This window comes from Achromobacter spanius (assembly GCF_039673305.1).
Taxonomy (GTDB): Bacteria; Pseudomonadota; Gammaproteobacteria; order Burkholderiales; family Burkholderiaceae_B; genus Achromobacter; species Achromobacter spanius_F.
On sequence record NZ_JBDJLJ010000027.1, the window covers coordinates 1 to 56,997 of the forward strand.

Here is a 56,997-nt window from a genome sequence, read left to right on the forward strand (position 1 = left end):
CGTCGGTGGCGCTGGCCGCGCGGGCTGCGGCAGTGCGGGGCGTGGTCGGGCGCGGCGTGGCGGAGGCGGGGCGCGCGGCAGGCGAGGGCGGCGAGCTCGCCGGTGCGTGGGCAGTGTCGTCGGCGTCGGCTGGCGCCGATACCCAGACCGCGGGTTGCGCGGGCGTCTGCGCAGGCGCAGGCGCGGCAACGGCCTTCTTCACCGCCCGTGCGGGCTCGCCCGCGCCTTCGTTGCCAAGTTGGAACACGCTTACCAGCTTGACCAGCGTGGCGGCCTGTTCGTTCAGGCTGGCGGCCGCGGCGGCGGACTCTTCGACGAGCGCGGCGTTCTGCTGCGTGGTCAGGTCCAGCTGGTTGATGGCGTCGCTGACCTGCGAGATGCCCTGGCCTTGTTCATGCGCCGCCGCGCCGATTTCGGCGATCAGGTCGGCCACGCGGCGCACCTGGGTCACGATGTCGTTCATGGTGGAGCCGGCCTCGGTCACGAGTTGCGAGCCGGTTTCGACCTTGCCCACGCTTTCGCCGATCAGCAGCTTGATTTCCTTGGCTGCGCCCGCGCTGCGCTGCGCCAGCGCGCGCACTTCGCTTGCCACGACGGCAAAGCCGCGGCCCTGTTCGCCCGCGCGGGCGGCTTCGACGGCGGCGTTCAGCGCAAGGATGTTGGTCTGGAAGGCGATCGAGTCGATCACCGCGATGATGTCCACGATCTTGCGCGAGCTGGCCGAGATCTGGTCCATGGTGCTGACCACGTTGCCCACGACTTCACCGCCGCGCGCCGCGGCCTGGCTTGCGGAGCCGGCCAGTTGCGAGGCCGTCTGCACGGAGTCCAGGTTCTGCTTGATGGTGGCGTTCATCTGCTCCATCGACGCGGCCGTTTCCTCGACGTTGGCCGCCTGCTCTTCGGTGCGCTGGCTCAGGTCGGCGTTGCCGGTGGCGATCTGCGTGGAGCCCGTGGCGATGGAGTCGCTGGTCTGGCGCACCTGGCTCACCAGCCGGGCCAGGTTGGCGCGCATGGTGTCCATGTTGGCCAGCACGCTGCCGTCGTCGCCGTCGCGCAACTGCACGCGCACGGCGAGGTTGCCCTTCGCGACTTCCTGCGCGATGGCCGCGGCGTAGGCCGGTTCGCCGCCGAGCTTGCGCATGACGGCGCGCACCAGCAACAGGCCCAGGACGATGCCCGCGACCGCGCACAGCGCGATGAGGACCGAGATGATCCAGAAGGTGCGCTCGACGGCGGCGGCAGCGTCTTCGGTATCCAGGCGGGCCAGCTCTTCCTGGCGCTTGGCCGCATCCATGAGAATGTTGCGCGCCGCCACGTGCAGCTCGGCCGAATCCTTGTGCAGCACGGCCATCGCGTTCGGGTCGGCGCGGTCGGCCAGCGTCTTCACGTCATTGACGGCCGCCTTGTAGCGGGTCCAGGTGTCCGACAGCTTGTTGCCGAGACCGCGCAACGCAGCGTCCTGTTCCTGGAGCAGACGGTCGCGCGCCTGCAGCACCGATTTCTCGGATTCCTCGTTCAGCCGCAGCTCGTTCTGGCGCGCCTGCGGATCGGTATTCCAGATGTAGACGTACATGCGGCGAAAGTGCGTCGCGCCCTGGCGCGCGGCGTCGACCACCACGCGCAGCGGCATCACCGTCTCGGTGTACATCGCGCGCTGCTTCTGGCTGACGCTCCACAACTGCTGCACGGCGATGACGCCGACGGCAAGCAGCGTCACGATGAAGAACAGCACCAGGGCGATCAGGCTGCTGCGAAGGGAAAGGCTTTTGAGTTTGGACATGATGGGGACACGCGGGTGAAGGCGGGATGCCGCCAGACTGCGGTCACTAGAGCATGGAATGGTGCGACGCAATAAGGGGAATACGGGGTGAAAAGGGTGGGTCCGCATGCGCGCCGCCAGGGCTATCCCGGATTTCGGGAAATCGAGCGAAATGTCTCGTGAAATCGCACCAAAAGCGGTACGAAAACACCGTGCGCGCCGACGAGTCGATGCGCAGTCTCCTTGCCGCGGGTCGCGGACGGATTTGTCCGGAATGTTGTGATGCACCATTTTCGTGAAGGGACATTGACGCGCATCAATGGATGCGCGGAGAACGCGGGCAGGTCCGGTCATCCTTCTGACCATCACCTTTACGAGATACAATTGAGTATTATTCCTATTTGAATTTTCCCGCTGCAGACCGTGGATCCCGCTACCGTTCCCATGCCTGTCCATCCCTCAGGCGACACGGCTGCCGTGGCTGCCGCCTACCAGGAACACCACACGTGGTTGCTGGGTCTGCTGCGCCGCCAGTTGGGCGGAGGCCAGCAGGCCGATGCCTGGGACCTGGCGCAGGACACCTTCGAGCGGCTGATGCGCCAGTCGTACATGGAGAAGGCCTCCTGGAACCGGAGCTATCTGGCCACCATCGCAAAACGCTTGCTGATCGACAGGCATCGCCGGCGCGCGCTCGAAACCGCGTACCTCGAGGCGCTGGCCCAGCAGCCTGAACCCGTGGCCCCCTCGGCGGAAATGCTGGCCCAGTTCACGCAGCAATTGCTCGCCGTCTGCAGGGTCCTGGACCGGATGCCCGCGCGCATGCGGCGGGTGTTTCTTCTTGCCCGCATCGACGGGCACGCGCTGGCGGCGATCGGGGAAATCCTGGATGTCAGTGTCAATGTCGTGCAGAAGGATCTGATCCAGGCGTGGCAGCGCCTGTATCACGCGTTCGATGACTGCTGACGCCGCCACCGACCGGATCGTCGCCGAAGCCGCGGGCTGGCTCGTGCGGCTGGATCACGCGCGGGACAACGCCGCGCTGCAGGCCTGGCGGCAGTGGCACGATGCCGATCCCAGGCATGCGGAAGTCTGGCGACGCTTCAGCCATATTCGGCAGGCGGTTCCGGACGGCATGCGCGGTACCGATCTGGCGGCGGCGCGGGCGCTGCGGGTCGCTGCCGATTTTCATCCGCGCCGGCGGGCGCTCAAGCTCCTGCTCGGCGGCGCCGGCGCAGGCCTGCTGGCGGCGGCCGGGTATCAGCAGGCCGACCGTGCCGGATGGCTGGCGGCCTATCGGACAGGCGTCGGCGAACAGCGTCGGATCGCGCTGGCCGACGACGTCGAACTGATGATGAATACCGGGACGGCGCTCGACCTGAACGTGGCGCCAACCGGCATCGACGTACGGCTGCTGAGCGGTGAAATCATGCTCGAGGGCCTCGCGTCCGGTTCCGCGATGCGCGTCATGACGCGCCATGGCGAGGTGTCGTCCGTGCGGGCCCGGCTGGCGGTCCGTCTGCAGGACGGGGCGACGCGCGTGGCGCTGGACCAGGGCGATGCGCTGGTTCGCACCCGGGAAAACTTCCGCTCACGGATGCAGGCCGGTGAAACGGGAAGGTTCACCAGCGACCGTATCGACGCGGACGACCGGCGCGCAGCTCGCGAATTTGCGTGGGCGCAGGGCGTCCTGATTGCCGACGACATGCCGCTGGACGAATTCCTTGCCGAACTTGCCCGTTACCGTGAAGGGCTGGTGCGATGCGACGACGAAGTGGCCAACGTCCGTGTGAACGGCACATTCCGCGTGCAGCAGACCGACCGGGTGCTGGAGGCGCTTGCCGCCGCGCACAACCTCAAGCTGGCCTACCGAACCCGCTATTGGGTCAACGTGGGCCGCGCATGAAGGCAGGCGCGGGCGTAAAGGTAATCAGTTGTAAATTTCCGGCAGATTGAGCGGACTGCTTCGTTTGTACAGGGAAAGGCGCCCGTCGTGGGGGCCAATCCAGAGCCGTTTCATGCCAAATACGCGATATTCATTCCTGCCGCCCGGACTGGGCGACTTGCGCAAGACATCCATCTCCCTGCTGCTGAGTTCATGCGCCGCCCTGGCGTTCCTGCATCCGAACGATGCCAAGGCCGCGTCTCCGGTCGATATCACACTGCCGGCCACCACGCTGCAGGACGCGCTGCTGCGGTTCGGCCAGGCCAGCGGCATCACGATCATCAGCGACCCGAAGCTGACGGCCGGCAAGCGCAGTCCGGAGCTGAGGCTGCAAGGTGACGTCGGCGACTCGCTGCGCCAACTGCTGCGCGGCTCCGGCCTGCAGGCGGCGCCGAACCCGAACGGCGAGGGCTATCGCCTGGAACGCCAGCCGCAATCCGATGCAGGCGGCGTCACGACGCTGTCCGCGGTGACGGTCGCGGGCAGCGCGGACGGCAACGTCGGCGTGCTGGGCCTGTCCAGCAGCGCCGGCGCGAAGACCGACACGCCGCTGCTGGAGACCGCGCAGTCCATCTCGGTGATCAACCGCGAGCTCATGGACATGATCGGCGCCAAGAGCACGGCCGAAGCGCTGCGATACAGCGCCGGCGTGAACGTCGGCGGTTATGGCGTGGACAGCCGCGTCGACGAGATATCGATCAGAGGCTTTCGCACCGGCAGCTTTGCCAACAACCTCTACCTGGACGGATTGCGTCCGCCCGGTTCGAGCAGCGGCGCCACGGCATCCGCAACCCAGTTCGACGGCTATGGGCTGGAGCGGGTCGAGGTCCTGCGCGGCCCGTCGTCGGTGCTGTATGGCCAGATTGCGCCGGGCGGGCTGGTGAACGTGACGAGCAAGCGTCCGACCGACTATGCCCGTGGCGAGATCGGCGTCAGCACGGACAACTACGGCCTGGCGCGATTGAATGCGGACGTGAGCGGTCCGCTGGACGAAGAAGGCAAGTGGCTCTACCGCGTGGTGGGCACGGGCTACCACACCGAAACGCAGGTGGACTACATCGACTTGAACCGGGTGATGTTTGCGCCCAGCCTGACATGGCGGCCGTCCGCGAGCACCTCGCTGACGCTGCTGACCAACTACCAGCAGGACCGCGGCGGCAGCACGTATCAGTTCCTGCCCTCGCATGGCACGTACTTTGCGACGCAATACGGCCGATTCGGTTCGGACCGGTTCCTGGGCGAACCGGCGTTCAGCGCCTATGACCGCACCCAGTATTCGATCGGGTATCTGTTTTCGCACCAATTGTCGGACCGGGTAAAGATCAACCAGGGACTGCGCTACATGCGTGTCGATACCGACAACTCGTCCGTGGCGCGCCAGGGTGACCTGCAGCCCGATGGGCGCACGCTGCGGCGCACCGCGTCGATCAGCGAGATCCGCTCGGAAGGCTTCACGGTCGACACCAATGCGGAAGTGGGTTTCCGGCTTGGCGAGACGGATCACACCGTCCTGACCGGCGTGGACTATCGGACGCAGACCATCCGTGTGCAGCAGGCGACGGGCACCGTGGGTTCGCTGGACGTATTCAACCCGGTCTACGGCAGCCCGGTGAAGATCGGATCGCCCGTTCCCACCCGCCGCAGCGACAGCGATCAGATCGGCCTCTACACGCAGGACCAGATCCGTTGGGGCCAATGGACGGCGACGGTGGGGCTGCGCCATGACTGGTCGCACGACAATGCGCTGGTGCGCGCAACCGGCGCCAGCACGCGCTATGCGGACGAGGCCACGACGTGGCGCGCGGGCGTGGTCTATCTGTTCGAGAACGGGCTTGCTCCCTACGCCAGCTATGCGACATCGTTCGAACCGGTCAATGGCGTCGGCTACGGCGGCCAGCCGTTCAAGCCGACGGAAGGCAAGCAGGCCGAAGTGGGCATCAAGTATCAGCCCCCTGGCTCGCGCAGCCTGGTTACGCTGTCCGCTTACGAGATTCGCCAGCAGAACATCACGACGCCTGACCCGGACCCCACGCACCTGTGCGACGGCAGCCTGTGCCAGGTGCAGACGGGAGAAGGGCGCGTGCGGGGGCTGGAACTGGAAGGCAATCTGGCGTTGACGGACAACCTGACGATGGTTGCCTCGGCGACGCTGATGAACAGCAAGGTCACGCAAAGCAACAGCACCGACCTGGGCAAGCAGTTGCCGCGCGTCCCGCGCCGCAGCGCCAACGTGTGGCTGGACTATCGTTTCGATCAGTCGGTTCTGCCGGGCGTGAGCGTGGGCCTGGGATTGCGTCATATCGGCGCCAGCTATGGCGACAGCGCGAACGAGTACCGGACGGGCGCCCTCAATCTGGTCGATGCCGCCGTGCGCTATGACATGGGCAACCTGAATCCGGCGTTCAAGGGGATGAAGTTCTCGCTGAACGCCACGAACCTGGCCGACAAGGAATACCTGGCCAGCTGCTCCGGCGCGGCCAGCTGCTACTACGGCGCGCGCCGGTCGATTACCGCAAACTTGAACTACGCCTGGTGAACCCGGCTCACTCCCTGCTCGGAAAGAACATGTCCAAATCCAAGTCCATGCTGCGATTCTCCCGCCCGGCCGCGCTGATCGGCGCGCTGTGGATCACCGCCGCCGGCGCGCAGCCCGTTGCCGCGGACGCACCCGTGCGTCCCGGCATGCAGTTGGTGGGAGAAACCGTCGCGGACCGTCCATCCGCGTTCTATCGCTTCGAAACCCACAGGCTCGACTCGGCCGACCGCAAGCGCCACTACCGCATCCAGATCGCGGTGCCGAAGGGGGCGGTCCCGAAGGGGGGAAGTCCGGTGCTCTACATGCTTGACGGAAACGCCGCGCTGGCGACGCTGACCGATGCCGACCTGCAGCGGATTTCGGCCGGCGTGGCGCCCGTGCTCGTCGCCGTGGGCTATGACGTGCCGACCCGGAATGATGTCGTCGCGCGGGCCTACGATTACACGCCGCCGGTCTACGAAAACGGAAAGCCGCTACCCAATCCGGTGGTGCGCGGGCATGAGGGCGGCGGGGCGGACATCTTCCTGGCGTTCATCCGCGAGCAGGTCAAGCCGCTGGTGCGCCGGGCCGCCGCCGTCGACGCCGAAAAGGAATATCTGTGGGGCCACTCGTACGGAGGGCTGTTCGCGCTGCACGTCCTGTTCACGCAGCCCGACGCCTTCGCGCGGTACATCGCAGGCGACCCGTCCGCGTGGTGGAACGATGGCGTGCTGGTGCGGGAGTGGCGGCAGTTTCGCCACGACCGGGCCGCGGGCAAGCGGGTCGCCATCCTGGTGGGAACCAAGCCGCGGGAGCCGGGCCGCCCCACGCCGATCCCGGCAACGCCGGCAGCAAATGGCCAGGCGGTCGACCTGCGCGCCGTCGTGCGCGAGATGGCCGACGGGCTGCAGGGCGCGGGCGCCGACGCGACCTATGAGGCCTTTCCCCAGTTCGGCCACGGCGACATGCTGCGCGCGTCGCTGGAGCGGGCATTGGATGTGGCGACGACGCCTTGAATGACTTGGGCCCGGCGAGCGGCGGGCAGCAGGCCTCGCCGGACTCCGGCGAGGCGTCGCCTCACAGCGGCGTCAGCAGCGGTTCTCCCGCATACAGCCGCCGCGCATTCTCCAGGAACTTGTCCACCATCAGTTGCATGGCCTCGGGCGACCAGCCGGCGACGTGAGGGGTCAGCACCAGGTTGGTCAGGTCGGCCAGCCCGGGGGGCAACTGGGGCTCCCCTTCGTACACGTCGAGCGCGGCGCCGGCGATGGCCTGCTGGCGCAGGGCGCGTTCCAGGGCGGCGGTATCCACGACGCTGCCGCGCGCGATGTTGATCAGGTAGCCGTCGGCGCCGAGCTGCTCCAGGATGGCGCCATCGATCAGATGGTGGGTTGAATCCCCGCCGGGGATGGCGACGAGCAGCACGTCGGACCATCCGGCCAGTTCGCTCACGGACGGAAAGTAGCGGTGCGGCGATCCCGGGCGCGGACGGCGGTTGTGGTAGCCGATCTGCATCTCGAAGGCCTGCGCGCGCAGCGCGACTTTTTCGCCGATGCCGCCCAGGCCGATGATGCCCAGCTTCTTTCGGGAGACGTTGGGCGGCAGGGGCAGCTGGGTGCGCCAGACGCCTTGCCGCGTGAGCTGGTCCAGGCGGGGAATGCCGCGGATGACGGCGATCATCAGGCCCATGGCGTGGTCGGCGACGCAGCTGTCGTTGGTGCCCGCGCCGTTGGCGACCTTGACGCCGCGCCGCCTGGCGTGGTCCAGGTCGATCTTTTCGTAGCCGGCGCCCATCGAGTAGATCAGCCTCAGGTTGGGCAGCGCGTCGATCTGGCCCGCGGTCAGGCCGATGGCGCCGATGGTCATGACCACGTCGACACGCGGCGCATGCGCGGCGACGGCTTGCGCGTACTGTTCCGGCGTCGGAGCGAAAACGACTTCGAAGTGGCGGGCAATCTGGTCCCGGTCGGCCTGCGTGACCGGGTTCATGATGATGAGCAGGGGCTTGGGGGTGGGGAATGGCATGCGGATAAAGGAAGCGGTTAAATCTGGGTGTGCCGGGCGACCAGGCCAACGCGCACGTTGCTCAGGTGCGCCTGCATCGCCGCGCGCGCGGCGTCGGGGTTGCGGTCCAGGATAGCCTGCAGGACGGCCATGTGCTCGTCGCAGCCGGGAATCAGCCGTTCGGGCGCGCCATTCTGGTCGAAGCAGCGGGCCTTGATGCGCAGGTCGTGGATGGTCTGCGCCATCAGCCGGTTGCCGCTGGCCTGGGCGATGCTGTCGTGCAGCAGGTTGTCGACCCGATGGTTCTCTTCATGGGTGGCCTCATTGCGGCGGCGGATCTCGCTGACCTGCTCCAGGAGGGCCGCGGCCTGCTCCGGCGCCATGCGGGTGGCGGCGGCCGCGGCGGCGTCGCCTTCCAGCAGCACGCGCATCTGGAAGATCTCGAGATACTGGCGCAGCGACGGTTCAGGAACGATGAGCTGCCCGCGCGCGGTGCGCACGGCGAAGCCGGCGCCGATCAGCCGGCTCATTGCCTCGCGCAGCGGGGTGCGCGACACGCCCAGCGCGCTGGCCAGGTTGCGTTCCTGCAGCGGCTGGTTGATGGGCAACTGGCCCAGCTGGATCATGTCCAGCATGGTCGAGTAGGCCTCGTCGACCAGGTCGCGCGAGTCGTCGGCGGCCGGGGCGGCGGCCGTGGCGTTGAGCAGGGGGCTTTCCATGGCATGAATGATAGACATAGGAATCATGGAAACAATAGGGGGAAGATGGGAAAGTTCGGGTCGGCGCGCAGTTCGTCTTCGCGGGCGCTGACCCATTCCGTGTAGTCGCGCCAGCGCTGCACGGCCTGCGCTGGGTCCAGGGCTTCGAAGCGCAGCGGCTGGCCCGGGCGCATCTGGGCAAGACGAGGCAGGTCGGCCGAGATGACGGTGGCGATCTTGGGATAGCCGCCGGTGGTCTGGCGGTCGTTCATGGCAATGAGGGGCTGTCCCGCGCCCGGGATCTGGATGCTGCCCGCGGCGATGGGGTCGGTGATGATGTCGGCGCCCCGGGCGTGCGCGATGGCCGGCCCGTTCAGGCGCAGGCCCATGCGATCCGACTGCGGCGCCAGGCGATAGGTGGCGCCGAGAAAGCGGTCGATCTCGGCGGGCGCGAAGTGATCCTGCTGCGGACCGAGGATGACGCCGATGGGCGCGTCCCGATAGAACCAGCCGATGGCGCGGGCGGCCCGCCGGCGACGCGGCGCACGGCGCCGGCCGTCGCCGGGGGCAAGCACGTCGCCGCGCGCCAGCGCGCGTCCGTCCAGGCCGCCGAGCCGGGCGCGCGTGAGGGTGGACGCGCTGCCCAGCACGGGCGCGACGGCGATGCCGCCGCCGATGGCCAGATAGCCGCGCACCCCGCGTTCCAGCGGTCCGACCGTCAAGGTGGCGCCCGCCGGCACGCGGTGGGATTGCCACGGATCCAATGACCGGGCTGGCGAGGCGGCCGTGGCGCTGGCGTGCAGCAAGGCGCTGCCGGCGAAGGCGATGGTGCAGTCCGCATCCAGCACCTGCAACGCGCCGCCCAGCAGGGTGAATTCAAGCGCGGCCAGCCCGGGCGCGTTGCCGACCAGCCCGTTGGCCATGCGCAGCGCGCCCGGATCCATGGCGCCCGACGGCGGCACGCCCATGTGTTCATAGCCCGGGCGGCCCAGGTCTTGCACCGTGGTCAGCATGCCGGCCTTCTCGACGCGAAGGCGCGCGCTCATGGGCGGACTCCCGGCAGCGGTTGCGGTCGATGGGCGGGATCGTCCTGCAAGGCGGCAAGGCGTTCGAACTCGTCCTCATCGATGGGCGCGAACACGATTTCGTCGCCGGCCTCGAACAGAAACGGATCGGCGTGGCGCAGGTCGAAGCTGCGCCACGGCGTGCGGCCGATCAGATGCCAGCCGCTGGGTCCGGGCACCGAGGCGATGGCCGTCTGCTGGCCGCCGATGTTGATGCTGCCGGCGGGCGTGTGCGCGCGCGGCATGGCGCGGCGGGGCGTGTGCAGCACGGGATCCAGGCCGCCCAGGTACGCGAAGCCCGGCAGGAATCCCACCATGTAGACCCGGTAGACCGGCGCGGCGTGCCGGGCGATGACCTGCGCGGCATCAAGCCGATGCTGATCCGCCAGCGCCTGCAGGTCCATGCCGTGGGCGCCGCCGTAGCAGACCGGGACTTCCCAGCGGCGCGGCGCGGGCGCAGGCGCGAAGGCGCTGGCTTGCAGGCTGCGGCCGATCAGCGCGCAAACGGCGTCGTGCCCGATCAGCAGCGGATCGAAGCCCACCGCGAGCGAACGGTACGCCGGCACCACGCTCAGGAGTCCGCGGACCTTGCGCAGGCTGCCTCGCAACGCTTGCGATAGCGCGAGCACGCGCGCGTTGGTCTCGGCGTCGATGCGGTCGGCGAATTCGACCAGCAGCGTGCGATCGCCCGCCGCCACGATGCGCGGCGCGGCCTTGCCGCAAGAGGTTGGCGCGTCGGTCGTCATGCTGCGTTGGCGAATTCCATGGCGTCGGCCGGATGAAAGCCCCACGTGACCGCCTGACCGGGCGTGCGCTGGGCAGCGTCCACATCCAGCGGCGCGTAGGCCAGGATCACCTTGTCGAAGGCTTCGATGAAGACTTTCCAGTGCACGCCGCAGAACGTCGACGCCACGACCTTGCCCGCGTGGCGCTGATCGGCGCCGGCCAGGCGGCTGCCCAGGCGCAGGTGTTCGGGGCGCACGCCCAGCACGCCGTCGTTGGCGGGCAGGAAATTGCATTCGCCCAGGAAGCCGGCGACGAAGGCGCTGGCCGGCTTGCGGTACAGGCTTTCCGGCGAGCCGGCCTCGACGATGCGGCCCTGTTCCAGGATGACGATGCGGTCCGACAGGTTCATGGCTTCTTCCTGGTCATGCGTGACGAAGACCACGGTGAGCCCCAGTTCCTGGTGCAGCCGGCGCAACTGCAGCTGGATGGACTGCCGCAGATTCTTGTCCAGCGCGCCCAGGGGCTCGTCCATCAGCAGGATGTCGGGCGTGAACACCAGGGCACGCGCCAGCGCGACGCGCTGCTGCTGGCCGCCGGACAGCGCGCCGGGCTTGCGGTCCTGCAGCGGCGCCAGGCTCACCAGGTCCAGCGCATCCAGCACGCGGCGGCGGATGTCCTCTTCGTTCTGGCGCCGCATGCGCAGCGCGAACGCGACGTTCTCGAACACGCTCATGTGCGGGAACAGGGCGTAGTTCTGGAACACCATGCCGATGTTGCGGTCCGCGATCGGCGTATGCGTGACGTCGCGCCCGCCGATCGTCACCACGCCGGCGTCCGGCGATTCGAAGCCGGCAATGATCTTGAGCAGCGTGGTCTTGCCGGAGCCGGACGCGCCCAGCAGCGTGCAGAACTCGCCGCGCGCCACGGTCAGGTCGACGTCGGGCAGCGCGATCGAGTCGCCGTAGCGCTTGTGGATGCCGGCAAGCGTCAGTTCCTTGCCCTGGCGTTCCGGCGGGCGTTGCGGGAGGATGTCGTTGGCGATATGCATGTCAGTGTTCCTTCTTCCTGCTGATCAGCAGGTTTGCAAGCAGGATCAGCGCCGTCGCCCCGACCAGCAGGCAGGAGGCGGAGATCACGGTGGGATCGAAGTCGTTGGCCAGGCCCTCGAACATCAGCTTGGGCAGGGTGCGGTTGCGGATGGTGGTCAGGAACAGCGCCATGACCACGTCGTCGAACGAACTGACGAAGGCAAAGACGGCGCCGCCGATCAGGCTGGGGATCAGCGCCGGCAGCATGACCAGCCGGAACATCGTGGGCCAGGAGGCGCCCATGCCCAGCGCCGCAAGCTCCAGGCTGGGATCCAGGCTGCGCAGCGCCGCCCGCATGGTGATGTAGACATAGGGCGCGGCCAGCACCGTGTGACCCAGGATGACCGCCATGGAATTGGCGACCCAGCCGATGGGCGCGAACAGGTAGTACAGCGCGACCGCCGTGACGATCGCCGGCACAGACATGGGGACGATGAAGAAGGCGTCCAGCCAGCCCTGGTGGCGCTTTGCCAATCGGCTGACGCCCAGCGCGGCGGCGGTGCCCAGGACCGTGGCCAGCAGCGTCACCACGACGGCGATCCGCGTGCTGGAGGCCAGCGCGGCCAGCCATTTGCCGTCGGTGAAGAAGTTTTCGTACCAGCGCAGGCCGTAGCTGGGCGGCGGGAAAATGGGGAACTCCGTGGTGCCGAAGCTCATCGGAATGACCACGACGATGGGCAGCAGCAGGAACACCGCGCACGCCACGCCCAGCATGGCCGACACCCGGCCGCCCGGCGTGCGGCGATACCCGGTGGTGTTGCTGCCTTTGCCGGAACTGGCGCTGATCAGGCTGTTCAGGCCGAACAGCCGGTTGAACAGCCACAGCGACAGCAACACGGTGGCCAGTAGCACGCCGGCCAGCGCCGAGGCCAATCCCCAGTTCAGCTCTTCGGTGATGTTGTGCGAAATGAGTTCGGCGGCCATGCGCTGGGCGGGACCGCCCATCAGCGACGGGGTGATGTAGTAGCCCACCGCGTTCATGAAGACGATGATGCCGCCGGCGACCGCGCCCGGGCTGGTCAGCGGCAGGATGACCCTGCTGAAAATGCCCGCGGACCCGGCGCCCAGGCCTTGGGCGGCCTGCACCAGGCTGCCGTCCAGGGACCGGAACGAGGCATACAGCGGCAGCACGACGAAGGGCATCAGCACATGCGTCATGCCCACCATCACCCCGGTGAAGTTGTAGAGGAACGCCATGGGCTGGTCGAGGATGCCCACGGTCGTCAGCAGGGTGTTCAACGGCCCGTTCTTGCCCAGCAGCGCGATCCAGGCCGACGTGCGCACCAGCGCGCTGGACCAGAAGGGAAGGAGCACCGCGAAGAAGACCACGCGCGCCACGGTCGGCGAGACGGTCGCCATCAGGTAGGCGAGCGGATAGCTCAGCACCACGCAGGCCACCGTGACGGCGGCGGCAATGGTGAAGGTGTTGACCAGCACGATGCGGTAGATCGGCGTGTCCAGCAGGTGGCGGTAATGGTCCAGCGTCAGGCCGCCGTCCTCGCCCTTGAAGCCGTTGCCCAGCAGGCCAGCGATCGGGCCGGCGAAAAACAGCAGGAGAAACAGCAGCAGCGGCAATGCGGCAAGGGCCGCGACGCGGCCGCGCCGGGAAGCGGCGGCCGGGCGCGGTCTGGCGACGGGCAGGGGAAGGGCGTCGGTGCTCGTGGTCATGGCATTGGGGCGCCGGCGCGCGCGCCGGCGTCTGGGTAGGGAAGCAGGAGGATCAGCGGGCGCGGACCTGGTTGTAGCGCTCGGTGATGGCGGGGCCGTTGGTGTCCCAGAACTCCGAGTTCAGGAAGATGCTCTTCTTCAGGCGCTCGGTGGTCGAAGGCAGGCGTTCCAGGCGCTTGGCGTCGATCAGGGGCAGGGCCTGCTCGGTGGTCGGGCCGTAGGCGATGTATTTGCTGAACTCGGCCTGGTGCTTGGGCTGGATCATGTAGTTCAGCAGCTTGATGGCCGCGTCGCGGTTGGGCGAGCCCTTCACGATGGCGAAGTAGCCGACCTGGGCGATGCTGTCGCCCCAGCCCATGGCGATGGGCAGGCCCGAGTCGATGCCGGCCTGGAAGCGGCCGTTCCAGCCCAGGGCCATCACGACTTCGCCGCTGCCCAGCGCGTTGACGGGCTCGGCGCCGCTCTTCCACCAGCGGGCGACGTGGGGCTTGATCTCTTCGATCTTCTTGAAGGCGCGGTCAAGGCCTTCGGGCGTGGCCAGCACCTTGTACACATCGGCGGGCGCGACGCCGTCGGCGATGAGCGCCGCTTCGATCACCGTGGCGGGATCGTCCTGGAGGGTCCGCTTGCCGGGGAATTTCTTCACGTCCCAGAAGTCGGCGAAGGTGCTGGGCTGCGGCTTGCCGGCGGGGAAGGCCTGCGTCGAGAAGCCGATGTTGGTCGAGAAGATCTCCGAGGGCACGCCATAGTCGTTGCGGGCATTGGGGATCACGTGGTCCTGGTTGACCATGTCCGGCGTGATCTTCTCGAAGACGCCCAGTTTGATGCCGCGCGTCAGGCGGGCGCTGTTCTCGGTCACCACATCCCACGTGACCGACTTGGTGTCGATCATGGCGCGGATCTTGGCCACCTGCGGATCGGTGTCCTCGTGGACGGCGATGCCGGCTTCCTTCGAGAAGGGCTTGAGCCAGGCGTCGCGGATGGCGCCCTGGTAGTTGCCGCCCCAGCTGGCGAAATTGAGTTCTGCCGCTTGCGCCACGCCAGTCGCCATCGCCAATGCTGCGGCCACGGCGCATGTGGCGTTCTTCCATTTGAAATTCATTGCTTGGACTCCGTTCGATAAAAAACGCGGTGGGCAGACCTGCCCCGATCCTGGGCATATCGCCTCAGCAAGTCCTTGGCATGCAAATTGCATGCCAACGGTATGCCAAACATTGAAATTCGTTTTTTTCGGAGTCCTTCAGATGCGCGACGTAGACCTCAATTCCGACCTGGGAGAGAGCTTCGGCCACTACAAGATCGGTGCGGACGAGGCCATGCTGGACCTCATCACGTCGGCCAACGTGGCTTGCGGTTTTCACGGTGGTGATGCATCGGTTATGCACCAAACTGCGGCATCCGCCCTAAAACGGGGCATCGATGTGGGCGCGCATCCGGGGTTCAACGACCTGTGGGGATTCGGCCGGCGCAAGATCATCGGCGACAGCCCGCAGGCCATCGGCGACATGCTGGCGTACCAGATCGCCGCGATGCAGGGCATGGCGCGCGCCGCGGGCCATCGCGTGACGCATGTGAAGGTGCATGGCGCGCTGGCCACGCTGGCCTTCGAAGACCGGGCGCTGTCGGAGGCGCTGACCTGGGCCATGCGCGTGCTCGACCCGGACCTGGTGCTGGTCTGCACGCCGCACAACGAGACCGAGCGCGCCGCGCGCCGGGCCGGCATCCGCGTGGCCTGCGAGGTGTTTGCCGACAGGCTGTATGGCGACAACGGCCTGACGCTGCCGCGCAGCGAGCCGGGCGCGGTGATCCACGATCCGGCCGCGGCCGCCGCGCAGGCGTTGCGCATGGTGCGCGAACAGGCGATCCGCACGGTGGGGGGCAAGGTGGTCGCCATGCCGGTGCACACGATCTGCGTGCATGGGGACAACCCGCAGGGCGTTGAAATCGCGCGGGCCGTGCGCCAGGCGCTGCTGGAAGAGGGCGTGCGCCTGCGGCCGATCTCGCAGCTGGACTTTCAGTAGGGGGCGTCTTTTTGCGCCTGCCGGATCAGCGTCTTCAGCACGGTCGCAAAGCGCTTGGCGGTGCTGGACAGGGGGCTGCTGGCCGAATGCAGCAGATGGATGGCGTGGCTCATGGCCGGCTCGGTGGGAAGCAGCACGAAGTCCTTGCCGAAGCTGGGGTGATAACCGAACGATTCGATCAGCGCCACGCCGACGCCTTGGCGCACGAGCGCCAGCGCCTCGGGCGTGGAGCGGATTTCGATCTGCGGCTGCACCGGCGCGGGGCCGGAGTGCAGGAAGCGGCTGGCAAGGCGCCCGAAGGGCGTGTCGGCGCCATAGCCGATCAGCAGATGGCCTTGCAGGTCTTCGGCGCGAATGCGCCTGCGCACCGCCAACGGATGGCCGCGCGGCACTGCACAGCCCAGCCAGCCCTGGCCGATCTCTTCGCTGACGATATTGGCGTTGACCGGCGGCGGCATCGACGCGATGCCGAAATCGGCCTGTCCCAGCAGCAGGTGCGGCAGCAGCGCGTCAAAGGCCAGCGGCCGGTAGCGGATCGGCGTGTCGGGATGCCGCTCGCGGAACTTCTGGATGGCGTGCGGGATGAGCCATTCGCTGAAGCTGGGGCTGGAGACGAGGCTGACCGTGCCCGCCGAGCCCGCGCCCAGCGCGCCCGCCAGGGCATTGAACCGGTTGACGCGGCCGAAGATTTCTTCGGCCTCGACGAACAGGCGCCGTGCCTCCGGCGTGGGGTGCAGCCGCCCCTTGACGCGTTCGAACAGCCGATAGCGCAGCCGGTTCTCGGCCGAGGCCAGCACGCGGCTGACGGCGGGCTGTGTCACGGACAGCATGCGGCCCGCTTCGCTGAGCGAGCCGGTCAGCATCACGGCGTGGAAGACCTCGATCTGGCGAAGCGTCAGCGCTCCGGGCGCCGAGGGAAGGGGGCCGGCCATAGGGAAGGGGACGTAAGTGGAAGGGAAGTCAGCGCCAGCCATTTTATGGCCTGGACGCCGGCGCGGCGCGCGCGCCACGCGGCTGCCATGACGTTTTGCGCGCAGCCCATTACTAAATGCACAGTCCCGGGGCTGGCGGGAGCCACTGTCCGTAGCGACAAAATCCTTTGTTTTCAAGGGTTGCGGGCATGTTTTTCCGCGCGCCGCAAGCCGCTGCGCGCCGGGCGGACGGTCTTCCCGCAGCCGGGACCGCGCGTCATGCTGACAGCGGATATCGCTCACACAACCCAGGATTGACTCATGTCCCGCATCATCACCGTCGCTGCCGCCCAATTGGGTCCGATTCAACGTTCCGAGGGGCGCGACGTGGCGATCGGCCGCATGGTCCGGCTGATGGAGCGCGCGCACCAGCGCGGCGCCCAGGTCGTGGTGTTTCCGGAACTGGCGCTGACGACCTTCTTCCCGCGCTGGTATTGCGAGGACCTGGACGAGGCCGACGCGTGGTTCGAACCCAGCCTGCCGTCGCCCGCCACGCAGCCGCTGTTCGACGCCATCAAGCGCTTCGGCCTGATGGTGTACCTGGGATACGCGGAACTGGCCTGGGAACCGGACGAACAGGGCATCGTGCGCAAGCGTCGGTTCAACACGTCGGTCGTCATCGCGCCCAACGGCGAGATCGTGCTGAAGTACCGCAAGGTCCATCTGCCCGGGCATGCCGAGTTCGCCGAGCATCGCCAGGTCCAGCACCTGGAAAAGCGTTACTTCGAAGTGGGCAACCTGGGCTTCCCGGTGGTGCGCGCGCCGGTTGCGCCCGGCGTGGACGCCAACCTGGGCATGCTGATCTGCAACGACCGGCGCTGGCCCGAAGCGTGGCGCGTGCTCGGCCTGCAGCAGGTCGAGCTCGTCATGCTGGGCTACAACACGCCCAGCCGCAACCAGGACAACCGCGGCTTCGAGGCGCATCACCTGCGCGTGCTGCATTCGCACCTGTCCATCCAGGCGGGCTGCTACCAGAACGCCACCTTTGCCGCGGCCGTCGCCAAGGCCGGCACCGAGGACGGCCACGAGCTGCTGGGCCACTCCATCATCGTCAACCCGCAGGGCGAAATCATCGCCATGGCCGCGACCTGGGACGATGAGCTGATCGTCGCCGATTGCGACCTGGACCTGTGCGAACTGGGCCGCAGCACCGTCTTCAATTTCGCCAAGCATCGCCGTCCCGAAGCCTACGGCCGCCTGGTCGAGCAGACCGGCAGCGTCGCGCCCGCCGTCTGGACGCCGTCGGCCTGACCCGCCCGAATCTCCCTACCTTGCTGGATAGCCTCATGACCGCGATGCTTCTGCCTCCGACCATCGAACACGAAATGCTCGGCACCCTGCGCGTGCCGGAATACGCCGACGTGACCGCCGCCGCCGAGCGCCTGGCGCCCTACGTGCGGCGCACCATGCTGCTGCGCTCGCCGGCGCTGGATGAACGGGCGCAAGCGCCCATCTGGCTGAAGCTGGAGAACCTGCAGGTGACGGGTTCGTTCAAGGCGCGCGGCGCGTTCAACGCCCTGCTGAACATGGATCCCGCGCAGCGCGAGCGCGGCGTCGTCGCCTATTCGACCGGCAATCATGGCCAGGCCGTCGCCTGGGCCAGCCGCTGCCTGCGCGTGCCGGCCACCATCGTGATGCCGGTGGATGCGCCGGAAAACAAGGTCGAGAAGGCGCTGCGCCATGGCGCCAAGGTCGTGCGCTACGACCGCACGCGCGAAAGCCGCGAAGAGATCGGGATGCGCCTGCTGGCCGAGACCGGCGCCACGCTGCTGCCGCCCGGCGACCATCCCGACGTGCTGGCTGCCCAGGGCACGCTGGCCCTGGAGGCGCTGCAGGACCTGCCGGCCGCCGCGCGCGCCAACCTGGGCCTCTTCGCCACGCCGTGCGGCGGGGGCGGCATGGCGGCGGGCTGCTCGCTGGTGCTGCGCGAACTGGCGCCGCAGGCCCGGATGGTGGCGGTGGAACCGCGCGAATTCGACGATACGGTGCGGTCGCTGGCCTCCGGCAAGCGCGAGACCAATCCGGCGGGCGCCAAGACCTTGTGCGACGCGCTGCAGGCCGCGACGCCGGCGGAACTGCCTTATGCCATCAACAGCCGATGCCTGAGCGCGGCCGTGTCGGTGAGCGATGACGAAGTCGCCGCTGCCATCCGTTTTGCGCTGGACGAATTGCGCCTGGTGGTCGAGCCGGGCGGCGCGGTGGCGCTGGCCGCGCTGCTGGCGGGAAAGCTGTCTGCCGAAGGCCGCGACGCGGTCATCGTGCTGTCGGGCGGAAACATCGATCTGCCGCTGTTGCGTCAGGTCGCACTGGGCTGAGCGTTCGCGCGACCGTCCAGGCCGGCGGGGCCGCAAGCCTCGCCGCGCGGTACCGGCGCCCTTTGGGCGCCGTGCAAGACCCGCGGGGGACGCAGAGCCCGCGCGGAAACACCTATAACAGTCCAAGGAAGAAAACCATGTCCACGTTCCAAAGCAGCGCCAAGCGCTGGCTCGCGGCCGCGAGCGCAGTGATGAGCCTGACCGCGGCGTCCGCCGCCCAGGCCGCCTATCCCGAGCATCCCGTCACGATCGTCGTGCCGTTCAATACCGGCACCACGCCCGATCTCGTATCGCGCCTGCTGGCCGCCGAAATGGCCAAGCAGACCGGCGGCAACTTCGTCGTGCAGAACCGCACTGGCGCGTCCGGCATCATCGGCACGCAGGCGGTGGCCAACGCCGCGCCCGACGGCTACACCATCGGCTTTGCCAATGTGGCCACGCTGGCGATCAACCAGAGCCTGTACGCCAAGCTGCAGTACGACGCCGACAAGCAGCTGGCGCCGGTGGCGCTGACCGGTTCCGTACAGAACCTGCTGGCCGTGCGCCCGGGCCTGAACGTCAAGAGCGTCGCCGAGCTGATCGCCATGGCCAAGAAGGAACCGGGCAAGCTGGTCGTGTCGTCGGGCGGCAACGGCACCACCGGGCACCTGAGCGCGGCGATGTTCGGCGCGATGGCGGGCGTGGAGTTCATGCACGTGCCGTACAAGGGCGGGGTCGAGGCGGACCTGGCCGTGCTGCGCGGCGAAGCCGACCTGGTGTTCGACAATATTTCGTCCATCGCCGCGTTCGTGGACCAGGGCAAGGTCGTGCCGCTGGCCGTGACCGACCTGCAGCGCGATCCGTCCATGCCCAATCTGGCCACGCTGGACGAGCAGGGCCTGAAGGGCTATCGCGCCGTGGCCTGGACGGGCTATGTGGCGCCGGCCGGCACCGATCCCAAGGTGCTGGATTACCTGAACGCCGCGATCAACAAGGCGCTGCAGTCGCCGGACGTCCAGGAAAAGCTCAAGACCCTGTCCTATGTGCCGAACATCGGCCCGCGCCAGCAGCTGTTTGACCGCGCGCATGCCGAGCGTCCGGTCTGGGCGCAGGTGATCAAGCAAGCCAACGTCAAGATCGACTAAGCCTTATGAACCACGAACGCTACGATCTGCTGATCCGTGGAGGCACGGTGATCGACGGGACGGGCGCCGACCGCGTCCGGGCCGATGTGGGCGTGCGCGACGGCCGCATCGCGGCCGTCGGCGACCTGGACGGCGCCGTGGCCGGCCAGGTGCTGGCGGCGGACGGCCGCATCGTGTCGCCCGGCTTCATCGATACGCACACCCACGACGACCGCTACCTGTCGATCGATCCCGGCATGCCCGCCAAGCTGAGCCAGGGCGTCACCACGGTGGTGACTGGCAACTGCGGCATCAGCCAGGCGCCGTGGCGTTCGGGCTGGCGCAGCGAGGTGCCCGCGCCCGTCAATCTGCTGGGCAACGACGCGGGCGATTTTCCGTACGAGACGTTCCGCGCCTACCTCGAAAACCTGGACCGCCACCCGCCCGCCGTGAACGCGGCGTGCCTGGTGGGGCACACCTCGCTACGCGCCGCCGCGATGGACGACCTGGACCGGCCGGCCACCGCCGCCGAGATCGAGCACATGCAGGCGCTGCTGCGCGAGGCCATGCAGAGCGGCGCCATCGGCCTGTCCACCGGCACCGCGTATCCGGCGGCCATGCCGGCGACGCTGGACGAGCTGATGGCGGTGGCCAGCGTGCTGCGCGAGCATGGCGGGCTGTACGCCAGCCATATCCGCGACGAAGGCGACCGCATCTTCGCGGCGCTGGATGAAGCGTTTGCGGTGGGGGCGGCGGGCGATGCGCCCGTGCTGATCTCGCACCACAAGCTGATCGGTCCGCGCAACCATGGCCGCTCGGTGCAGACCCTGGCGCACATCGACAAGGCCAGCCAGCGCCAGGAGGTGGCGCTGGACTGCTATCCCTACGTGGCCGGATCCACGATTCTGCGCAAGGACCGCCTGGCGGTGTCCAGCCGGGTCATCGTGACCAAGTCCGTGCCGTATCCGCAGTACGCCGGGCGCGATCTGGACGATATCGCCCGCGACATGGGACTGAGTCCGGAAGACGCGGTCGACGCGCTGCAGCCGGCGGGCGCCATCTACTTCATCATGGACGAGGCCGACGTCGAGCGCATCCTGGCGTACCCGGGCACGATGATCGGTTCGGACGGCATGCCGCACGACCCCGCGCCGCATCCGCGCCTGTGGGGCACCTTTCCGCGGGTGCTGGGCCACTATTGCCGCGACGTCGGGCTGTTCACGCTGGAGCAGGCGGTGCACAAGATGACCGGCAAGCCGGCCGCGTATTTCCGCCTGCCGGGGCGCGGGCGCATCGCGGCGGGCTACGCCGCGGATCTTGTCGTCTTTGATGCCGATCGCATTGCCGACACGGCCACGTGGGCGTCGCCGACGAGCCAGGCCCAGGGCATCGACCACGTGCTGGTCAACGGCAGCATCGCCTGGCAGGCGGGCGCCGGCACGGGCACGCGCAGCGGAAGAGTGATCCGTCCGGGAGCGGACGGCGCGAACGCCCGGGACAACGGGAGGTAAGCGGATCTGATTTGGGTTTAAACCTGAAAAGTATCAAAAATGGCGCTGTCCCTACGGGGGTGGCGCTTTTTATTTATACCAACAGGGTATCAATTCGGATTCCCAAAGTATTGGACGCGTAAAGTCGGGCGGTTCTATAACCACCTCGTGACTATCCAACCCTTAGCGCCGTCCATGCCCGCAGCCCTCATCGAACGCATCGAAACGTCCCTCGTCGACCTCCCGACCATCCGCCCTCACAAGCTGTCGGTGGCCACGATGTATGGCCAGACGCTGATGCTCGTGAAGATCTATTGCAGCGATGGCGTCGTGGGCATCGGCGAGGGCACCACCATCGCCGGCATGGCCTATGGCCCGGAAAGCCCCGAGGCGATGAAGCTGTCCATCGACGCCTATTTCGCGCCGGCCATGATCGGCCAGGACGCCACCCGCATCCAGGCGCTGATGGCGCACCTGGGCAAGCTGGTCAAGGTGAACCATTTCGCCAAGAGCGCGCTGGAGACCGCCTTGCTGGACGCGCACGGCAAGCGCCTTGGCGTGCCGGTCAGCGAACTGCTGGGCGGACGCCGCCGCGACCGCCTGCCCGTGGCCTGGACGCTGGCGTCCGGCGACACCGCGCGCGACATCGCCGAAGCCGAGAAGATGCTGGAGGCGCGCCGCCATCGCATCTTCAAGCTCAAGATCGGCGCCAGGGATCCCAAGGTCGACATCGAGCACGTGGCCGCCATCAAGAGCGCGCTGGGCGACCGCGGCGCGGTCCGGGTCGACGTCAACATGGCCTGGAGCGAGACGCAGGCGGCCTGGGCGATCCCCGCGTTGGCGCAGGCCGGTTGCGAACTGGTGGAGCAGCCGGTGGCCAGCGCCGCGGCGCTGGCGCGCCTGATGCGCCGGTTCCCGGTGGCGCTGATGGCCGACGAGGTGCTGCAGGGCCCCGACACCGCCTTCGAGATCGCGCGCCAGCACGGCGCCGACGTGTTCGCCATCAAGATCGAGCAGAACGGAGGCCTGTTCGCGGCCCAGCGCGTGGCGGCGATCGCCGACGCGGCGGGCATCGAACTCTACGGGGGCACGATGCTGGAAGGCGCCGTCAGCACGGTCGCATCGGCGCACCTGTTCGCCAGTCTGGCCCACCTGCAATGGGGCACCGAGCTGTTCGGCCCGTTGCTGATCACCGAGGAAATCCTGACGCAGCCGCTGGACTACAGCGACTTCGAACTGACCGTGCCCGCGGGCCCGGGGCTGGGCATCGAGCTCGACGAAGCCAGGCTCAAGCGCTTCACGCGTGACGGGCTGGTCAAGGTCACGGACAAGAAGCATTGAACCCGCGGCGCGCGCCGCACAGACAGATAACCACTGGAGACAAGCCATGAGCCTCGACGTATTCAACACCAAGGAAGTGCAGGACCTGCTGCTGGCCGCGACCAACCTGCAGGGCAGCGACGGCAATCCGCGCTTCAAGCAGATCCTGAACCGCCTGTTGAGCGATCTTTTCAAGGCTATCGACGATCTGGACATCACGCCCGACGAGGTGTGGGCCGGCGTCAACTACCTGAACAAGCTGGGTCGCGACGGCGAGGCGGCGCTGCTGGCTGCCGGCCTGGGCCTCGAAAAGTACCTGGATGTCCGCATGGACCATCAGGACAGGCTGGCCGGCCTGGACGGCGGCACGCCGCGCACCATTGAAGGCCCGCTCTACGTTGCGGGCGCGCCGGTGCGCGACGGCGTGTCGCGCATCGACCTCGACCCGGATGCCGAGGCCGGCCCGCTGGTGATCCGCGGCGTGGTGTCGGACGCCGGCGGCGCGCCGCTGGCCAACGCGGTGGTCGAGTGCTGGCACGCCAATTCGAAGGGCTTCTACTCGCACTTCGACCCGACCGGCGCGCAGACCGAGTTCAACCTGCGCGGCGCCGTCAAGACCGGCCCGGACGGCAAGTATGAGTTCCGCACGCTGATGCCCGTCGGCTACGGCTGTCCGCCGCAAGGCGCCACCCAGCAGTTGCTGGATGCGCTGGGCCGCCACGGCAACCGCCCGGCGCACGTGCACTTCTTCGTCAGCGCGGACCAGCATCGCAAGCTGACGACCCAATTCAACATCGAGGGCGATCCCCTCATCTGGGATGACTTCGCCTATGCCACACGCGAAGAACTGATCCCGCCGGTGACCGGCAAGACCGGCGGCGCCGCATTGGGCCTGAAGGCGGACGCCTACCAGGAGATCGAATTCAACTTCGTGCTCACCGGCCTGCTGCAGGGCAAGGACAACCAGCTCGTCAACCGCCCGCGCGCTTCCGCCCAGGCGTAATCCCGGCGGCATCGCCGGGACGCGGTGCCGCCGTCAAACAATGCATACCGATAACGGGCTCTTTGGCGAGCCCGGGGAGACTCTCATGGCGGCAACGCTTTCCATACCCGGCCTGATCGACAAGGAGCGGATGGGCGCCTTTCAGTGGCGCGTCCTGACCCTGTGCTTTCTGATCGCGCTGTTCGATGGTTTCGACACGCAGGCGATGGCGTTCACGGGGCCGGCCATTCTGGCGGCGTTCAAACTCGAGGCGGGCGACCTGGCGCCCATCCTCACGGCGGGCATCGTCGGCATGACCGTCGGCGCAATGCTGCTGGGCCTGGTGGGCGACCGCATCGGCCGCCGGCCCGCCGCCCTGATCGGCGTGGCCGTGTTCGGCGTCGCGACGCTGGTGACGGCGGGAGCCACGCAGACCTGGCAGATCCTGGCGCTGCGGTTCATCGCGGGGCTGGGCATGGGCGGCTGCACGCCGATCGTGCTGGCGCTGGCGGCCGAGTATGCGCCTGCGCGCCTGCGCGGCACGGTGATCACCGGCGTGCTGCTGGGCCTGCCTGCGGGCGCGATGCTGGGCGGTTTGCTGGCCGCGCGCATGCTGCCCGTGATCGGCTGGGAAGGCATTTTCATCGTCGGCGGCGTGGCGCCGCTGGTGCTGCTGGGGGCGCTGGTGCTGCTGCTGCCCGAGTCGCTGCAATTCAAGGCCATGCGCGGCGACGCGGCGGGCCAGAGCTATGTCGCCCGCATCCTGGGCAGGATTTCGCGCCAGCCGCTGCCGGCCGGCACGCGTTTCACCGTGCCGGAAGACGCCACGATCCGGGCCAGCGTGAAGGCGCTGTTCGCCGATGGCTATGCCCGCAAGACGCTGGCGATCTGGTCGGTGTACCTGCTGAACTGGGTGGCCTGGTTCATGCTGCTGTCGTGGTTGCCCACGGTCCTGAAGGCCGCCGGCCTGCCGGCCGACCAGGCGCCGATGGGGACCTTTACCGTCAACCTCGTGTTCATCATCTGCGCGATCCCGCTGTCGTACCTGATGCCGCGCGTGCCGACCCGTTCGCTGCTGATCGCCATGTTCGCGCTGGGCATCGCGGTGGCGTTGGGGCTGGGCTATGCCGGCACGGACTGGACTCTCGTGTTCATTCTGATCGGCGCGGCCGGCCTGGGCGTCGGCGGCCAGCAGCTGGCGCTGAACTATCTGGTGATCGGCGCCTATCCGACCGCGCTGCGCGCCACGGCGACCGGCTGGTCCATTGGGATCGGCCGCGCCGGCGCCATCATCGGATCGGCGGTGGGCGGCAGCTTCCTGGGCTGGTTCGGTCCGTCGGGCTTCTTCATGGTGCTGGCCATCCCGCTGGCGGGCGCGCTGCTGGCCGTGCTGGCGGTGGACGGCAAAGCGTCGCAACCTGCGCCGGGCGACCTGTCGCGCGCGCACTGAGCCGGGAATTTCGTATGAATCGCTTTGAAAATCAGATCGCGCTGGTCACCGGCGCGGCCCAGGGAGTCGGCCGCGCCACCGCCAGACGTCTTGCGGCCGAGGGCGCCGCCGTGGTGCTGGTCGACCGCGCCGCCGAGCTCGGCGAGGCCGTGGCCGGCGAGATCCGCGCGCAGGGAGGCCAGGCGTCGTTCATCGACGCCGACCTCGAAACCCATGCGGGCGCGCAGCGCATGGTGCAGTTCACGCTGGACACGCATGGCCGCATCGATGTGGCCGTCCACAACGTGGGCGGGACCATCTGGATGAAGCCCTTCTGGGAATACACGCCCGATGAGATGCAGCGCGAAGTGAACCGGTCGCTCTGGCCCACGCTGTGGTCTTGCCGCGAGGTGATCCCGGTGATGCGCAAGCAGGGCCGCGGGGCGATCGTCAACGTGGGTTCCAATGCCACGCGCGGCATCTATCGCGTGCCGTACTCCGCCTCCAAGGGCGGCGTGCATGCGGCCACCGTATGCATGGCGCTGGAACTGGCCGAGAGCGGTGTGCGCGTGAATTGCGTGTCGCCGGGTGCGCTGGACAACGGCGTGCGCGCGATTCCGCGCAACACGCAAGCGCCTTCCGAGCAGGACCAGGCCTGGCAGCGCGAGATGTACACCGATTGCCTCGCGGGCACGCCCATGCACCGCATGGGCAGCATGGAAGAAGTGGCTGCCGCCATCTGCTTCATGGCGGCGCCGGAGGCCTCCTACATCACCGGGCAGGTGATGTACGTGGCCGGCGGGCACCTGGGTTGATCCCCGGGGCGCAGCCCGCCTGATCAGGCGGCGTTGGCGCTACGCGGCGCGCGACGCGCCGGCGCCGGGTCCGCCATCCGAAGGCTGTTCCGCAACGGAAACCAGCCGCCGGACCGCCGCCAGCACATCCGCCAGCTCGGCCGGCTTGCGCATGAAGGCCGCGCGTCCTTCGCAGGCGGCGGCCAGTTCATGCTCGGGCCGGCCGCTCAAGACCAGCACGGGCGTGTCGCTCAGATAGGCGTTTTCCCGCATGGCGGTGAGCAGGGCTCCGCCATCCATGCCAGGCATCGAATAGTCGGTGATGACAAGATCGGGGCGCAGATCAAGCATCTGCTGCAGCGCCGTCAGGCCGTCCGTATGCGTCGTGACGTCATAGCCTTCACCGCGCAGGAATTCGCTCATCAGGGCGACCAAGGCGGGTTGATCGTCGGCCAAAAGAATTTTCGTCATGATTATCGGGTGTCGAGCCCTGCTGTGAAGGCCGCATGCTAGGGCATGCGCGTCCCGGATACGCGAAGCAATTGTATCCAGGGGAAACGGAAACTGCCCTCCCCATGTATAGTTTCAGCAGTTCGAACGATGCCCGGGGCGTTCTCCGTCCCTATAATTATTCGCACCCTCGCATAGCGCACGTCGCGCGCCCTCCCTTACTTGGTAACCGTTTCCATGCTGAATTCGCCGCAGCCCGCCAGCCGTTATTCCTTTCCTCGCACGTTGATGGCCGGCTTTGTGATGGCGGCGCTGGCGACGCTGGTGATCGCCTTCGTCAACGTGCGCTCGGCCGAGACGCGCGCCCGCGCTGTCCAGTCCATGGATCGGGCCACCGAGACGCTGCGTCAGCTCAGCCTGTTCAATTCAGCGCTCAAGGATGCGGAAATCGGCCAACGGGGCTATCTGCTGACGGGCGACTCGGCCTATCTGCAGCCCTACCTGCGTTCGGTCCCGCTGATCGAGCAGCGCCTGGCGATCGTGAAAGAGGCCGCGGACCAGGACCTGACGCAGCGCCGGATCGCCAACGACATCGCGGGCATCACCCAGCAGAAGCTGGCCGAATTGCACGACACCATCGAGATGCGCAAGGCCGGCAATGTGGAAGGCGCCATGGCGGTGGTGCGCACCGATTCGGGCAAGGAGGCGATGGACCGGCTGCGCGACCTGGTCGCCGACCTGTATGCGCGCCAGATGAGCCAGGTCCAAGACGAAAGGGAAGCCTGGGCCGCCGCAGCCAGCACCTCGACTTACTACTCGTGGGGAGGGTCGCTGCTGTTGCTCGTGCTGATCCTGGCTTCGGCCGGCATGACCATCCGCGAGTACCGCGCCAAGGCTCGCCAGGCCTGGGTCACGGCCGGCCTGTCGGGCTTGGGCCTGCAACTGCGGGGAGATCCGCGGCTGGACGAGATCGGCAGGCAAGCGCTGGAATATCTGGCGCAATACCTGAATGCAAGCGTGGGCGCCGGTTACGTGGTCAATGCCGGGGAACTCGAGCTTTTCGGCGGCTACGCCCTGCCGGCCGAGCGCCTGGCGCAGAAGATCCCGCCGGCGCAGGGGTTGGCCGGCCAGGCCGCCGCCTCGCGCAAGCTGCTGCACGTGCGCAATGTGCCGGCCGGCCACTTCGAGGTGTCGTCGGCCACGGGCCGCTCCAATCCGGCCGAACTGGTCCTGGCGCCGGCCATGCAGAATGAACGCGTGTACGCCGTGGTCGAGCTGGGCTTCAATCACCCGGTCGGCGAAAGCGAGCGCCTGCTGCTCGAGGGCGCCTCCGAAATGCTGGCCTCCGCGATCCGCGCGGGGCTGGACCGGACGCGGCTGGAATCGCTGCTGGCCGAGACGCAGCGCCAGTCCGAGGAGCTGCAGACCCAGCAGGAAGAGCTGCGCGTCAGCAACGAAGAGCTGGAGCAGCAGAGCCGCATCCTGCAGGAGTCGCAGGCGCGCATGGAGCTGCAGCAGACCGAGCTTGAACAGACCAACATCAATCTGGAGTCCCAGGCCGAGCAGCTGCTGCGGGTGCAGGGCGCGCTGACCGACAAGGCCCGCCTGCTTGCCCAGGCCAGCCAGTACAAGAGCGAGTTCCTGGCCAACATGAGCCACGAACTGCGCACGCCGCTCAATTCGACGCTGATCCTGGCCAAGCTGCTTTCGGACAACAAGCCGGGCAACCTGAGCCCGGAGCAAGTCAAGTATGCGCAGACCATCCACGCCGCGGGCCGCGATCTGCTGGCGCTGATCAACGACATTCTCGACCTGGCCAAGATCGAGGCCGGCCAGGCGACCGTGGAGGTCGAAGAGGTCGCCATCGCGCCGGCGCTGCAGCGGCTGCTGGAGCCCCTGCGGCCGATCGCCCAGGAGAAGCGCCTGGCGCTGGAGCTTGAAATCGCGCCGGATGTGCCGGCATCGCTGCACACCGATCCGCAGCGCCTGGGCCAGGTGCTGAAGAACCTGCTATCGAACGCCATCAAGTTCACCGAGCAGGGCACGGTCGCGCTGAAGGTATCGCGCGCGCCGGGGTACCGGCTGTCGTTCGCCGTGCACGACACCGGCATCGGGATCCCGGCGGACCAGCATGAACTGGTTTTCGAGGCGTTCCGCCAGGCCGACGGCAGTTCGCACCGCAAGCATGGCGGCACGGGCCTGGGGCTGTCGATCTCGCGCGACCTGGCCAAGCTCCTGGGCGGCACGCTGTCGCTGGTGAGCGTGCCGGGGCAGGGCAGCGTGTTCACGCTGCTGCTGCCGATGCGCCTGGATGCCGCGCCGCCCGTGCGGGACATGCACGACACGGCTGCGGCACTGGCCGTGCCGCAGGCTTTGGCCCAGCTGGCGGCCCTGGCGCCCGTTCCGGCGGCGCCCGCCGACGCCGCTGCGCCCCTGGCCGCCGAGCAGCCCGATGAGGCCCCCCGTGGCCGCACCATCCTCGTCATCGAGGACGATGAACGCTTTGCCGGCATCCTGGGCGATCTTGCGCGCGAGATGGGTTTTGGCTGCCTTGCCGCCCATACCGCCACCGATGGCCTGGCGCTGGCGGCGCAGCGGCGGCCCGACGCTATTGTCCTGGACGTGAACCTGCCGGACTTTTCCGGGCTGGGCGTGCTGGACCAGCTCAAGCGCAATCCGAACACCCGCCACATTCCGGTGCACATCGTGTCGGTGGCCGACTACGCCCAGGAGGCCATGGGCCGCGGGGCCATCGGCTACGCGCTCAAGCCGGTCAAGCGCGAGGAGCTGGTCCACGCGTTGCAGCGCCTGGAGGCCAAGTTCACCCAGAACGTGCGGCGCGTGCTGGTCGTCGAGGACGACGACCGCCAGCGCGAAAGCGTGCGCGAACTGCTGGCGCGAGACGACGTGCAGATCGTGCCCGCGGCCAACGCCGCGGCGGCGCTGGAGCTGCTGCGCGACAGCACCTACGACTGCGTCGTGATGGACCTGAATCTGCCGGACATGAGCGGCTACGAGCTCCTGCGCGAAATGGCGGAACAGGACAGCGTGTCGTTCCCCCCGGTGATCGTGTACACGGGCCGCGCGCTGTCGCGCGACGAAGAGCAGCAGCTGCGCCGCTTCTCCAAGTCGATCATCATCAAGGACGCGCGGTCTCCGGAACGACTGCTCGACGAAGTGACGCTGTTCCTGCATCAGGTCGAGGCCGACCTGCCGCCGCAGCATCGCCAGATGCTGGAGCTTGCGCGCAGCCGCGACACCGCGCTGGAGGGGCGTACGGTGCTGGTGGTGGAGGACGACGTGCGCAATGTGTTTGCGCTGTCCAGCATCCTGGAGCCGACGGGCCTGCATGTGCAGATCGCGCGCAACGGACGCGAGGCGCTCGAGGCCCTGGGCCGCGCCGGCGTCGACGGCCACCGGGCGATCGACCTGATCCTGATGGACATCATGATGCCCGAGATGGATGGGTATACGGCCATGCGCGAGATCCGCGCCCGGCCGGACTGGCGCCGCCTGCCCATCATTGCGCTGACCGCCAAGGCCATGAAGGACGACCAGGAGAAGTGCCTTGCCGCCGGGGCGAACGACTACATCGCCAAGCCGCTGGACGTCGAGCGCCTGCTGTCCCTGGTGCGCGTCTGGATGCGCAAGTAGGCGGGCGACGCCAGATCACGGATAGAACACGACCATGCCCACATCGAACCGGGTGCATACCGAGGATATCGAACAGCGGCTGCTGCTCGACGCGATCTATCACCGGTACCACTACGACTTCCGCGAGTATGCGCAGGCCTCGCTCAAGCGGCGCCTGAAAAGCGCGCTGACGGAGTTCGGCTGCAAGACCTTGTCGCAGTTGCAGGACCGCGTGCTGCATGAGACTTCGGTGTTCACCGGACTGCTGCAGTACCTGACGGTGCAGGTCAGCGACATGTTCCGCGATCCCAGCTACTTCCTGGCGCTGCGCCGGGAGGTGGTGCCCATCCTGCGAACCTATCCGTCGATCAAGGTATGGGTTGCCGGATGCAGCACGGGCGAGGAAGTCTATTCGCTGGCCATCCTGCTGCACGAGGAAGGCCTGCTGGACCGCGCGCTGATCTACGCGACCGACATCAACCCGCACGCGCTGCGCGCGGCCGAGCATGGCGTCTACGACCTGGACCGCGTGGCTGCCTTCACCGCGAACCATGCGCAGGCCGGCGGGCGCAGTTCGCTGTCCGACTACTACACCGCCCGGTACGGACGCGTCGTGTTCGACAAGGCGCTGCGCGAGCACATGGTGTTCTCCGATCACAGCCTGTCCACGGACAGCGTCTTCGCGGAGGTGCACCTGGTGTCGTGCCGCAACGTCCTCATCTACTTCGAGCGCGACCTGCAGAACCGCGCGCTCGGGTTGTTCCATGAAGCGCTGGTCCATCGCGGTTTCATGGGCCTGGGATCCAGGGAGTCGGTGCGGTTTTCGGCGCTGGCCGGCGGCTTCGACGACTTCGTGCTGGAAGACCGCATCTACCGCAAGAAGGCCGAGCTATGAGCGGGCTTACGCCCGCCCTCCTGTCCGACGACGCGCTGGCGGGCCCGTGGGAGGCGATCGTCATCGGCGGGTCGTCGGGCGCGATAGATGCCCTGAACGTGCTGCTGCCGGCCCTGCCGGCCGGGCTGCAGTCGTCGGTGATCTTGCTGCTGCACCTGGCGCCCGATCGCCGCAGCCATCTGGTCGACATCTTCGACTATCGCTGCGAGTTGCCCGTGCTGGAGGCCGAGGACCAGCAGCCGCTGCTGCCGGGGCATCTGTATATCGCGCCGCCGGGCTACCACCTGCTGGTGGACCATGGCCCGCGCATGGCGCTGTCGATCGACCCGCCGGTGCTGTTCTCGCGGCCATCGATCGACGTGCTGTTTCACTCCGCCGCCGACCGCTTCGGCGAGCGGTTGCTGGGCGTGCTGCTGTCGGGCGCGAACGAGGACGGCGCCGACGGCCTGGCGGCGATCCACGCCGCCGGCGGCCGCACGGTGGTGCAGGCGCCGGCCACCGCCGCCATGCGCGCGATGCCCGACGCCGCCCTGGCGCGCGTTCCCGCGGCCCTCGCATTGACGCCCGAAGAAATCGCGGCCCGGTTCGCTCGATTGCCCGCGCAGCCACTGCCTGATACCCATTTTCTCTGACACCATGATCCTGACTTCGCCCAAGCCCCAAGACGACCGCATCAAGTGCCTGCTGGTCGACGATGTTCCGGAAAACCTGATCGCGCTCGAGGCGCTGCTGTCGAGCGAGCGTGTGCAGATCCTGAAGGCCCAGTCGGGCCCGCAGGCGCTGGAGCTGCTGCTGGAGCACGCCGACGTGGCGCTGGCGCTGCTGGATGTGCAGATGCCCGACATGAACGGGTTCGAACTGGCCGAGCTGATCCGGGGCAGCGAGCGCACGCGCCATATCCCGCTGATATTCATCACAGCCGGCACGCGCGAGCAGGACTGGCAGTTCCGCGGCTACGAGACCGGCGCGGTGGATTTCCTTTATAAGCCCATCGATCCGTACATGCTCCGAAGCAAGGCCAATGTGTTCTTCGAATTGCACGAGCGCCGGCGCGCGCTGGCGCAGCAGCTCGAAGAGCGCACCGAAGCGCTGCGGGTGAACGAAATGTTCATGGCGGTGCTCAGCCATGATCTGCGCAGCCCGTTGCAGGCCATCATCATGGGCGCTTCGCTGCTGCAGCGCCAAATCGCCGACGCGCGCGTCACGAGCCTGGCGCAGCGCATGCTGCAAAGCGGCGACCGCATGGCGCGCCTGATCGAGGACCTGCTGGACGTCACCCGGATCCGCCAGGCGGGCGGATTGGCGCTGGCGCCGGCGGCGCTGTGCATGGAGGCGCTGGTGAATCGCGCACTCGATGAGGCCCGGACCGGAATGCCGGACAGGCAGATCGAGTTTCATCGCAGCGGCGACCCGGCAGGCAGCTGGGATGGCCAGCGCATCTCGCAGGTGATCGCCAATCTGATCGGCAATGCGCTGAACCACGGCAGCCGGGACGTGCCGGTGCGGGTCGAGGTGGACGGCGCGGCAGCGGATCAGGTCGTCGTGACGGTCACCAATGGCGGCAGCATTCCTTCGGAATTGTTGCCGCATCTGTTCAACCCGTTCCGCGGCGGCTCGCGTCCCCAGGGAGGGCAGCACGGCCTGGGCCTGGGATTGTTCATCGCGCAGCAGATCGTGCTGTCGCATGGCGGCCGCATCAGCGCGGAATCGCGCGACGCCGTCACGCGAATACGCGTGGTCCTGCCGCGGCAGGCGCGACCCGCCGCGGCGGCTTGACGCCGGGGATCGCCCGCATCGTCCCGCCTGACGGGCGCCCGCCCGTCATCCGATGGCGCGATCCCGCCCTTAGAGGGTCGGTTGCGGAACCGGCGTGTCCTTGGGCAATGCCTTGGGCTTGCTCGGGGATTGGCAGGTGTTTTCCGAATAGCCCCACTTGGTGACCATGCCGCCCTCGATCATGAATTTCTTGACGCATAGCCGGCGCTCGCCGACATACTGGCCCCAGATGTATTCGTAGGAAATGACCTTGGAGCCGCTCTGGAAGGTGTAGCTGTTGTCGGGCGGTCCCCAGCTGGCCACCAGCTCTTCCTCGCGTTCGCCGACCCAGGACGCCATGATGTCGTTGGTGGTCTGTCGGCGTTCCCCGTAAATCAGGTTCGACATCGGTGAACCGGATCCCGCGCATCCGGCGAGTATCGGCATCAGGGCGGCGAGGAACACAAGCTTCTTCATCTTATTTTCTCTTTTCTGGAATGGCCGGGATCGAAGCGGCGAAGTATATGGGCCGTTGCAGATGATTACTTTTAAACCCTGTATCGACACGCAACAGAGTCAGCGTGGTGCCGCGACCGCCAACGGGACGGCCACGGCCGATGCGGTGGGGCTGATTGGCCTTTAAGGGCAATGCTGGCGGACTTTGGCGAGCAGGCGTCAGTCGAAACCGGTAGGGCCGAAGAGGGGGCATGGCCTCGGCCATGAAGGTATCAAACAGATACAAGTAGCTGATGAAAGCGACGCCAATGGCGCGATATCAGCGGTATCCGGGCTTGGTCGTCACAGTTCGTAGCGCGAAAGCGTATCCATCTATTAGCGCAGCAGGGCTCCCGCCTGCAGATCCGCGGGCGTATCGATGTCCGCGCAAATGCCTGAATCGCTCACCGCGAGTTCCGTCGCTCCGTGACTTTCCAGGACGACGCGCGCGCCGGTGTCGCCCGCCAGTGCTGCCAGCGCCGGCCATAACGAACGATGGAAGGCAACGGGGTGGCCGCGTCGTCCGTTCCACACGGGCGCCACGATGGGATGCGCAAACGCCAGCCGCGCGACTTGCAGGCACGTGTCCGTCCGCACCCAGGGCATGTCGCCCAACGCCACCAGGCAGGTCTGGGTCTCGGTGCCGCAGGTGCGCAGCAGGTGCTGCGCTGCGGCGGCCAGGCTGTCCCCCATGCCTGCGGCGTGTGGATCGGTCGTGATGACTTCGCAGCCTGCGTTGGCAAGCAGCGCCTGAAGCGACGCTTGGCCAGGACGCGTTATCGCCACCACGCGCGTGGTCGCCGCTCGCAGCGCCGTGGCGGCGGCCACGGCAACAGGCGTGCCGTCGGCCAGCAGCGCAGTGAGCTTGTCCTGGCCCGGGGCAGCCTCGGCATAGCGGCGGCCACGTCCCGCAGCAAGCAGGATGCCCACGCAGCGGGTGGGCGGATCGTTGTCTGGATTGGTTGCGAGATCGAACATTTTCTTGTCAGGTTTGCGTGGCGGGCCGGGCCAGCGCGTCGGTATCATGAAACGGCCGCATGCGGCTCACTCCATTTATCAAAACCTGCCCCCGGCATGACTGCGGCGCGCCGGGTCATGAGGGTCAGCAGATGCAGAGCCTGGACATGCAAGTGCTTGCAGCCCTTCGGGAATGGAACCGCCAGGGCCAGGACCGCATCCTGGCGACGGTTGCTTCCACGTGGGGCGCATCGCCCCGGCGTCCCGGCGCCCTGTTGGGGATCCGGTGCGACGGTCGGGTAGTGGGCTCGGTTTCGGGCGGGTGCATTGAAGATGATCTTATCGACAAAATGCGCCTTGGCAAGCTGTGCGCAACGCTGCCGTACGCCGTGGCGTACGGCGGCAATCCCGATGATGCGATGAATTTCGGGCTGCCCTGCGGCGGCATGCTGGAGATCGTCATCGAGACGAATCCTGATCCCGCGCAATTGGCCGCGCTTGAAGCGCAACTGCGCGCCGGACGCCTGGCGCGCCGATCGGTGGACCTGCAGACCGGCGCCGTCACCCTGACGGACGCGCAGCCGGGCGATACGCTGGCCTGGGACGGCGGCACGCTGAGCACGGTGCATGGACCGCAATGGCGGCTGCTGCTGGTGGGCGCCGGCGACATCGCGCGCTACATCGCGCCCATGGCGCTGGCCCTGGATTTCGAGGTGCTGGTCTGCGACCCGCGCGAAGAGTACGCCTGCGCATGGGACGTGCCCGGCACGACGCTGCTGACCTGCATGCCCGACGATGCCGTGACGGCGATCGGGCCCGATGCGCGCACGGCCCTGGTCATGCTCAGCCACGATCCCAAGCTGGATGACATGGCGCTGCTGGAAGCCATCGGCTCGCCGGCGTTCTACGTGGGGGCGCTGGGTTCGCGCCGCAGCAACGACAAGCGCCGCGAGCGACTGAAAGTGCATTTCGGCTTTTCGGAAGAGGCTGTGCAGCGCTTTCGGGGACCGGTGGGCCTGGATATCGGCAGCCACACGCCGCCGGAAATCGCCGTGTCCATCCTGGCCGAGCTTACGGCCGTCAGGAGCCGGCAGCACGCTGCCGGCGGTCAGCCGAAGGCAGGCGTGCATCGGCGGGCGGAAGGCCCGGAGCCGTTCGCGCTTGCCTGAACGGTCGGCGCCGCTTTCGCGGGAACACCGTTTGCTGCCGCCGTCGACGGATCGCCCGCGCGGCCAGCCAGACATTCAAAGGAAGACCGACCTTGGAAAACGCCCTCAATATCAAGATTTCCCGACGCAACCTGCTCAGGGCGGGCGCGGCGTCCGCAACCGCGATGACGGCGTCGCCCATGTCCGCCGCGCAGGGCGCCTCGCGCGCGCAAAGCCTGTCGGCCTCGGTGACGCTGGTGGTGAACGGCACTGCGCACGACATGGCGCTGGACGTGCGCACCACCTTGCTGGATGCGTTGCGCGAACACTTGCGACTGACGGGCACCAAGAAAGGGTGCGATCACGGGCAATGCGGCGCCTGTACGGTGCTGCTGGACGGCAGGCGGGTCAATGCCTGTCTGACGCTGGCCGTCATGCATGACGGCCAGCAGATCACCACCATCGAAGGCCTGGGAACGCCTGGCGCCCTTCATCCCCTGCAGGCTGCCTTTGTCCGGCACGACGGCTACCAGTGCGGCTACTGTACGCCGGGGCAGATATGCTCCGCGGTCGGCATGCTGGACGAAGCGGCGCGTGGGGCGCCCAGCCACGTCACCGCGTCGCTGTCCGAACACCCGCTGCTCACGCCTGAAGAGATCCGCGAACGCATGAGCGGCAATATCTGCCGCTGCGGCGCCTATTCCAACATTCTGGAAGCCATCGAGGAAGTCGCGGAGGGCAAGGCATGAGACCGTTTACCTACGAGCGCCCCGCGACCGTCGACCAGGCAGCCGCCAGCGCCGTGCGCGAGCCCCGCGCCCGGTTCATCGCCGGCGGCACGAACCTGCTGGACCTGATGAAGATCGAGGTGGAGACGCCCACGCACCTGATCGACGTCAACGGTTTGGGGCTGGACAAGATCGAGCCGGCCGAGGACGGCGGGCTGCGCATCGGCGCGCTGGTGCGCAACGCAGACCTCGCCGCCGACGATGTCGTGCGGCGCGACTACGCGGTGCTGGCGCGCGCGCTGCTTGCCGGCGCGTCGGCGCAGATCCGCAATCGCGCCACGACGGCGGGCAATCTGCTTCAACGCACCCGCTGCCCGTATTTCTACGACACCAACCAGCCCTGCAACAAGCGCGTTCCCGGCAGCGGCTGCTCCGCCCTCGGCGGCGTGTCGCGCCAGCTCGCCGTGATCGGCGCCAGCGACGCGTGCATCGCGACGCACCCCAGCGATATGGCGGTGGCCATGCGCCTGCTGGACGCAAGCGTGGAGGCCGTGCGGCCCGACGACACCAGGCGCGTCATCCCGATTGCGGACTTCTACCGGCTGCCTGGGGATACGCCGCACATCGAAACCAACCTGGAGCCGGGCGAATTGATCACGGCAGTGACGCTGCCCAGGCCGCTGGGCGGCAAGCACATCTACCGCAAGGTGCGGGACCGCGCATCCTTTGCCTTCGCGCTGGTGGCGGTGGGCGCGGTGGTGCAGGCCGATGGCAGCGGCCGCGTGGCGCTGGGCGGCGTTGCGCCGCAACCCTGGCGGATCGAGTCGGCGGAGGCGCATCTGCCGGCCGGGGCGGCGCGCGTGGCGCAGGCCCTGCTGGCCGATGCCAGGCCCACGCCAGACAACGGCTTCAAGGTGACCCTGGCCCAGCGCGCGCTCAGTTCGGTGCTGGCGGAAGCAAGGACGTGACGCAATGAAATTCGATACCCCCGCGACAGACAATCCCATCGACCAGCTCAAGGTCGTGGGCCAGCCCCTCGACCGCATCGACGGCCCCCTGAAGACCTGTGGCCAGGCTGCCTACGCGTATGAGCGCCACGACGTGGCGCCCAATGCCGCCGTGGGCTATGTCGTCGGCGCGGCCATCGCGAAGGGCGCCATCACATCCATGGACATCGAGGCCGCGCGCAAGGCGCCCGGCGTGCTGGCCGTCGTGACCGCGCAGAACGCCGGCAAGCTCGGCAAGGGCAAGATGAACACGGCCACGCTGCTGGGCGGGCCCGACATCCAGCATTACCATCAGGCGATCGCGGTGGTGGTTGCAGACACGTTCGAACAGGCGCGCGCGGCCGCCAGGCTGGTGCGCGTGCAATATGCCCGCGCCAGGGGCGCGTACGACCTGGCGGCGGAAAAGCGCGGCAACGGCGCGTCCGCCAGGCACATCCCGAAGACGGACGTGGGCGACTTCGATGGCGCCTTTGCGTCCGCGCCCGTCAAGATCGATCACATCTACACCACGCCCGACCAGTCGCACGCCATGATGGAGCCGCATGCATCGCTGGCGGTCTGGAAGGACGACAAACTGACCCTGTGGACCTCCAACCAGATGATCGCGTGGGGGCGGTCCGACGTGGCCAGGACGCTGGGCATCCCGAAGGAGAACGTCCGCCTGGTCTCTCCCTACATCGGCGGCGGGTTCGGCGGCAAGCTGTTCGTTCGCGCCGACGCGCTGCTGGCCGCGCTGGGCGCGCGCGCCGCGGGCCGGCCGGTCAAAGTTGCGCTGCCGCGCCCCTTGATGGCCAACAACACGACGCACCGACCCGCCACCATCCAGCGCATCCGCCTGGGCGCCGAACGCGATGGCAGGCTCACGGCGATCTCGCATGAGAGCTGGTCGGGCGACCTGCCTGACGGCCAGCCCGAAGAGGCCGTGCAGCAGACGAAGCTGCTGTATGCCGGCGCCAACCAGAGAACCGCGCTGAACCTGATGACGCTGGACCTTCCCGAAGGCAACGCCATGCGCGCGCCCGGCGAAGCGCCGGGCATGATGGCGCTTGAAATCGCCGTCGACGAGATGGCGCAGGCGCTGGGCATGGACCCGGTGCAGTTCCGGATCCGCAACGATACCCAGGTGGACCCCACCGACCCGGCCCGGCCGTTCTCCCGGCGGCGCTTCATTGAATGCCTGGAGACCGGGGCAAGGCAATTTGGCTGGGAGCAGCGCAAGGCCCAGCCCGGCGCGCGCCGGGAAGGGCGCTGGCTTATCGGATTGGGCGTGGCCAGCGCCTTTCGCAACAACCTGGTGACCAAGTCGGCGGCCCGCGTGCGGCTGGACTCGGCGGGCCGCGTCATTGTCGAGACCGACATGACCGATATCGGCACGGGCAGCTACACCATCATCGCGCAGACGGCTGCCGAGATGCTGGGCGTGCCGATCTCGCGGGTGGTGGTGCGCCTGGGCGATTCTTCATTTCCGGTGTCCGCGGGGTCTGGCGGCCAGTGGGGCGCGAACAGCGCCACCGCCGGCGTCTACGCGGCCTGCGCCAAGCTGCGCGAGGCCGTGGCCGAGCGGCTGGGCTTTGACAGCGAAGGCGCCGCGTTCGCGGGCGGCGAGGTGATCGAAGCGGGCGGGCGGTCGGCGCCCTTGACGCGCGCGGTGTCGGGCGGCGAACTGGTCGCCGAGGACGCGATCGAATTCGGCGATCTGGACAAGAAGTTCCAGCAATCGACCTTCGGCGCGCATTTCGTGGAGGTGGCGGTGGACGCGGCGACGGGCGAAACGCGCGTGCGCCGCATGCTGGCCGTCTGCGCCGCCGGGCGCATCCTCAATCCGAAGACCGCGCGCAGCCAGGTCATCGGCGCCATGACCATGGGCGTCGGCGCCGCGCTGATGGAAGAGCTGGCCGTGGACCATCGGCTGGGCTATTTCGTCAATCACGACCTGGCCAGCTACGAGGTGCCCGTGCATGCCGACATTCCACGGCAGGAAGTCATCTTCCTGGACGAGGACGACCCCGTGTCGTCGCCGATGAAGGCGAAGGGCGTCGGCGAACTGGGATTGTGCGGCGTTGCCGCGGCCATCGCCAACGCGGTGTACAACGCCACCGGCGTGCGCGTGCGGGACTATCCGCTGACGCTGGACAAGCTATTGGCGCGGATGCCGGCGCAGACGTGATGCCGGGCGGCGCGCTTGTCCGCTATGCTTGCGCGATGACGAAACAAGACTATCAAGACGCGCTGCGGCGCGTGCTGGACGCACACACCGAGGCGGCGCTGCGCAAGCTGGCGGGCGTGTTCCCGCGATTGCCCGAAAAGGCGCGCGAGATCCAGTTCGGCATCTTTCCCGACCAGGGCGGCGAGGGCACATTTTCGGTGGTGATCGGCCTGGACGGTCCGGATCTTTATGTGCTGAACAAAGCCATCGACGAACACCGCGGGCTGTTCGACGTGGTCCATGGCGAAAACGGCGTGTCGCCGGCTGTGCCGCTGTTCTCCCGCGAGCCGGCGTTCTGCGTCCAGGATGCCATTGCCGATGTGGCGGCCGATTGGATCGAGGCGCTTTGGGAACTTGGCGGTCGCGGCGTGTCGCCGCTGCCGGCGTTGGTCTATGCGGACGAGGATTACGGCACGAGGATGCCCCGTCTGTTGCCGACGAACTAAGCCCAGGCGAAACAAACGCAACAAAATTTTTCGCCAGGAATCGGCCTGGTCCCAGGCGCGCGGGCTGTCGGCGCCGGCCCCCTCCCGGCCGGCAAACCCTGCCATTGCTGGCGCTTTCCGTCGCCGCGCGATTCCCGCGTATGGGCGCCGTCGCGCGGACGCCGGCAATGACCGTCCGCGAGCATGTTTCAAGCCGCATCGGGCGGTTTGCTATGCGTCCCCGAGCCAGTAGCATGCGCGCTCATTCTTCACGTATCCGCCCAAAGGACCGATCCATGAACTTGCCGCGACTGCGCCCGCGACTCGCCCTTTCCGCCCTGGCCGTCACGCTGGCCTTGTCGGGTTGCGCCACCAATCAGTTTGCGAGCGACGAGGGCACCAGCGACGATCGGCGCTATGCGCAGTTGCTGGACATCGTCGGCGAGGCGTTGAAGGCGGACATGGCCGTGGTGCTGGTGGCTGACCTGATGCCGCATGCCACGCTGAAAGACGCGATGACCATGACGCAGTGGACGGGCAACACGGTCTGGATGTTCGAACCCGACCCGCGCATCACGTTCGGCCGCAAGTTCCAGAACAATGCGCTGCAGCGGGACAAGGACACCACCTACCTGTTCAAGGCGTTCGAAGTGCATATTCTGCCGCCCGGCAAGTACCTGCTGACCGGGGGCGACGATTACAAGCTCAATGCCCTGCTGGACCAGGTGGGCGCGCGCAGCGGCCCGGTCGGCTCGGGGCGCGGCGCCAACGGCACGGCGTACCTGTCGCCGGAGCTCTATCGCGAGTTCTTCAAGGAGACCAACTGGCACGAAGGCACGACCGGCTCGCAGACCAAGACGCGCCAGGTCTGCACGGCGGTGCACATGGCCTCGGGCGCGTGCGTGAGCTGGGGCGAGCAGCAGTACACCGAGACCACGCAGGGCTCGCGCCCCGGATATTACGAAGAGACCAATTCGCGCGACATTCCCGCGATCAAGGTGCAGTCGCGGGTGCTGCCCAAGCTGGCGCTGGCCAGTTTCACGCTCAAGGGCGGCCAGCTGGTGCTGAGCCAGCGCATGCACATGAAGACGCCAAGCTACAAGTACAACCAGGCGGCGTGCCGCGCGGTCGACCCCAAGATGATCGAGTGCCCGCTGGAAGACTTCACGGTTTACACGTGGCCCGCGCCCATGGATTTCGCGCAGAAGTTCATTGCGCAGCGTGCGAACTTGAGCGATGCGCATCGGGAAATGCTGTCCAGGCTGCAGCCCATGCAGATCACGCCGCTGGGCAAGCGGGGCATGGAAGATCCCGTCTGGGGCGTGCCGCTGTCGATGGGCAAGGGGAAGTAGGCCTGGCCCGCGGCATCGTCATGGCGCCGTCGCCCCGGGTGACCAGGCTGGAACTCTGAATTCAATGCACCGGCGCGTCCACCAGCCGGCAGGCGATGGCGCGAAGCTCTGTGCCGTCTGGCAACTCGTAGCGGCTCTCGCCCAGCCACGAGACCGGCCTGCCGTCCTGCACGCAGCAGTAGAAGAAAGCCGGCTCGCCGTCGTCGCACGGCAGCGCCTTGCTGCGCCGCTCGATGATGTAGGTGGACCCGTCGGAACCTATCGCTACCAGTTCGGTTGACCGCTTTTTGTATTGCGTGTGCATGGCGCCGCTCCTCTGGACTGCGTTGGTCGGGTACCCGTCCACATTGCGTCATCAGCCTGGCCGATGGTCAATAGGCCGTTGGCCCACATCCCCCTACGATTCTTTTCGCTCGACGGACGACGTTCCCTGAACGAAGAAAGTTAGTAAGCGCCCACTGTGGCGCACATCCCGAGTGCCGCGACATGAAGGTTGGCCCAGCTACGTGTCGTCCCGTTGCGGGCGGTCTTTTCCGGCAGGGGCCGGTTTACGACCAGGGTCGGCCGGTCGTACTCAATTCGGGTTATTGAGGGGCAGTGGGACTGCGCATAGATTTATCAGGATTTACGGGACGGCCAAGCGTGCACGCCACGCCAAGCCATCCCGTCGTCGTCATCGGATCCCGGTTCGGGACCATGGAGCGTGCCCCACTTCGAATCAACTGCGTTGCAGCTCGGAAAAGATCGTTTTTCATGTTGGAAGTCGTCTAAGTGAACTACGCGATGTTTATCCACGGGAGCAATAAAAATGAAACTGACACGCCGCAAGTTCAACGCAGGTGGTTTGAGTCTGATTGCAGCCGGGACGCTGGGCGCCACCGCCCGGGCCGCCGAAGGCCTGGTGGCGGACCTGCCGGAGGCCGATGAGCAGTTTGCGCTGGCTACCGAAGCCTATATCTATGCCTATCCCCTCGTCACGATGGAGATGACTAGAAGGGTCGTCACCAATGTCGCCGAGCCCAAGGGCACGCGGGCGCCGATGGGTAACCTGATCAAGCTGCGCCAATATCCGGATGCCAAGTTCCGGGACGTGACGGCGCCGAATGCCGATACCCTGTACACCACGTCGTTCTTCGATGTGGGCGACGAGCCATGGGTCGTCAGCCTGCCCGACCTGAACGGCCGCTACGCCCTGTTCCCGCTGCTGGATGGCTGGACGACCGTGTTCGACGTTCCGGGCAAGCGCACGACGGGCACCGGGGCGCAGACCTTCATGGTGACGGGCCCGGGGTGGGAGGGAACGGTGCCCAAGGGCATGACGCAATACAAGTCTCCGACGAGCATCGTCTGGCTGCTGGGGCGCATCTACTGCACCGGCACGCCGGAAGATTATGCCGAGGTGCACAAGCTGCAGGATGAAGTGAAGCTCGCGCCCCTGAGCGCCTGGGGCAAGGATTGGAAGCCGCCGCAAGGCAAGGTCGATCCCGCGATCGACATGAAGACGTCGGTGCGCGAACAGGTCAACAAGATGGACGCCAACGAGTATTTCACCTTGTTTGCCGAGCTGTTGAAAAGAAATCCCCCGACAGCGGCGGACGCGCCGATGGTCGAGAAACTGGCGTCGATCGGCATCGTTCCGGGGCAGGATTTCGACAAGTCCAAGCTCAATCCGGCGTATGCGAAGAGCGTTCCGCAGACCGGCTTTGGACGGATCATGTCGCACTTCAGGTCCAGCGATGGCGACATCCAGCATATCCATGGCTGGGGCTTCACCACGAAGACGGGGATATACGGGACGAATTACCTGCAGCGCGCCCTGATCACCGCGATCGGGCTGGGCGCCAACCGGCCGCAGGATGCGGTGTATCCGACGTCCCTGAAGTCGGATACCGGCGCGGTGCAGCGCGTCTACAACGGAACGGAAAAATACGTCCTGACGTTCAAGAAAGGGCAGTTGCCGCCGGTATCGGGATTCTGGTCGTTGACGATGTATGACGAGAACTACTTCTTCGTCGACAATCCGCTGAACCGCTATTCGATCAGCGAGCGCCAGCCGCTCAAGGCCAAGCCGGACGGCTCTGTGGACCTGCTCATCCAGCACGAGTCCCCCGGCCCGGGGTGGGAGTCGAACTGGTTGCCGGCCCCCAAGGACAGGTTCATCCTGATGATGCGCCTGTATTGGCCGAACGAGAGCAGTCCGTCCATCCTCAACGGTTCCTGGACGGTGCCGCCCGTCAGGCGGGCGAGCTGATGCCATTACTGCGTCCCCGGCGCCTTCGCCGGGGTTGCGCTGCCGCAGGCGGGGGCAATGCGATGCCTCGCGCCTGAGCGTTCGGGAGGGGGTGCGATGAAAAAGAACATCACCGGCTGCCTGGTTTGCGGGGTCCTGTACGCCGGATCGGGTTTCTGCGCCGAAGCGGATACGAAGCCCGCCGTGGACAGCAGTTACTCCAGCGAATGGGAGTTTTCGGTCACGCCGTATTTCTGGGCGCCGGCGCTATCCGGAAAGGTGACCCACCGCCGGCTTCCGGTCGTCGATATCGACAGCAGCTTCGACAAGATATTCGACAACCTGGACTTCGCGGCCATGCTGATCGGCGACGCGCGCAAGGGCCGCTACAGCATTTTCGGGGACCTGATCTATGCCAAGCTCGGCAATGTGGGCGACACGCCGCGCGAGATCGTGGCGACCAGCGCGGATGTGAAGAGCAAGTCGTTCGCCGGCTTTCTTGGCGGGGGCTATTCGGTGCTCGAGAATTCGGCGCACCGGCTGGATGTCGTCGCGGGCCTGCGGGTCTGGTCGGTCGATACGGACATCACGCTGCATCGCGGGGAATTCAGCGGCAGGAAGCGCAGCGACAGCGCCACGTGGGTCGACGCCATGGTCGGGGTGCGCGGCAACTACCAGTTCACCCAGAAGGTCTATGCGACCGGATGGGGCCTGATCGGCGCGGGCGGCGCGGATGCCGACTGGGACGTGGGCATCGGCATCGGGTACAACTTCAGCAAGACCATTTCGGCGACGGTCGGTTACCGCGCGCTGGGCGTGGACTACAACCGGAACGGCTTCAAGTACGACGTGGTGCTGCAGGGGCCGATGGCGGGATTGACGATCCGCTTCTAGGCGGTGCAACCAGGCACCTGGCTGCCGCCCTGCGGTGGCTGCGGCAGGGCGCAGCCGTCAGCGCAGCGTGCCCACTTCGACGGTGCTTGCCCCGCAGGCCTGCACCAGTTCGGGATCATGGCTGGCGAACAGCACGACGCGGTCCCGCGCCCAGGTTTTGAACAGGTCGGCCAGGACGCCGCGGGCTTGCGCGTCCAGGCCGTTGCTGGGCCCGTCGGCAACGACAACGGCCGGATTGCCCAGCGCGGCCGCCGTCAGGTACACCTTGCGGCGGGTGCCCGTCGACATCTGCTCGAAACGCTTGTCCAGGTGCGGCTCCAGTCCCAGCCGGATGGCGATGTCCAGCACGGCGCCGTCCAGCGGAACGTTCTTTTCCCGCGCGGCCTGCTCGAGGTGGCCGCGTCCCGTCTGCTGGGGAAACGCCATGCAGTTGTCCGGCACGTAGGCCAGGCGCGCCCTGGCCTGCAGCGGCGCGTGGATCAGCGAATGGCCGTCGATATGCACGTCGCCTTCATCCGGCGCAAGCGCGCCCGCGATGATGCCCAGCAGGCTGGATTTCCCGGTGCTGTCCTCTTCGCACAGCGCCACGCATCCTGCCGGGAAGGCATGGGTCAGCCCCTGGAAAACGAGATGGTCGCCATAGCGCTTGGTGAGATTGTCGATGCGTAGCATGCGGGGAGTGTACGCATGAAAACATTGCGCGGCCAGTGGTGGCGATCCGGCAAAAGCCCGCCGGCCGGTCCGGATGCCAGGCGATGACTTATTCCATCGTAGACTTATTCCATGAAAATTACTCGTTTGTTGTGATCAAACCCCGCCTTTAGCATCGGTGGCCATAACCCCTAGCTGGAGCTTTCATGACTGCGCCCATTCCTTCCTTCGCCCACGCCCGCGTCACGCGCGACGAGCGCGGCGTCTACACCCTGCAGATCCACGACGCCAAGAGCCTGAACATCCTGGCGTCGGCCGTCACGCTCAGCCTGACCGAGGCCGCGCGCTGGATCGCGGTGCAGGACGACGCCCGGGCGGTGGTCATCCGCGGCGCGGGCGACAGGGCGTTCGTGGGCGGCGCCAACATCTACGAGATGGCCGAACTGGATCCCCAGGGCGCGCGCGCCTTCATCACGCGGCTGCGCGACCTGTGCGACGCCGTGGCCGCGATTCCGGTGCCCACCATTGCGCGCATCCCGGGCTTCTGCCTGGGGGCGGGCATGGAACTGGCGGCGGCCTGCGACATCCGCCTGGGATCGGCAGATGCCGTATTCGGCATGCCCGAGGTGCGCGTGGGCATTCCGTCCGTGATCCATGCCGTGCTGCTGCCGGCGCTGATCGGCCAGGGCCCGACCAACTGGCTGCTGCTGACCGGCGAGACGGTGGATGCGGCCCAGGCGCTGCAATGGGGCTACCTGGAATTCGTTTGCGAGACGGGCGGCCTGGATGCGCTGGTCGAGCGCACGGTGGCGCCGATCGCCGCCAGCGGGCCGCGCGCGGTGCGTTCGCAGAAGGCGCTGCTGCGCTACTGGAGCGGTTCGACGGTGGAGGCCGGCCTGGACCGCAGTGTGGACGCCTTCGGCGACGCCTTCACCACCGATGAGCCGCGGCGCTACATGGCGCCCTTCCTCGCGCGCAAGCAGCACAAGGAGACCAAGTGATGGCGGGGCCGCTGCACGGGGTGCGCGTCATCGACATGACCTCGGTGGCCATGGGCCCCTATGCCACGCAGATCCTGGCGGACATGGGCGCGGAGGTCGTCAAGGTGGAAGCGCCGGAGGGCGACGTGTTCCGCACCTCGGCGCCGGCTGCGCATGCGGGGATGGGACCCGCCTACCTGAACCTGAACCGCAACAAGTACAGCGTGACGCTGGATGCAAAGACGCCGCAGGACCGGGAGGCGCTGCTGCGCCTGATAGACGGCGCCGACGTGTTCGTCTCCAACGTGCGTCCGGCCGCCCTGGCGCGGCTGGGGCTGGATGCGCAGACGCTGTGCGGGCGCAATGCCCGGCTGATCCATTGCTCGGCGGTGGGCTTCGGGCAGGACGGCCCCTACGCGGCGCGTCCGGCGTTCGACGACATCATCCAGGCGATGAGCGGCCTGGCGGACCTGCAGGGGCGCAACAGCGGGGCGCCCGCGTATGTGAACACCATTCTGGCGGACAAGGTGGCGGGCCTGACGCTGGCCTACGCCATTCCGATGGCGCTGTACGAGCGCGAACGGTCGGGACAGGGCCAGGCGATCGAGGTGCCCATGTTCGAAACCCTGGTTTCCTTCACGCTGGTCGAGCACCTGTCCGGGCACAGCTTCATTCCGCCGCTGGGGCCCATGGGCTACAGCCGGGTGCTGTCGCCGCAGCGGCGGCCCTACCGCACGCGCGACGGCTATCTGGCGCTGCTGCCCTACACCGATGCGCAGTGGCGGCGCTTCTTCGCGCTTGCGCAGCGCGCCGATCTGGCCGCGGATCCGCGCTATGCGGACGCCGCGTCGCGCGCGCGCCATTTCGACGCGCTGTACCAGGACCTTGCGGACATCGTCGCGCAGCAGGGCACGCAAGCATGGCTGGCGCTCCTGGCCGATGCGGATATTCCGCATTCGCACGTCAACACGCCCGAAGCCCTGTTCGACGACCCCCACCTGAAGGCGACCGGATTCTTCCAGCGCGTGGAGCATCCCACCGAGGGACCGCTGACGGCGTGCGGCATTCCGGTGCGCTTTTCCCGCACGCCGGGCGCCATCGGCCGCCAGGCGCCGCGCCAGGGCGCGGATCGCGATATCCTCGAACCTGGGCGCTGAGGCCGGCATGGCCGGCGGCGCCCTCCGGCGACTTCGACCATGAACATCACGCTCAAGCAACTGCGCGTCTTCTGCGCGCTCTATGAACTGCGCAGCTTTACGGCCGCCGCCCGCGCGGCCTTCGTGACCCAGTCGGCGGTCAGCAAGCTGTGCGCCGAACTGGAGGCCGAGGTCGGGCAGCCGCTCTTCGAGCGTTCGACGCGCAGCGTCACGCCGTGCGACGGCGCGGCGGATTTCTACGCCTACGCGCAAGAGATCCTGGGCACCGTGCGCGCCGCCGAACGCAGCATGTCCGGCCTGCGCACCCTGGAGCGGGGCACGGTGGGCGTGGCCACCTCGCCGCTGATGATGGCCGGCCTGCTGGGCGACGTGGTGGCCGGTTATCACCGGGCCCATCCCAGCGTGAAGCTGGACCTTTTCGAACTGACCACCGACGACACGTTCGAGCACGTGCGCAACGGGCGCGCGGACTTCGGCATCGTGTCGGTCGAAACGCCATCCGAGGAAATGGCCACGCGGGTCATCTACCGCGACACGCTGTACGCGGTGTGCGCGCCGCGCCACGCGCTGACGCGCAAGCGTTCCGTATCGTGGGCCGACGTGGCGTCCCACGACCACATCATGCTGCGCAACGTCTACAGCGTGCGCCGCAGCCTGGACCGGGTGGCTGCCGACCTGAATCTGGAGTTCCGCTATCGCATCGAGGCGGGCATGCTGATCTCGGTGCTGAAGCTGGTGGGGGCAGGCCTGGGCATCACCGTGGTTCCCGGCTATGCGTGCGACCTGGCGCGGCAGCTGGGCCTGCGCATCCTGACGATCGACGGCGCGCGCAGGCACGGGCATGAACTCTGGCTGATCCAGCGCCGCAACGCCCGCCTGTCGCTGGCGGCGTCGGCCTTCCTGCAGGCAACCGAAGACTACCTGCGCGAACGTGAGGCCAAGGAGGATTAATCCCGGCCTGGAATGAGTCTATGAAAATTAGTCCCTTGTTGGGATAAGCGGGGCGCGAGCATCATACGGCCATGAATTGAAGAAGGGCCGACCCGCGGCCCCAACAGGAGACAAGCATGACTCGACCGTTCGGCGCGCAGCGCCGCCGCCTGCTGGCCGCCGGCAGCCTTGCATTCTTCAGCGCGCTTGGCGGCGCGCTGCCCGCAGGCGCCGTCCACGCGCAATCCGCCTATCCCGACAAGCCGATCACAATCGTGGTGCCGTTCTCGCCGGGCAGCGCCACCGACACCAGCGCGCGCATCATTGCCGAAAAGCTGGGCCCGCGGCTGAATGTGCCGGTCGTGATCGAGAACAAGCCGGGCGCCTCCGGCACGATCGGGTCGGCGTTCACGGCGCGTGCGCAGCCCGACGGCTACACGCTGATCCTGACCAGCAGTTCGACGCACTCGGCCACGCCGGCGTTGTTCCGCAAGCTGCCGTTCGATCCCACCGGCGATTTCATCCACGTCGTCCGGATCGCCACCATTCCGATGATGCTGGCGGTGCGCGAGGACGCGCCCTACAAGACCCTGCAGGAACTGGTGAAGGCCACGCAGGACAAGCCGCTGAATTACGCCTACGGCTCGCCCACCAGCCAGATCGCCGGCGCCACGTTCAATACGGTGGCCGGCGCCGCCGCCAATGGCGTGCCCTACAAGAGCCAGCCGCCCGCCGTCACCGACCTGCTGGGCGGGCATGTGGATTACCTGTTCGCCGACCTGTCCGTCGTCACGTCCTTCATGCAGGCCGGCAAGTTGCGCGGACTGGCCTATACGGGGCATGAGCGGGCCAAGGAGTTCCCGGGCGTTCCGACGCTGGCCGAGCTGGGCTACAAGAATTTCGACCTGGTGGTGTGGGTCGGGGTTGCCGCGCCCGCCAAGACGCCGGATGCGATCGTGCAGAAACTGAACCAGGAAGTCTCCGCCATCTTGCGCGAGCCCGACGTGCTGCAGCGCTTTGAGTCCCTGGGCATGCAGGTGTCGCCCAACACGCTGGCCGAGCATCAGGCCTTCGCGCAGGCGCAGCGCAAGGTCTGGACGCAGCGCGCGGTGGACGCGAAGATCGAACCGCAATAGCAGGCGGGCGCGGCGCCTTCAGGAACGGCGTGTGCTGATCGGATCGAACCGACAGCACAAGGAGCCACCATGAACGCCGTTGCCAACGAGATGGAAAGCTGTATAGACAGTTGCCTGGCCTGCTACCGACAGTGTGTGAGGACCGCGATGCACCATTGCCTGGAGGCGGGGGGGGAGCACGTCGCGCCTCATCATTTCCGCTTGATGATGGGGTGCGCCGAAATGTGCCGCACCGCGGCGCATGCGATGCTGGTGGGGGTCGAGAACCACAAGGTCATCTGCGGCGCATGTGCCGTTCTTTGCGATGACTGCGCGGCGAGCTGCGATGGGATGGACGGCATGGCCGAATGCGCGCGCACCTGTGGGGACTGCGCCGAGATTTGCGGCAGGATGGCAAGTTGAAGCCGGCCCGCTGTCCGGAGGCAAAGGGCGAGCCGCGGTAGGGACCTCGCGCGAATGCTAGACTGCCCCGTCCAACATTCGTTCCGATCTCCACCATGGCGCTGCATAGCTGGCTCATCTATCTGATCGCGGTCACGGGCCTGTCCATCACGCCTGGTCCCAACACGCTGCTGGCGCTCACGCACGGCGCGCTGCACGGCCATCGCAAGGCCCTGTGCACGATAGCGGGCGGCGCAGTGGGCTTCATCGCCCTGATCGCCTTGTCGATGCTTGGCATCAGCGCGCTGCTCAAGGCCTGGGGGCCGGCGCTGACCGTGCTGAAGTGGGTGGGCGGCGCCTATCTGATATGGCTGGGCATCCAGCTCTGGCGCGCGCCCGGGGTGCAACTGCGCCCGAGTCCCGAGATGCCGCAGCCGCGCCGCGGCCGCATGTTCAGCCAGGGCCTGCTGTCGGCCATCTCCAATCCCAAGGCGCTGCTGTTCTACGGGGCGTTCCTGCCGCAGTTCATTGATCCGGCCCGCAGCCTGTTCATGCAGTTCCTGATCATGGCGGGCACGTTCACGGTGATCGAGTTCCTGGTCGAATACGTGCTGGCGCGCCTGGCGCATCGCGTGCGTCCCTGGCTGGAACGCACGGGGCGCCGCTTCAACAAAGTGTGCGGCGGCCTGTTCGCCGCCATGGGCGCGGCGCTGCCGAATTCCTGACGCGCCCCCTTGCGCCGTTCACTGCACCCGGGTTGGGGTCGCCGCGCGCGAGGTCTGCGCCGGCATGCGCTCGACGCTCAGCGTGTTGGGCTCGCTGGGCGACGGGCGCACGACCACGGCCTGGTTCGGGGTTTGGGCGCCGAGATTGGGCAGATCCGACGGGCGGGCGGCCACCGCGGCGAATGGTCCGCCGCCGCCGGCCGGCACCCCGTCCAGGGTCAGGTTCCCGGCCCATGCGCCGTCGTGGCGCGACAGCACCTGGTAGCGCTGCGGGGTGCCCGCGGCGCGCGCGACGACGTACAACGTGCCGTTGATGAGGTTGATGGCGGGGGGCGAAGCGGCCTCGGCGTCCAGCCGGGACGGCTTGCCGTGCTCGACCAGCCATAGCTGTCCGCCCGCGCGCTCCAGGATCGCGAGCATGACATTGCCCTGGGCGTCGGCACTGATGGCCGGGCGGCCGATATAGGGCACGCCCAGGTCTTCCGGGGCGCTCCAGTCCATGTCCAGATCGGTGGTGTCGCCGGCTTCCACCAGCTTGGTCAGATGGTTGTTGCCGCGCTGGCGGAAGTAGAGCTCGACCCTGTTTTCATGATTGCGGATCGCGGCCAGTCCGCCGGCCGCCTCGGGCGCCGCCACGCGGCGCCAGCCCTGCCATTCGGAGCGCTGGCCTCTGCTGGCCGGCAGCTGGCGGGTGTAGAAGAGTTCGCCCCGGGCGGCGACGGCGAAGACGACGTAGCGGCCATCGGCGCCGCGCGCGGCGGCGGGGGCACCGGTGACGCCTTCAAGCAAAGGCAGGTCCTGCCAGGTGCTCCAGCTGCCGTCGATGCCGGACGGGGCAATCCAGTGGAGCAGGCCGTCATAGCCCAGCGCCACGGCAGCGGCTTCGCCGCGCGGCGCCACGGCCGGGATCTGCGTCACGCGCATGCCGCCCAAGGCCTGCCAGCCTTGCCAGGTGCCGTCATGGCGCTGTTTGTTTGCCCAGACGCCGCCCAGGGGGTCGCGCGCCATCAGGCCGGCCGTGCCGTCGGCGTGGGTGAACGACACCACCGGGCCGGTGGTGCGCCCGCCCAGGCTTTGCCAGCGGCGTTCACCCGAATCCCAGCGGTTGACGGCGGCATTGGTCTCGCCCGCGGCGAACACGACCAGCCCGCCGCGGCCGTCGGGATACAGCTGCGGCGCGATGTCGTGGCGCGAGACGTAGTAGGCGCGCTGCACCCAGGCGGCGGCCGGCCCGGCCGGCTCCTTGCAGCCCGTGGGGCCGGCGCAGTAGTGGTAGTCGTTCCAGGCGTAGTGCTGGAAGATCACCGACTTGCTGGCGATCTCCGTTTCGGTAAGGTTGGTGGCGCGTTCCTGGCTGGGGTAGTCGATATAGCCCGTTTCGGCATAGTTGCCGGGCGCCCTCAGCATGGCCTCGCGCGCCAGCCGGGCGCTGGCGATGTGGTCCGGATGCCCGTGGCCGGCGCAGCGCCAGCAGAGCTGGGTGTAGGGCACCGCGATCGTGTCGTCCAGATGGCGCACGGTGGTGGGGCCGTATTGGCGGATCAGGTCGGCCAGGGTGTCGATCAGCTGCTCGCGCGTGTAGGTTTCGGCGTGCGGACCCAGCGTATCGACGCTTTGCCCCGGTTCGGATTCGGTGCGGCTGAGCGGCGTGAGGCTGCCCCAGCCCTTGCCCAGCCACGGATCCTTCAGGCGCATGTGCCACAGCTGCACGCGCGGATTGTCCTGCAGGGTGAAGCGCGCGATCTGGCGTCCGCCCGCGACGCCGGTGTCTTCTTTCCAGACATCGGGCTTGTGGGCCATGTAGGCGTACGCGGCGCGCACGCCGCGCTCGCGGCCCAGCATGTAGCCGTCGCCTTCGCCGGCATCGCTGGCGGTCAGGTAGATGACGCGCACGCAGCCGCCGGCCTCGATATTCGAGGCGACGTCGGGGTTCATGAACAGCAGGTCGTCATCCAGGTGGGCGACGAAGGCCAGGTCCTTGATGCCGTGGCATTGCGCGAGCGTCGGGGGAGCGGCCAGGGCGGGGGAGGAAATCAGGGCTGCGGCCAGGCAGCAGAGCGCCAGGCGGAAGGGGCGCGGCAGGGCGGAAAAAACGGGCATAAAAAAAGCGCTGCATGACAGAGGGTGCAGCGCGTCTTGAGTGGTAAAGAGTGCGGAAAGTATAGCTGCGGCTTGCCGCCAGTCCGCAATAGGCGCAAGCCCGGGTGTGGTGAACGCCCGACGCTTTTTGTGCGGGATAAACGGGGACGTTTGCGCCGCCCAGGGAATGGCGAAAAGGGGACGCGTAAAGCCGGCCATGTGGAAGAAAAAAGGGACGCCTGATTGCAGGCGTCCCCGGTATTTTCAGCGCGCGGATTCGGTGCTGACCACCAGCTTGCCGGCGCGCGCGGCGCGCGTCCGGCGTTCCAGCATCACGGCCCACAGCCATAGCGGCAGGCTGGCGAGCGCGAGCAGGCTGCCCACCCAGCCGGTCGACGTCCAGCCAAAGCCCGCCGCGATGGCCAGGCCGCCCAGGAAGGGGCCGAGCGCGTTGGCGGTATTGAAGGCGGAGTGGTTCAACGCGGCGGCCAGGCCCTGGGCGTCGCCCGATACGTCCATCAGGCGCGTCTGCAGCACCGTGCCCAGCGCGCCGCCGACGCCGACCAGGAACACGTTCAGCGTGATCAGCCAGACGTTGTGCGCCATCAGCGGGAACAGGGCCAGCACGACCGCCGACCACACCAGCAGCAGGCCGGCCGTGCGCATCACCGCGCGGTCGGCAAATATCGGCACCACCATGTTGCCCACCGTGAGGCCCACGCCGAAGGCGCTGAGCACCAGCGGCACGGTGGCGGGCGACACCTGCGTGACGGCGCTCAGGGTATCGGCCAGATACGTATAGATCGAGAACAGGCCGCCGAAGCCCACGGCGCCGATCGCCAGCGTGATCCAGACCTGTCCCCGGCCCAGCGCGCTCAGTTCGCGCAGCGGACTGGCGTGCGGGTCGGCCGGCGTGTCGGGCGCGTGGAGGTGGACGCTGACCATGGTGAGCACCGCCAGCAGCGAAACCAGGCCGAAACTCCAGCGCCAGCCGATCACCTGGCCCAGCCAGTTGGCCAGCGGCACGCCCACGATCGTGGCGACCGTCAGGCCCAGGAAGACACGGCCCACGGCCACGGTGCGGCGGCTGGCGGGCACCATCGAACTGGCCACCAGCGAGGCGATGCCGAAGTACGCGCCATGCGGCAGGCCGCTGAGGAAGCGGAAGAACAGCATCCAGTGGTAATCGGGCGCGATCGCGCTCAGGCCGTTGCCGATGGCGAACAGGCCCATCAGGGCGACCAGCAGGCGGCGGCGCGGCATCCTGGCGCCCAGCACGGCGAGGATGGGGGCGCCCACCACCACGCCCAGCGCGTAGGCGCTGATCACGTGGCCGGCGGTGGGGGCGTCGATGCCGAGCGACTGCGAGAAATAGGGCAGCAGGCTCATCGTGGCGAACTCGGTGGTTCCGATGGCGAAGCTGCCGATGGCAAGCGCAAGCAGCACCAGGCCGGGCCGGTGCTGGGAGGAGAAGGAGTGGGACATGGATACGACGAAGCGGGGATTGCGGAATGCTGCGATGCAACAGCCGCATTGTAGGGGGCGGAACCTGTCATTTGCATGTCTGTCCGGGATGACGCTTCGGCACGGGCGTGGGCGGGGCCCAATGCGTAGGCCGCGGGCCGTGCGGCGCTTGCTCGTTTACGAATCCTGACAATTCGAGCACCGCAATTTAAGAAACCTTCGATGGTTCGTGCGAAGGCCCGTCTCTACAGTCGTGTTTCCAAAAAAACCCTTATTCAACAATAGGTTGTGGGGCAATTCCTACCCGGTGGCCCTGGCAACGACTGTGCTGCGTGTACGACGCGCGGCGGATACCTGCTTACAAATGAACCACATCTTTATGCTCGTCTGGAATGCCGCCTCCAACACGTGGGTGGCCGTGTCCGAAACCGCTCGTTCGCGCAGCAAGCCCGGTCGGACGCGCCGTGCCGCAACGTCGGCAGTCTTGGTCTTGAGCGGCTTGGGGGCCATGAGCCACGCGCCGTCTGCCCTCGCGGCCGGATCAGGACTCCAGCTCTGCGATCCCACGACCAACACGGGGTCTGCCATTGGCTCGTCAGGCGTGCCAAGCGGGTTGGGTTGTACGGTCACGGGCATGACCTTCTCGTTGAACAATGCTGGCGCTGACAACGGCGGCGCCGGCTTTTCGGCTTCGACTGCGCGCATCACCGGCTATTCCACTGGCGTGTTGGAGTTGAAGGGCACCAGCGGCATTTCGATGCTGAACGACGTCCACATGAACGGCAACAAGATCACGCAGGTCGGCGCCGCCTCGTTGGATCCAACCAGCCAGGAGGCCGTCAATGGCTCGCAGCTGCACGCGACGAACCTGGACGTCGCGGCCCAGGCGTCGGCGATTATCGACGTGGATAGCCGCGTGACGTCCAACACGGCGTCTCTCACCAGCCTCGATGGCCGCGTGACCTCAACCACGTCGTCTATCACGTCGCTGGACAGCCGCGTTACGCAGAACTCGGGCGACATCACCAACCTGACGCAAGCGCTGAACAATGGCGAGTCGGGCCTGGTGCTGCAGGACGCCGTGTCGAAGAACATCACCGTCGCCAAGGACCTGGACGGCTCGCTGGTGGACTTTGCCGGCACGGCCGGCGCGCGCAAGCTGACGGGCGTCGCCGCCGGGACGCTGGATGCGGCCAGCGTGGATGCGGTGAATGGCTCGCAGCTATATTCCACGAACCAGGGCGTCTTGGCCAATACGTCGGCCATCACCGGCCTGGATACTCGCGTGACGTCCAACACCACCTCCATCACCAGCCTCGATGGCCGCGTGACGTCGAACACCTCGTCGATCACGGCGCTGGACACCCGCGTCACGCAGTCCGCGGGCGACATCACCAACCTGACGCAGGCGCTGAACAACGGCGAAGCGGGCCTGGTGCGCCAGGATCCCGTGTCCAAGACCATCACGGTGGCCAAGGACCTGGACGGTTCGCTGGTCGACCTGACCGGCACGGTCGGCGCGCGCAAGCTGACCGGCGTCGCCGCCGGGACGCTGGACGTGGCCAGCCTGGATGCCGTCAATGGCGCGCAGCTGTACACGACGAACCAGAACGTCGCGGCCAACGCGTCGGCGATCACCGGCCTGGATACCCGCGTGACCCAGTCCGCCGGCGACATCACCAACCTGACGCAGGCGCTGAACAATGGCGAATCGGGCCTGGTGCGCCAGGATGCCGTGTCCAAGACCATCACGGTCGCCAAGGACCTGGACGGCTCGCTGGTCGACCTGACCGGCACGGCCGGCGCGCGCAAGCTGACCGGCGTCGCCGCGGGCACGCTGGACGCGGCCAGCGTGGATGCGGTCAACGGCTCGCAGCTTTATTCCACGAATCAGAGCGTCTTGGCCAACACGTCGGCGATCACCGGCCTGGATACCCGCGTAACCACCAACACCACCTCCATCACCAGCCTCGATGGCCGCGTGACGACGAACACCTCGTCGATCACCGCGCTGGACAGCCGCGTGACGCAGAACTCGGGCGACATCACCAACCTGACGCAGGCGCTGAACAATGGCGAATCGGGCCTGGTGCGCCAGGATCCCGTGTCCAAGACCATCACGCTGGCCAAGGGCCTGGACGGCACGCTTGTCGACGTGACCGGCACAGCCGGCGCGCGCAAGCTGACGGGCGTCGCCGCCGGCTCGGTGGACGCCACCAGCCTGGATGCGGTGAACGGGTCGCAACTCTATGCCACCAACCAGAACGTGCTGGCCAACACCACGGCGCTGAACACGCTGGATGGGCTGGTCGCGCAGAACACGACGAACCTGAACAACCTGACGGCCAGCCTCACCAGTGGTGAGCTGGGCCTGGTCAAGCAGGACGTGACGACGCGCGCGCTGACCGTCGGCAAGGATCAGGACGGCAATCTGGTCGACATCACCGGCACAGCCGGCGCGCGCCAGTTGAACGGCGTGGCGGATGGCGTGGTCGCCGCGGGCAGCCTGCATGCCGTCAACGGCGGACAGCTCTACCGCGTGAGCGACTCGGTCGCCAGCGCGATGGGCGGCGGCGCCTTCGTCAATGCGGACGGGTCGATTGCCGCGCCGTCGTATAGCGTGGGCGGCACGGTATACCGTTCGGTCGGCGCTGCCGTGACCGGCCTGGACAGCCGGGTGAACCAGATGCAGACGGCTGTCGACAACGTGGCGGCGCAAGTGAGCAGCGGTGCGATGGGCCTGGTCAAGGAAGAGTCCGGCACTGGTGAGATTTCCATTGCCGCGGACAAAGGCGGCACCGTGATCGACATGGGTGGCACGGAAGGCGCTCGCAAGGTCACGGGCGTGGCCAACGGCGTCATCTCGGCCGATAGCACCGACGCCGTGAACGGCAGCCAAATTTACGCCCTGACGGAGAAGGTTGGTGAAATGAGCGCCGCCAATTCTTACGTCAAGGTCGACGGCGCCGGCGACGGCAGCGATGCGGCGGTGGCGGGCGCGGGCACCAAGGCTGTGGCGATCGGTTCCAACGCCTCGGCGTCGGCGGCCAACAGCGTGGCGCTGGGCGCCGGTTCGGTGGCCGATCGCGCGAACTCGGTGTCCGTGGGCGCCAAGGGCGCCGAGCGCCAGGTGACCCGCGTGGCGGCCGGCACGCAAAAGACTGACGCCGTGAACGTGGGTCAACTGGATCCGGTGGTGGCCAGCCTGGGCGGCGGCGCGCGCATCGACGCGTCGACCGGCGTGGTGACGGGGCCGTCGTATCAGGTGGACGGCCAAACCTACAACACGGTGGGCGATGCGCTGGGTTCGCTGGACAGCGGCGTGCAGCAAAACCGCCAGGGCCTGAACCGCCTGGACAGCCGCCTGGACCAGACCAACAAGGCGCTGGACAACGTGGCGCGCAATGCCTATTCCGGCATCGCCGCGACC

48 protein-coding genes and 1 pseudogene (1 of these 49 only partly in view) are annotated in these 56,997 nt (G+C 67.6%); 33 read left to right on the forward strand and 16 right to left on the reverse strand.

All coding sequences use genetic code 11. From position 1 onward, the window contains the following. The coding region (locus ABE485_RS19560; RefSeq protein ID WP_346516925.1) for a methyl-accepting chemotaxis protein at window positions 1–1,780 on the reverse strand (1,780 nt) is incomplete at its 3' end. Window positions 1,781–2,203: 423 nt separating this feature from the next. Here ABE485_RS19560 and ABE485_RS19565 point away from each other — a divergent pair. From ABE485_RS19565 to ABE485_RS19580, 4 genes are all read left to right on the forward strand, one after another. After that, window positions 2,204–2,722: a sigma-70 family RNA polymerase sigma factor gene (locus ABE485_RS19565; protein WP_346516926.1), complete on the forward strand. Its 519-nt coding sequence runs from the start codon at window positions 2,204–2,206 to the stop codon at window positions 2,720–2,722. Beyond that, on the forward strand, window positions 2,712–3,662 hold the full coding sequence (locus tag ABE485_RS19570) for a FecR domain-containing protein (protein WP_346516927.1): 951 nt from the start codon (window positions 2,712–2,714) through the stop codon (window positions 3,660–3,662). Before ABE485_RS19565 ends, ABE485_RS19570 begins: the two co-directional genes overlap by 11 nt. Window positions 3,663–3,774: 112 nt before the next feature. Continuing rightward, complete coding sequence (locus tag ABE485_RS19575) at window positions 3,775–6,237, forward strand: TonB-dependent siderophore receptor (RefSeq protein ID WP_346516928.1); 2,463 nt, start codon at window positions 3,775–3,777, stop codon at window positions 6,235–6,237. Between the two features lie 29 nt (window positions 6,238–6,266). Further along, on the forward strand, window positions 6,267–7,232 hold the full coding sequence (locus ABE485_RS19580; protein WP_346516929.1) for an alpha/beta hydrolase: 966 nt from the start codon (window positions 6,267–6,269) through the stop codon (window positions 7,230–7,232). A gap of 61 nt (window positions 7,233–7,293) precedes the next feature. On the opposite strand, the gene ABE485_RS19585 is transcribed toward ABE485_RS19580, so the two are convergent. The 7 genes from ABE485_RS19585 to ABE485_RS19615 are packed head-to-tail and all read right to left on the reverse strand — an operon-like array spanning window position 7,294 to window position 14,566. Then, the gene (locus tag ABE485_RS19585; RefSeq protein ID WP_346516930.1) at window positions 7,294–8,241 is read right to left on the reverse strand and encodes a 2-hydroxyacid dehydrogenase; all 948 of its coding nucleotides are present in this window, start codon (window positions 8,239–8,241) and stop codon (window positions 7,294–7,296) included. A gap of 17 nt (window positions 8,242–8,258) precedes the next feature. After that, entirely contained in the window at window positions 8,259–8,957 is a 699-nt protein-coding gene (locus tag ABE485_RS19590) for a GntR family transcriptional regulator (RefSeq protein ID WP_346516931.1), read from the reverse strand. Between the two features lie 5 nt (window positions 8,958–8,962). Further along, window positions 8,963–9,964, reverse strand: a complete 1,002-nt coding sequence (locus ABE485_RS19595) for a biotin-dependent carboxyltransferase family protein (RefSeq protein ID WP_346516932.1) — start codon at window positions 9,962–9,964, stop codon at window positions 8,963–8,965. Further along, on the reverse strand, window positions 9,961–10,728 hold the full coding sequence (gene pxpB / locus ABE485_RS19600) for a 5-oxoprolinase subunit PxpB (RefSeq protein ID WP_346516933.1): 768 nt from the start codon (window positions 10,726–10,728) through the stop codon (window positions 9,961–9,963). Before pxpB ends, ABE485_RS19595 begins: the two co-directional genes overlap by 4 nt. Then, window positions 10,725–11,756: an ABC transporter ATP-binding protein gene (locus ABE485_RS19605; protein WP_346516934.1), complete on the reverse strand. Its 1,032-nt coding sequence runs from the start codon at window positions 11,754–11,756 to the stop codon at window positions 10,725–10,727. The genes pxpB and ABE485_RS19605 overlap by 4 nt, the downstream gene beginning before the upstream one ends. Before the next feature lies 1 nt (window position 11,757). Next, the gene (locus tag ABE485_RS19610; protein ID WP_346516935.1) at window positions 11,758–13,464 is read right to left on the reverse strand and encodes an ABC transporter permease subunit; all 1,707 of its coding nucleotides are present in this window, start codon (window positions 13,462–13,464) and stop codon (window positions 11,758–11,760) included. Between the two features lie 52 nt (window positions 13,465–13,516). Beyond that, the gene (locus tag ABE485_RS19615; RefSeq protein ID WP_346516936.1) at window positions 13,517–14,566 is read right to left on the reverse strand and encodes an ABC transporter substrate-binding protein; all 1,050 of its coding nucleotides are present in this window, start codon (window positions 14,564–14,566) and stop codon (window positions 13,517–13,519) included. Window positions 14,567–14,708: 142 nt separating this feature from the next. Here ABE485_RS19615 and ABE485_RS19620 point away from each other — a divergent pair, with 142 nt between their 5' ends. Next, window positions 14,709–15,485, forward strand: coding sequence for a LamB/YcsF family protein (locus tag ABE485_RS19620; protein ID WP_346516937.1), 777 nt, complete (start codon window positions 14,709–14,711; stop codon window positions 15,483–15,485). On the opposite strand, the gene ABE485_RS19625 is transcribed toward ABE485_RS19620, so the two are convergent. Further along, a complete protein-coding gene (locus tag ABE485_RS19625) occupies window positions 15,479–16,417 on the reverse strand; it encodes a LysR family transcriptional regulator (RefSeq protein ID WP_346516938.1) in 939 nt (312 codons plus the stop codon). The genes ABE485_RS19620 and ABE485_RS19625 overlap by 7 nt on opposite strands. Before the next feature lie 300 nt (window positions 16,418–16,717). Between ABE485_RS19625 and ABE485_RS19630 the strand changes: the two genes are divergently transcribed. From ABE485_RS19630 to ABE485_RS19665, 8 genes are all read left to right on the forward strand, one after another. Continuing rightward, window positions 16,718–17,707: an N-carbamoyl-D-amino-acid hydrolase gene (locus ABE485_RS19630; protein WP_346516939.1), complete on the forward strand. Its 990-nt coding sequence runs from the start codon at window positions 16,718–16,720 to the stop codon at window positions 17,705–17,707. A gap of 35 nt (window positions 17,708–17,742) precedes the next feature. Further along, complete coding sequence (locus ABE485_RS19635; RefSeq protein ID WP_346516940.1) at window positions 17,743–18,771, forward strand: threonine ammonia-lyase; 1,029 nt, start codon at window positions 17,743–17,745, stop codon at window positions 18,769–18,771. 137 nt (window positions 18,772–18,908) lie between these two features. After that, window positions 18,909–19,895, forward strand: a complete 987-nt coding sequence (locus tag ABE485_RS19640) for a Bug family tripartite tricarboxylate transporter substrate binding protein (protein ID WP_346516941.1) — start codon at window positions 18,909–18,911, stop codon at window positions 19,893–19,895. 5 nt (window positions 19,896–19,900) lie between these two features. After that, window positions 19,901–21,385, forward strand: a complete 1,485-nt coding sequence (locus ABE485_RS19645; protein ID WP_346516942.1) for an N-acyl-D-amino-acid deacylase family protein — start codon at window positions 19,901–19,903, stop codon at window positions 21,383–21,385. A 174-nt stretch (window positions 21,386–21,559) separates the two neighbouring features. Next, window positions 21,560–22,705: a muconate/chloromuconate family cycloisomerase gene (locus ABE485_RS19650; protein WP_346516943.1), complete on the forward strand. Its 1,146-nt coding sequence runs from the start codon at window positions 21,560–21,562 to the stop codon at window positions 22,703–22,705. 46 nt (window positions 22,706–22,751) lie between these two features. Next, window positions 22,752–23,687: a catechol 1,2-dioxygenase gene (catA, locus tag ABE485_RS19655; RefSeq protein WP_346516944.1), complete on the forward strand. Its 936-nt coding sequence runs from the start codon at window positions 22,752–22,754 to the stop codon at window positions 23,685–23,687. Between the two features lie 85 nt (window positions 23,688–23,772). Then, window positions 23,773–25,116: an MFS transporter gene (locus ABE485_RS19660; protein ID WP_430795448.1), complete on the forward strand. Its 1,344-nt coding sequence runs from the start codon at window positions 23,773–23,775 to the stop codon at window positions 25,114–25,116. Window positions 25,117–25,130: 14 nt separating this feature from the next. Next, a complete protein-coding gene (locus tag ABE485_RS19665) occupies window positions 25,131–25,910 on the forward strand; it encodes a 1,6-dihydroxycyclohexa-2,4-diene-1-carboxylate dehydrogenase (RefSeq protein ID WP_346516945.1) in 780 nt (259 codons plus the stop codon). A gap of 39 nt (window positions 25,911–25,949) precedes the next feature. On the opposite strand, the gene ABE485_RS19670 is transcribed toward ABE485_RS19665, so the two are convergent. Continuing rightward, window positions 25,950–26,360, reverse strand: a complete 411-nt coding sequence (locus ABE485_RS19670) for a response regulator (protein ID WP_346516946.1) — start codon at window positions 26,358–26,360, stop codon at window positions 25,950–25,952. A 216-nt stretch (window positions 26,361–26,576) separates the two neighbouring features. Between ABE485_RS19670 and ABE485_RS19675 the strand changes: the two genes are divergently transcribed. Genes ABE485_RS19675 through ABE485_RS19690 form a run of 4 tightly spaced genes read left to right on the forward strand, consistent with a single transcriptional unit; the run spans window position 26,577 to window position 32,643 of the window. After that, the gene (locus tag ABE485_RS19675) at window positions 26,577–29,993 is read left to right on the forward strand and encodes a response regulator (RefSeq protein ID WP_346516947.1); all 3,417 of its coding nucleotides are present in this window, start codon (window positions 26,577–26,579) and stop codon (window positions 29,991–29,993) included. A 34-nt stretch (window positions 29,994–30,027) separates the two neighbouring features. Next, window positions 30,028–30,867 carry a CheR family methyltransferase gene (locus ABE485_RS19680; RefSeq protein ID WP_346516948.1) on the forward strand — a complete coding sequence of 280 codons (840 nt, stop codon included), beginning with the start codon at window positions 30,028–30,030 and terminating at the stop codon, window positions 30,865–30,867. Continuing rightward, complete coding sequence (locus ABE485_RS19685) at window positions 30,864–31,499, forward strand: chemotaxis protein CheB (RefSeq protein ID WP_346516949.1); 636 nt, start codon at window positions 30,864–30,866, stop codon at window positions 31,497–31,499. The genes ABE485_RS19680 and ABE485_RS19685 overlap by 4 nt, the downstream gene beginning before the upstream one ends. 4 nt (window positions 31,500–31,503) lie before the next feature. After that, window positions 31,504–32,643: a hybrid sensor histidine kinase/response regulator gene (locus ABE485_RS19690; protein WP_346516950.1), complete on the forward strand. Its 1,140-nt coding sequence runs from the start codon at window positions 31,504–31,506 to the stop codon at window positions 32,641–32,643. A 69-nt stretch (window positions 32,644–32,712) separates the two neighbouring features. Here the strand turns inward: ABE485_RS19690 and ABE485_RS19695 are convergent, their stop codons facing one another. Then, window positions 32,713–33,099: a hypothetical protein gene (locus tag ABE485_RS19695; RefSeq protein ID WP_346516951.1), complete on the reverse strand. Its 387-nt coding sequence runs from the start codon at window positions 33,097–33,099 to the stop codon at window positions 32,713–32,715. A 354-nt stretch (window positions 33,100–33,453) separates the two neighbouring features. Further along, a complete protein-coding gene (locus tag ABE485_RS19700; RefSeq protein ID WP_346516952.1) occupies window positions 33,454–34,095 on the reverse strand; it encodes a nucleotidyltransferase family protein in 642 nt (213 codons plus the stop codon). 146 nt (window positions 34,096–34,241) lie between these two features. On the opposite strand from ABE485_RS19700, the gene ABE485_RS19705 reads away from it, so the two are divergent. The 6 genes from ABE485_RS19705 to ABE485_RS19730 all read left to right on the forward strand — a co-directional run bounded on the left by ABE485_RS19705 (window position 34,242) and on the right by ABE485_RS19730 (window position 40,940). After that, window positions 34,242–35,243, forward strand: a complete 1,002-nt coding sequence (locus ABE485_RS19705; RefSeq protein WP_346516953.1) for an XdhC family protein — start codon at window positions 34,242–34,244, stop codon at window positions 35,241–35,243. 92 nt (window positions 35,244–35,335) lie between these two features. Then, entirely contained in the window at window positions 35,336–35,971 is a 636-nt protein-coding gene (gene paoA, locus ABE485_RS19710) for an aldehyde dehydrogenase iron-sulfur subunit PaoA (protein WP_346516954.1), read from the forward strand. Further along, window positions 35,968–36,918 (forward strand): FAD binding domain-containing protein, encoded by a 951-nt coding sequence (locus tag ABE485_RS19715; protein WP_346516955.1) that lies wholly within the window; start codon window positions 35,968–35,970, stop codon window positions 36,916–36,918. Before paoA ends, ABE485_RS19715 begins: the two co-directional genes overlap by 4 nt. 4 nt (window positions 36,919–36,922) lie before the next feature. Then, window positions 36,923–39,124: an aldehyde oxidoreductase molybdenum-binding subunit PaoC gene (gene paoC / locus ABE485_RS19720; RefSeq protein WP_346516956.1), complete on the forward strand. Its 2,202-nt coding sequence runs from the start codon at window positions 36,923–36,925 to the stop codon at window positions 39,122–39,124. Further along, complete coding sequence (locus ABE485_RS19725) at window positions 39,124–39,609, forward strand: DUF6389 family protein (protein WP_346516976.1); 486 nt, start codon at window positions 39,124–39,126, stop codon at window positions 39,607–39,609. The genes paoC and ABE485_RS19725 overlap by 1 nt, the downstream gene beginning before the upstream one ends. Window positions 39,610–39,884: 275 nt before the next feature. After that, window positions 39,885–40,940, forward strand: a complete 1,056-nt coding sequence (locus ABE485_RS19730) for a hypothetical protein (RefSeq protein WP_346516957.1) — start codon at window positions 39,885–39,887, stop codon at window positions 40,938–40,940. Between the two features lie 61 nt (window positions 40,941–41,001). On the opposite strand, the gene ABE485_RS19735 is transcribed toward ABE485_RS19730, so the two are convergent. Next, window positions 41,002–41,244, reverse strand: a complete 243-nt coding sequence (locus tag ABE485_RS19735; RefSeq protein ID WP_346516958.1) for a hypothetical protein — start codon at window positions 41,242–41,244, stop codon at window positions 41,002–41,004. Between the two features lie 504 nt (window positions 41,245–41,748). Between ABE485_RS19735 and ABE485_RS19740 the strand changes: the two genes are divergently transcribed. Both ABE485_RS19740 and ABE485_RS19745 read left to right on the forward strand, forming a co-directional pair. After that, a complete protein-coding gene (locus ABE485_RS19740; RefSeq protein WP_346516959.1) occupies window positions 41,749–43,191 on the forward strand; it encodes a DUF1254 domain-containing protein in 1,443 nt (480 codons plus the stop codon). Window positions 43,192–43,287: 96 nt separating this feature from the next. Further along, complete coding sequence (locus ABE485_RS19745; RefSeq protein WP_346516960.1) at window positions 43,288–44,064, forward strand: hypothetical protein; 777 nt, start codon at window positions 43,288–43,290, stop codon at window positions 44,062–44,064. Window positions 44,065–44,121: 57 nt separating this feature from the next. On the opposite strand, the gene ABE485_RS19750 is transcribed toward ABE485_RS19745, so the two are convergent. Then, window positions 44,122–44,736, reverse strand: a complete 615-nt coding sequence (locus tag ABE485_RS19750) for an ABC transporter ATP-binding protein (RefSeq protein WP_346516961.1) — start codon at window positions 44,734–44,736, stop codon at window positions 44,122–44,124. 185 nt (window positions 44,737–44,921) lie between these two features. Here ABE485_RS19750 and ABE485_RS19755 point away from each other — a divergent pair, with 185 nt between their 5' ends. From ABE485_RS19755 to ABE485_RS19780, 6 genes are all read left to right on the forward strand, one after another. Then, entirely contained in the window at window positions 44,922–45,716 is a 795-nt protein-coding gene (locus tag ABE485_RS19755; RefSeq protein WP_346516962.1) for an enoyl-CoA hydratase, read from the forward strand. Beyond that, window positions 45,716–46,852, forward strand: coding sequence for a CaiB/BaiF CoA transferase family protein (locus ABE485_RS19760; RefSeq protein ID WP_346516963.1), 1,137 nt, complete (start codon window positions 45,716–45,718; stop codon window positions 46,850–46,852). The genes ABE485_RS19755 and ABE485_RS19760 overlap by 1 nt, the downstream gene beginning before the upstream one ends. A gap of 39 nt (window positions 46,853–46,891) precedes the next feature. Then, a complete protein-coding gene (locus ABE485_RS19765) occupies window positions 46,892–47,803 on the forward strand; it encodes a LysR family transcriptional regulator (protein WP_346516964.1) in 912 nt (303 codons plus the stop codon). A 116-nt stretch (window positions 47,804–47,919) separates the two neighbouring features. Further along, window positions 47,920–48,918 carry a Bug family tripartite tricarboxylate transporter substrate binding protein gene (locus ABE485_RS19770; RefSeq protein WP_346516965.1) on the forward strand — a complete coding sequence of 333 codons (999 nt, stop codon included), beginning with the start codon at window positions 47,920–47,922 and terminating at the stop codon, window positions 48,916–48,918. 69 nt (window positions 48,919–48,987) lie between these two features. After that, complete coding sequence (locus ABE485_RS19775) at window positions 48,988–49,320, forward strand: four-helix bundle copper-binding protein (RefSeq protein ID WP_346516966.1); 333 nt, start codon at window positions 48,988–48,990, stop codon at window positions 49,318–49,320. A gap of 95 nt (window positions 49,321–49,415) precedes the next feature. Beyond that, window positions 49,416–50,024: a LysE family translocator gene (locus ABE485_RS19780; RefSeq protein ID WP_346516967.1), complete on the forward strand. Its 609-nt coding sequence runs from the start codon at window positions 49,416–49,418 to the stop codon at window positions 50,022–50,024. A gap of 18 nt (window positions 50,025–50,042) precedes the next feature. On the opposite strand, the gene ABE485_RS19785 is transcribed toward ABE485_RS19780, so the two are convergent. Both ABE485_RS19785 and ABE485_RS19790 read right to left on the reverse strand, forming a co-directional pair. Then, on the reverse strand, window positions 50,043–52,124 hold the full coding sequence (locus ABE485_RS19785; RefSeq protein WP_346516968.1) for a PIG-L family deacetylase: 2,082 nt from the start codon (window positions 52,122–52,124) through the stop codon (window positions 50,043–50,045). A 243-nt stretch (window positions 52,125–52,367) separates the two neighbouring features. Beyond that, window positions 52,368–53,588, reverse strand: a complete 1,221-nt coding sequence (locus ABE485_RS19790; protein WP_346516969.1) for an MFS transporter — start codon at window positions 53,586–53,588, stop codon at window positions 52,368–52,370. Window positions 53,589–53,931: 343 nt separating this feature from the next. On the opposite strand from ABE485_RS19790, the pseudogene ABE485_RS31250 reads away from it, so the two are divergent. Then, a pseudogene (locus tag ABE485_RS31250) lies at window positions 53,932–54,060 on the forward strand (ESPR domain-containing protein); the annotation flags it as partial. Between the two features lie 141 nt (window positions 54,061–54,201). Further along, window positions 54,202–56,997 carry the 5' portion of a YadA family autotransporter adhesin gene (locus ABE485_RS19795; RefSeq protein ID WP_346516970.1) on the forward strand. Its footprint extends 198 nt past the window's final position, so 2,796 of the gene's 2,994 nt are visible here — the first part of the coding sequence; its start codon is at window positions 54,202–54,204; the stop codon falls past the right edge of the window.

Excerpts from the sequence above, each read along its gene's own strand:
- ABE485_RS19670 (WP_346516946.1), bottom strand. The coding sequence starts at position 26,360 with ATGACGAAAATTCTTTTGGCCGACGATCAACCCGCCTTGGTCGCCCTG.
- ABE485_RS19755 (WP_346516962.1), top strand. The coding sequence starts at position 44,922 with ATGACTGCGCCCATTCCTTCCTTCGCCCACGCCCGCGTCACGCGCGAC.
- ABE485_RS19715 (WP_346516955.1), top strand. The coding sequence starts at position 35,968 with ATGAGACCGTTTACCTACGAGCGCCCCGCGACCGTCGACCAGGCAGCC.
- ABE485_RS19580 (WP_346516929.1), top strand. The coding sequence starts at position 6,267 with ATGTCCAAATCCAAGTCCATGCTGCGATTCTCCCGCCCGGCCGCGCTG.
- ABE485_RS19745 (WP_346516960.1), top strand. The coding sequence starts at position 43,288 with ATGAAAAAGAACATCACCGGCTGCCTGGTTTGCGGGGTCCTGTACGCC.
- ABE485_RS19735 (WP_346516958.1), bottom strand. The coding sequence starts at position 41,244 with ATGCACACGCAATACAAAAAGCGGTCAACCGAACTGGTAGCGATAGGT.
- ABE485_RS19630 (WP_346516939.1), top strand. The coding sequence starts at position 16,718 with ATGTCCCGCATCATCACCGTCGCTGCCGCCCAATTGGGTCCGATTCAA.
- pxpB (WP_346516933.1), bottom strand. The coding sequence starts at position 10,728 with ATGACGACCGACGCGCCAACCTCTTGCGGCAAGGCCGCGCCGCGCATC.
- ABE485_RS19725 (WP_346516976.1), top strand. The coding sequence starts at position 39,124 with ATGCCGGGCGGCGCGCTTGTCCGCTATGCTTGCGCGATGACGAAACAA.
- ABE485_RS19625 (WP_346516938.1), bottom strand. The coding sequence starts at position 16,417 with ATGGCCGGCCCCCTTCCCTCGGCGCCCGGAGCGCTGACGCTTCGCCAG.
- ABE485_RS19770 (WP_346516965.1), top strand. The coding sequence starts at position 47,920 with ATGACTCGACCGTTCGGCGCGCAGCGCCGCCGCCTGCTGGCCGCCGGC.
- ABE485_RS19615 (WP_346516936.1), bottom strand. The coding sequence starts at position 14,566 with ATGAATTTCAAATGGAAGAACGCCACATGCGCCGTGGCCGCAGCATTG.
- ABE485_RS19590 (WP_346516931.1), bottom strand. The coding sequence starts at position 8,957 with ATGTCTATCATTCATGCCATGGAAAGCCCCCTGCTCAACGCCACGGCC.
- ABE485_RS19740 (WP_346516959.1), top strand. The coding sequence starts at position 41,749 with ATGAAACTGACACGCCGCAAGTTCAACGCAGGTGGTTTGAGTCTGATT.
- catA (WP_346516944.1), top strand. The coding sequence starts at position 22,752 with ATGAGCCTCGACGTATTCAACACCAAGGAAGTGCAGGACCTGCTGCTG.
- ABE485_RS19665 (WP_346516945.1), top strand. The coding sequence starts at position 25,131 with ATGAATCGCTTTGAAAATCAGATCGCGCTGGTCACCGGCGCGGCCCAG.
- ABE485_RS19610 (WP_346516935.1), bottom strand. The coding sequence starts at position 13,464 with ATGACCACGAGCACCGACGCCCTTCCCCTGCCCGTCGCCAGACCGCGC.
- ABE485_RS19790 (WP_346516969.1), bottom strand. The coding sequence starts at position 53,588 with ATGTCCCACTCCTTCTCCTCCCAGCACCGGCCCGGCCTGGTGCTGCTT.
- ABE485_RS19620 (WP_346516937.1), top strand. The coding sequence starts at position 14,709 with ATGCGCGACGTAGACCTCAATTCCGACCTGGGAGAGAGCTTCGGCCAC.
- ABE485_RS19570 (WP_346516927.1), top strand. The coding sequence starts at position 2,712 with ATGACTGCTGACGCCGCCACCGACCGGATCGTCGCCGAAGCCGCGGGC.
- ABE485_RS19595 (WP_346516932.1), bottom strand. The coding sequence starts at position 9,964 with ATGAGCGCGCGCCTTCGCGTCGAGAAGGCCGGCATGCTGACCACGGTG.
- ABE485_RS19760 (WP_346516963.1), top strand. The coding sequence starts at position 45,716 with ATGGCGGGGCCGCTGCACGGGGTGCGCGTCATCGACATGACCTCGGTG.
- ABE485_RS19645 (WP_346516942.1), top strand. The coding sequence starts at position 19,901 with ATGAACCACGAACGCTACGATCTGCTGATCCGTGGAGGCACGGTGATC.
- ABE485_RS19565 (WP_346516926.1), top strand. The coding sequence starts at position 2,204 with ATGCCTGTCCATCCCTCAGGCGACACGGCTGCCGTGGCTGCCGCCTAC.
- ABE485_RS19775 (WP_346516966.1), top strand. The coding sequence starts at position 48,988 with ATGAACGCCGTTGCCAACGAGATGGAAAGCTGTATAGACAGTTGCCTG.
- ABE485_RS19680 (WP_346516948.1), top strand. The coding sequence starts at position 30,028 with ATGCCCACATCGAACCGGGTGCATACCGAGGATATCGAACAGCGGCTG.
- ABE485_RS19660 (WP_430795448.1), top strand. The coding sequence starts at position 23,773 with ATGGCGGCAACGCTTTCCATACCCGGCCTGATCGACAAGGAGCGGATG.
- ABE485_RS19640 (WP_346516941.1), top strand. The coding sequence starts at position 18,909 with ATGTCCACGTTCCAAAGCAGCGCCAAGCGCTGGCTCGCGGCCGCGAGC.
- ABE485_RS19605 (WP_346516934.1), bottom strand. The coding sequence starts at position 11,756 with ATGCATATCGCCAACGACATCCTCCCGCAACGCCCGCCGGAACGCCAG.
- ABE485_RS19635 (WP_346516940.1), top strand. The coding sequence starts at position 17,743 with ATGACCGCGATGCTTCTGCCTCCGACCATCGAACACGAAATGCTCGGC.
- ABE485_RS19685 (WP_346516949.1), top strand. The coding sequence starts at position 30,864 with ATGAGCGGGCTTACGCCCGCCCTCCTGTCCGACGACGCGCTGGCGGGC.
- ABE485_RS19575 (WP_346516928.1), top strand. The coding sequence starts at position 3,775 with ATGCCAAATACGCGATATTCATTCCTGCCGCCCGGACTGGGCGACTTG.
- ABE485_RS19650 (WP_346516943.1), top strand. The coding sequence starts at position 21,560 with ATGCCCGCAGCCCTCATCGAACGCATCGAAACGTCCCTCGTCGACCTC.
- ABE485_RS19765 (WP_346516964.1), top strand. The coding sequence starts at position 46,892 with ATGAACATCACGCTCAAGCAACTGCGCGTCTTCTGCGCGCTCTATGAA.
- ABE485_RS19700 (WP_346516952.1), bottom strand. The coding sequence starts at position 34,095 with ATGTTCGATCTCGCAACCAATCCAGACAACGATCCGCCCACCCGCTGC.
- ABE485_RS19785 (WP_346516968.1), bottom strand. The coding sequence starts at position 52,124 with ATGCCCGTTTTTTCCGCCCTGCCGCGCCCCTTCCGCCTGGCGCTCTGC.
- paoC (WP_346516956.1), top strand. The coding sequence starts at position 36,923 with ATGAAATTCGATACCCCCGCGACAGACAATCCCATCGACCAGCTCAAG.
- ABE485_RS19585 (WP_346516930.1), bottom strand. The coding sequence starts at position 8,241 with ATGCCATTCCCCACCCCCAAGCCCCTGCTCATCATCATGAACCCGGTC.
- ABE485_RS19705 (WP_346516953.1), top strand. The coding sequence starts at position 34,242 with ATGCAAGTGCTTGCAGCCCTTCGGGAATGGAACCGCCAGGGCCAGGAC.
- ABE485_RS19730 (WP_346516957.1), top strand. The coding sequence starts at position 39,885 with ATGAACTTGCCGCGACTGCGCCCGCGACTCGCCCTTTCCGCCCTGGCC.
- ABE485_RS19750 (WP_346516961.1), bottom strand. The coding sequence starts at position 44,736 with ATGCTACGCATCGACAATCTCACCAAGCGCTATGGCGACCATCTCGTT.
- ABE485_RS19675 (WP_346516947.1), top strand. The coding sequence starts at position 26,577 with ATGCTGAATTCGCCGCAGCCCGCCAGCCGTTATTCCTTTCCTCGCACG.
- ABE485_RS19780 (WP_346516967.1), top strand. The coding sequence starts at position 49,416 with ATGGCGCTGCATAGCTGGCTCATCTATCTGATCGCGGTCACGGGCCTG.
- ABE485_RS19695 (WP_346516951.1), bottom strand. The coding sequence starts at position 33,099 with ATGAAGAAGCTTGTGTTCCTCGCCGCCCTGATGCCGATACTCGCCGGA.
- ABE485_RS19690 (WP_346516950.1), top strand. The coding sequence starts at position 31,504 with ATGATCCTGACTTCGCCCAAGCCCCAAGACGACCGCATCAAGTGCCTG.